This window comes from Dyadobacter sp. CY261 (assembly GCF_021440085.1).
In the GTDB taxonomy this organism is placed as follows: Bacteria; Bacteroidota; Bacteroidia; order Cytophagales; family Spirosomataceae; genus Dyadobacter.
Window position 1 is genome coordinate 57,672 of sequence record NZ_JAKCPW010000003.1, and the last position, 57,671, is coordinate 115,342.

Below are 57,671 nucleotides of genomic sequence, written 5' to 3' on the forward strand. Positions count from 1 at the left end.
TGCACGCCGCGAAATGATGGAATCCTACATCCAGCGTCTGCGTGACCTGGAAAACCTGGCATTGTCCTTTGATGGCGTTGAAAAATGCTACGCGATCCAGGCAGGGCGCGAGCTTCGCGTGATCATCGACGCCGACAATGTTTCCGACGAAAAAGCGGGACTACTGTCGTTTGACATCTCGCAAAAAATTGAAAAAGAAATGCAGTACCCCGGACAGATTAAAATCACTGTGATCCGCGAAATGCGGTCGGTGGCTTACGCGCGTTAATCCAGCATTATATTCATGACATACTCAAAGCTTACAAGCCAGGAACTACTGGGTATCCGAACGCTCGGAGAACTAAAAAAAGCAGGTTATCAGTCGCGTTCTATCAAGCAGGAGCTGAGAGATAACCTGATTGAAAAAATCAGAAACAAGGAAAATGTATTCCCCGGGATATGGGGTTACGAGGAAACCGTCATTCCCGATGTGGAAAGGGCCATTCTTTCGATGCATAACATCAACTTTCTGGGTCTTCGCGGCCAGGCCAAAACGCGGATCGCCCGTATGATGGTTAACCTGCTCGACGAGTATATTCCTTATATCAAAAATTCGGAGTTGCACGACGATCCTTTCGCACCGCTTTCGCGCTATGCTAAGGACCTCATCGAAGAAGACGGAGACAATGCTGAAATAGCATGGCTGCACCGCCAGGATCGCTACACCGAAAAACTGGCGACGCCCGACGTATCCGTTGCCGACCTTATCGGCGACGTGGATCCGATCAAGGCAGCGACATTGAAATTGCCTTATTCGGATGAGCGTGTGATCCATTTCGGCTTGATCCCCCGCTCCCACCGCGGCATTTTTGTGATCAACGAATTGCCCGATTTGCAGGCGCGCATCCAGGTCGCTTTGTTCAATATCTTGCAGGAAGGCGATATTCAGATCCGTGGTTTCAAACTGCGGTTGCCACTTGACATTCAATTTGTATTTACGGCAAATCCGGAAGATTATACCAATCGAGGAAGCATAGTAACGCCTTTGAAAGACCGCATCGAAAGCCAGATCGTAACGCACTATCCCAAAACGATTGAAACCGGCAAGCGCATTACAGAGCAGGAAGCGGTTGTTAAACCCGAGCAACAAGGCTTGGTGCGCGTGAACGAGCTGGCCAAGACGCTCATTGAGCAGATCGCTTTTGAGGCCCGTGAAAGTGAATATGTCGACAGTAAAAGCGGCGTTTCGGCCCGCTTAACGATCTCGGCATATGAAAGCCTTTTGAGCACGGCGGAAAGAAGAGCGTTAATCAACGGTGAAACGTCGACCTACGTGCGCATTTCCGACCTTTACGGCGTTGTTTCTGCGATCTGCGGAAAGGTTGAGCTCGTTTATGAAGGAGAAGTGGAAGGCCCGGTGATCGTGGCGCAAAACCTGATCGGAAAGGCCATCCGCACGCAATTCCTGAACTTCTTCCCCGATCCGGAAAAGAGTAAGAAAAGCAAGATCAATCCTTACGCAAAAGTGGTGGAATGGTTTGGCGCAGGCAACGAGATGGAAATGCCCGCCGACATGACCGACCGAGAATACACCGCCCGCCTGAGAACAATCGACGGGCTGGATGACTTCGTAGATATCCTTTCAGCCTACGGCGATGCTGAGGAAAAGCTTTTTATGATGGAGTTTGCCCTGCACGGCATGGCTGAGTTCTCGCTGGTAGGCAAACAATCCCTCGACCAGGGTATGAAATTCCAGGATCTGGTCAGCAGCATGTTCTCCGGCCCCGGTGACGAAGATTATGATTTTGACGAGGACGACGATGATGATCGGAAGCCTTTTTAACACCCTATCAACAAACAAAAATGCCCTGCTTAAAAAACAGGGCATTTTTTATGACTTACATTTGAAAGACTTATTCGGGAGAACCCTCGTCTGATACATTCGCTTCGCTGGTATCGATCAATGAATCGGGATCGTTGTTGACTTTACCGCGGATTTTGCCTTCCAGCTCTTCCATCAGTTCCGGATTGTCTTTGATCAGCGCTTTCACAGCATCGCGGCCCTGTCCCAGGCGATTACCGTCGTAGCTGAACCAAGAACCTGATTTTTTCACGATCTCAAGTTCCACAGCCAAATCGATAATCTCCCCTACTTTGGAAATACCTTCACCATACATGATATCGAATTCCACTACTTTGAAAGGTGGTGCAACTTTGTTTTTCACCACTTTCACGCGGGTACGGTTACCCAGGATCGCGTCAGCACTTTCTTTGATCTGACCAACACGACGGATATCCAAACGCACAGATGCGTAGTATTTCAATGCATTACCACCGGTTGTAGTCTCAGGGTTACCGAACATCACACCGATCTTCTCGCGAAGCTGGTTGATGAAGATACAGCAGCATCCTGTTTTATTGATCACCCCGGTAAGCTTACGCAGCGCCTGGGACATCAGACGTGCCTGCAAGCCCATTTTGCTGTCACCCATTTCGCCTTCCAGCTCAGCGCGCGGCACCAATGCCGCCACCGAGTCGATTACGATGATATCCACCGCTCCGGAGCTGATCAGGTGTTCGGCGATTTCGAGTGCCTGTTCGCCACTGTCGGGTTGCGAGATAAGCAGGTTACTGGTGTCGATACCCAACTTTTCAGCATAGCTACGGTCAAACGCATGTTCGGCGTCGATGAAAGCAGCCAGGCCGCCTTTTTTCTGCGCCTCGGCAATGCAGTGCATCGACAGTGTGGTTTTACCCGATGATTCAGGTCCGTAGATCTCCACGACCCGGCCGCGGGGAACACCGCCTACGCCCAAAGCGAGGTCAAGGCCCAATGAACCAGTAGAAATCACAGGAATATCTAATACTTTGGTGTCGCTCAGACGCATTACAGTACCTTTTCCGTAAGTCTTATCGAGCTTTTCGAGCGTGGTCTGCAACGCTTTTAGTTTGTTGTCTTTATCTGTTGTTGCTTGTGCCATAAAAATGGTAACAGTAATTTGGTTGGTACATAAAAAAGCGGCTTTTGCAGAACAAAAACCGCTTGTAAATGGGTCTTTATAGTTTTGTAAAAATAGCTAATTTCCGCGAAAGCAACAACCCGGATTTGGCCTAAAAACTTAATTTTTCCCGAAATTTTCGCATTTTCAAACGTTTCTGACCGGGCAATAAATGTGACAATATTCCAGTGGTTAAGCTTATTTATCAAACGGGGACGAAGCTGTGAAAGTCAGCAACTAATTCTCCATCATTTCCCTAATTTTGCTGTCATTACCGACTGTGCAACCTTACGGTTCACCCATGCTTAAATAAATAAATTGTGATTAAAAAAATATTGCTTGCCCTGCTCGCAGTGGTGCTTCTACTCGGCATCTGGCAATGGGAAGTTATCAGTTACGCTTTTTTGCAGGCCAAAGGACAAATTGGCATACTTATGCAGGTAGAGCAAGTCGAAGATGTGTTGGGCGACAAAGCGTTTCCCGATTCCCTCAAAGCGCGGATACGCCTCATTCAGGAGATCAAAAAGTTTGGGGTGGACTCGCTCGGGCTGACACCCTCTGATAATTACACTACGTTTTATAACCAACACGGCAGGCCGCTCATCTGGCTCATTACTGCCTCGGAACGCTATAAAGTAGCACCACATCAATGGCATTTCCCGATCGTGGGTACTTTTCCCTACAAAGGCTATTTCGATTCGACACGTGCGGTTCTGGAAGAAAAATCGTTGATCGAGAAGGGACTAGACACCGACATCGGAGAGGTTTCCGCCTGGTCGACATTAGGTTACCTTAAAGACCCGATTCTGTCGGGTATGCTTCGCCGCCGGGATGGCAGCCTTGCAAACCTGATATTGCACGAGCTTACACATGGTACACTTTTTGTGAAAAATAACCTGGAACTCAACGAAAACCTGGCCAGTTTTGTCGGGGATCAAGGTGCGATCCGTTTTTTGACCTATAAATATGGTCGGGAGTCTGAGCAAATGCGTATCTATGAGCACGCTAAAAGGTATAATGATGCCTATTCACAGCATATGCTTAGGGGTGCCGGCCGGTTGGATAGTCTTTATAATACATTTGGCCACCAACCAAAACCCAATCGGCAGAGAGACTCGTTAAAAACCAAATTGATCACTGACATCATAAGCGACACGGATACACTTCTTTCCGGCAAGCGTACGTTTACAAACAAAAACCGCTGGCCCGACGGAAAGCTTCCCAATAATGCTTACTTTATCAGCTACCTGACCTACAAGTCCAGACAGGATACATTCAGGCAGGAATTTGAACAAAAATTTGGAGGGGATTTAAAAAGATACCTAAACTATTTAAAGGGCAAATACCCTTCCCTGTAACGTTTACACTGAGCATGAAACGATCTTACGCATTACTATTAGCCATTTCGACATTTGCATTACTGTTTTCTTTTCGGCAGTTCGATGAAAGTGCCGAGCTGGACCGTGTCATCCATAACAAAAGCTTCATTACCGGCGAGCGTGTCGAATACCGCGTGCATTATGGCTTCATTAATGCCGCCGAGGCAAAGGTTGAGGTCGGCAGGGCGGTTTCCATGATCAATAACCGGCCCTGCTACCGCGTCAACGTCATCGGCCGGACCGTAGGTGCCTTCGATCTCATTTCGCGCGTCCGTGATACCTGGCGGTCCTACATTGATACGAGCGCGATCCTGCCGCATATGTTCGAGCGGCAAATTCAGGAAAACAAATACCGCAAGGAAGAAACCGTGTATTTCAATCACAGCAAGGACCAGGCCGTCTCGAATGTAAAGGACGAAAGCAAAACCTACAATGTCCCCAACAACATTCACGACATTATCAGCGGTTATTTCTTCCTGAGGACCATTAACTTTGATAAGGTTCGCGAAGGGGAGATCATTGAAGTCCCTACTTTCTTTGACGGCGAAGTTTACAAGCTGCGTGTCCGATATGTGGGTAAGGATGTGATCAAAACTAAGTTTGGAAGAAGCAAGGTCCTCCGGTTATCACCGCAGATTCCTTCCAACAAGTTCTTCAAAGGAGAAGAGCCGATGGCACTTTGGGTTTCCGACGACTCCAACAAAATTCCCTTGAAAGCGGAAGTCGATCTGAAAATCGGTTCGCTGGAAATGGATTTAAAATCCTACAAAGGCCTGCGCAAAGACATTAACTGGTTCTGATCAACAGCCATTTACGGAACTGTTGGATTTGCCGGAAAGCAAATGGCAACACGTTGCGATGCATGCAAAGGAATGGCACTGCTGTTGCTCCAAAGTCCTTATAATACTTCGCTATCGACTTTTTTTGAGGGCTTTCAAAGTCAAAAATTAAATCCGTACCGGCGTTTCCTTCAAAATACGCATTCAACATTACCGCCCTCGCATTCCCTTTTCTTCCGGTTTGGTCGGCTGCATTAAATAAGTATATTGTCCGCCCGTTGTAGCGCACCAGCCAAATACCGGCGTGAATGCGTCCGCCACTCGCAGCATAAGTAAGCGTTCCAATCCCCCTTTGGCCGCAACATCTGCCCAGCCTTGACAAAATCTGAAAAGCATTGCGGTGAATCCTTCCGATACCGGCGGCATGATTCTCCGTAAAAAGCCCTATCAGCGGCCCAAAATCATTGGAGTGGGCAAACTCCCAGCCAGTCGGCGCTCCACGTTGCAAATTGATTTTCCGATCATTTGTATATCCCTTCAAAATCTTCGGATAAGCCATCTGTAAATCGAGCCAGTGCGTGGTGCGCGTTTCCCAGACAAAATCCCCCGCATAGCACCGGTTACAGTCCAGATTAGCGGTGTTTTCAGGATTAAATGAATAGGATGAAATGTAATCGTAACGATTCGCGAGCGCTTGGAAGATCTCGACGGTCTGATCTGCCGTCAAATCTTGATTGGAGAAAATACCCAGATACTGACAGAAAAGAGGTTGGTACAAAATGCGTTTGCCAAATCTGCTTTTAATTGGAAGCGGCATAGCGATGAAGGACCCGGTAGCTGAATACCAAACGAGCGCTTCCCATTGCTCACATACGATATCCAGATACCAGCTAAGGGCGTAGACCACGCATTGCCGGCTTTGAGTAATGTGGTTATCCCAAGCCTGATCGCAGATTTGCGAGCGGGAAAAAAAGACGGGTTTTGTTGACATGATGTTCAGGGGTTCTGCGTCCCGAACATTGATACGTCAATTGCTACTTAAAGTAACTGCGAAGTTTTTGTAAGGTCTCCTCCACATCCGGTGTTTCGTCCATCAGCAGGTTGATGCTCTGGATCGAGTGGATTACTGTACTATGATCGCGGCCACCGAAATGATAACCGATAGATTTAAGCGGCAAGTCGGTGTATTCCTTGGCAAGATACATGGCTAGCTGACGCGGATAAACCACTTCCTTCTTGCGGCTTTTACTTTTCAGATCGGCAATGGTCACCTGAAAGTAATCCGCGATAATTTCCTGAATGGTATCGATAGTCACTTCCTTATCCTCGTTCATTACGATGTTACGGAGCGTGTTTTTGGCCAGCTCCACATCGATATTCCGGCGGGTCAGCGAAGCTTGTGCCATCAGCGATACGATCACTCCTTCCAGCTCCCTGACGTTGGAATTGACGCTATGCGCGATGTATTCGATCACATCATAATCGATCGAAATGCCCTCAGATTGAATTTTTTTCTGGATGATCGCGATCCGTGTTTCGAAGTCCGGGGCCTGCAAATCGGCCGTTAAGCCCCATTTGAAGCGGGATAGCAGACGGTCCTGCAACCCCTGCAATTCACGCGGCGGCCGGTCACTGGTCATGATGATCTGCTTACCGAGCTGGTGCAGGTGGTTAAAAATATGGAAGAATGTGTCCTGGGTCTTTTCCTTACCCGATAAAAACTGGACGTCGTCGATCGCGAGTACGTCCACTTTCATATAAAAGTCGGTAAAATCCTGAAGGGTATTGTTCCGGATCGAGTTGATAAACTGGTTGGTAAACTTCTCGGAAGAAACGTAAAGCACCAGTTTGTTCTCGTAATGATTGGTGATATAATTTCCGATGGCCTGCACCAGGTGGGTTTTACCCAGTCCCACACCACCATACATCATCAGCGGGTTGAACGAGGTGAGGCCCGGACGCTGCGCTACCGCGAACCCGGCTGAACGCGCAAGCCTGTTACAATCGCCTTCGATAAAATTTTCGAATGAATAATTCGGGTTCAGATACGTGTCGAGCGTGAGTGAATCCTGGTCTTTTTCCTTCACCGTGGCACCCATGCGAGGGTCTGTGGCGAAATTATCCGGTTTGGAATAATTTGGAGATTTCTGGGTTGACACGTTCATTGTCAACGGCTGGTGCTTCTCGTTGCCTGTGTCGACAATAATGGAATATTCCAATAATCCGTCGCGGCCTATTGCGTAATCCAGCGCCTTTCTGAGCAAATTAACATAATTGTCTTCCAGCCATTCATAGAAGAACTGACTTGGAACCTGGATCGTAAGCACTTTACCATAGAGCTTTAAGGGACGTATGGGTTCAAACCACGTCCTAAAACTCTGCTCCGGGATATGCTGCTGAACAATTCTCAGGCAAGCATCCCAAACCTGGTCAACCTCTCTATTTGTGCTGATTCTTTCCAATGTATAATTTACCAAACTCTGAGTATCGTAGTTCAAAAGGACGGCAAAGATATAAAAATACCTGATCTCTCCAGATGAATCGGACATTCAATTTAATAGCTGCAAGGTGCATCTGCAAACCCCAAAATAAAATTGCGAGCCTAATCGTGTCCAAAAGGTTACAGAAGGGGTTTTGCATTTTCTACACCGGTTTTTGCTTCTCAAAATTTGTAGTTTTGCTAACAGCGCATGCCCTTAAATCCGTCATTAATCCAATAGCCTATGTCAACAGACCTGTTTTCGGAATTCCTTCCCACCGACAAGAATACCTGGCAACAGCTCGCGACAAGGGAAATGAAAGGGCGTACCCAACTGCTGGAATCCTGGGAAATAGTTCCGGGGTTGCATTTCAAGCCGTATGTTACCGCAGATGAAATAGATTGGGAAATGGCCAGGCAAATCCAGCTGGCGCAAAAGCAAACACCCGGCTGGCTGAATGCCAATGAACAGCCTGTCAATGGATTGCGATCACTGACGATCGAGCTACCGACCGGCGATCCGGTCATGCAGCTTACATGCGCGCTTTTGTTTCTCACTGATAGATTAAAAGAGCTGGCCAGCGAAGGAATTTCGCCACTGCAAGCATTCGAACAGATCGCCTTTTCCGTCCCGATCGGCCCGCATTATCTCACCGAAATTGCCAAGCTGAGGGCTTTGCGTTACTTGCTGCAAAAAATATCCATTGCGTTCGAAATATCTGACCGCCTGGCCACACCCTTCATACATGCCCAAACGTCGCTTCATTATTCGGAAAACAATACAGACTATACCAATCTGGTAAGGTCCGCCGCTGAGGCGATGAGCGCGGTAATCGGAGGATGCGACGCATTGACTGTCCTGCCATTTAGTGACGATGCCGGCAATGCATTGGCGCAAAGGCTGGCCACGCATGTTTCTTATATCCTCGAACACGAGAGTTTTTTTGCAAAGGTGGCCGATCCGGCTGCTGGCTCGTATGCTTTGGAAGATATGACTTGCAAATTGTGCGCATCTGCCTGGGGAGATTTTTTGCAAAAGACGGGTAACGATGCTTTTAAAAACATACCCGACATTGTTGCCGCCAGCATCCAGAACAAATCCCAAACCGACGCCTTTCAAACCTCCGAAGGCATCTTCATCAAACCTGCCTTCACAAACAATGACATTACCGGCGCCCAGCATCTGGCGTTCGGTGCCGGCACTCCGCCATTTCTGCGCGGCCCGTATGCGAGCATGTACCTAGAACGCCCGTGGACGATCCGGCAATATGCTGGCTTTTCGACTGCCTCCGAATCGAACGCTTTTTACCGCAGAAATCTGGCGGCAGGACAAAAAGGGCTTTCGGTGGCATTCGACCTTGCCACGCACCGTGGCTATGATTCCGACCACCCTCGGGTAAAAGGCGATGTGGGGAAAGCCGGTGTGGCTATTGATTCGGTGGAAGACATGAAAATGCTTTTCGATCAGATCCCGCTAGATCAAATGTCTGTTTCGATGACCATGAACGGTGCTGTGATACCGGTCATGGCCTTCTTCATCGTGGCCGCCGAGGAACAAGGCGTCAAGCCGGAAGAACTTAGCGGAACCATTCAGAATGATATTCTGAAAGAATTCATGGTACGCAACACCTACATTTACCCGCCGGCGCAGTCCATGCGCATTGTTGGCGATATTTTCGCTTATGCATCCCGACATATGCCACGCTTCAACTCGATCAGCATCAGCGGCTATCATATGCACGAAGCGGGTGCGCCCGCGCACGTGGAGCTCGCATACACGCTCGCCGACGGCCTGGAATATATCCGCACGGGGCTCGCCGCCGGTATACCGATTGACGATTTTGCGCCGCGGCTTTCCTTTTTCTGGGGAATCGGGATGAACCATTTCATGGAAATTGCCAAGATGCGGGCAGGAAGACTGCTTTGGGCGAAAATCGTCAAGCAATTCAATCCCAAAAACGAGAAATCGCTCATGCTCCGCACCCATTGCCAGACCAGTGGTTACAGCCTCACCGAGCAGGAGCCGTTTAACAACATTACCCGAACAACGATCGAGGCTATGGCGGCAGTAATGGGACATACGCAGTCGCTGCATACCAATTCGTTCGACGAGGCCATTGCATTGCCCACCGATTTTTCCGCGCGCATCGCGCGCGATACGCAGCTGTTTATCCAGCAGGAAACCGATCTGTGCAAAGCGGTCGATCCGTGGGGTGGTTCCTATTATGTCGAATATCTGACCAAAGAGCTGGTTGAAAAAGCTTGGACGCTTATCCAGGAAGTGGAAGCACTCGGCGGCATGACAAAGGCCATCGAAACCGGCCTGCCGAAAATGCGCATTGAAGAGGCCTCCGCCCGAAAGCAAGCGCGGATCGATGCACAAAAGGAGGTGATTGTTGGTGTAAATAGATACAAAAGCACTGAAAAACAGTCTTTTGAAATCCTGCAAATAGATAACGAGGCGGTAAGGCAGGCGCAAATTGCCGGGCTTGAAGCGGTAAGAAGGTCAAGAAATGAGCCCGCCGTGCAAGAGGCTCTCGACCGCATCAAGGGCTCCTGCCAAAAAACCGGAGGGCGCGATCTGAGCGCAAATCTGCTCGCCTTGGCCGTGGACGCTGCGCGTAAAAGAGCTACATTAGGGGAAATATCAGATGCTATGGAAAACGAATTCGGACGCTATCAATCGACGATACGGTCGGTCTCGGGCGTTTACCGGGCAGAAGCGATGGGCGATGAAAACTTCCGGAAGGCGCGCCAGATGTCGGATGCATTTGCCCGGATGGAGGGTCGCCGGCCGCGTATTATAGTTGCCAAAATGGGCCAGGACGGCCATGACCGGGGCGCCAAAGTAATTGCTACCAGTTTTGCCGATCTGGGTTTTGACGTGGACATCGCCCCGCTTTTCCAAACACCCAAGGAAGTGGCATTGCAGGCGATCGAAAATGATGTGCATGTGATAGGCGCATCCAGCCTGGCTGCCGGGCACAAAACCCTTATTCCAGAACTGATCCAGGAGCTAAACAAATTGGGCCGAAGCGACATGATGGTGATTGTAGGCGGTGTAATTCCGCAGCAGGACTACCAATTCCTGTACGAGGCCGGTGTAAAAGGCATTTTCGGCCCGGGAACAGTCATTCCGATAGCCGCACAAGAGATTCTTGCCCAACTAATGGAGGAAAGTTAGTTTACACTGGCGAAAACAAGGGAAGTACAGTTTCCGCCAAACCCGAAAGAATTGGACAACACGTAATTCAAGTGATAACCGTCTTTCCATTCCGAAACCGGCGCATTAGCTGCTCCGCTAATCGGCTCATGTACATTTAAACTCGGAAACAATTCCGAATGTACCAACCCCAGAATGCTGTAAATACCTTCAACGGCACCCGCTGCCCCGAGCGTATGTCCTGTAAATGATTTAGTCGAGCTGTAAGGCGGCATTTGAGCAAACAACTCCCGCATTCCAAAAAACTCAACCTGATCGTTGTTCTGCGTGCCGGTTCCATGCGCATTCACATAGCCGATCTGTGAGGGATGAATGCCGGCAGCATCGATCGCCTCGCGCATGCAACGGATCGCGCCGGTGGCTTCATCGGACATCGCCGACGGGTGATGCGCGTCGTTCGCATTGCCAAAACCCGCCACCTGGGCATATGTTCTCTTTCCGGCTGCCACTTCTTCGGCCTCCAAAACGAGATAGGCAGCGCCTTCGCCAAGGTTGAGGCCGTCGCGATGGACGTCAAATGGCTTGCAAGGTGAGTCCGACAATATTTTCAATGCATTGAAACCATTAACGGTGTATTTGGCCAGACTATCCACGCCTCCCACGATCGCTCTCTTAACTCTGCCTGAACGGATTAGCCGCGCGCCAAGCATAATTGCATTGGCAGACGAGGAGCAAGCCGTATTAATGGTGTCGGTAAAACCCTTCAAGCGGTACCGCTTGATCAGTTTCAATGTGTGTGCCGAACAACCGTAGGCATCAAGGTATTCAGAACCCCGCGATTTGCAGTTGGCGTCTTCATACAGCTGGTCGGTGAGGCACATGCCGCCTACCGTGCTGGCGGAAATAAGGGCGGTGTCAAACGATGAGAGCTGCCCTTGCGTAAGCCCCGCGTCAGCCACGGCTTCGGCAAACGCCTTGTCGGAAAGCAAACAGGTGCGTGTATACCCATTTCCGGACCGCAGGCCTTGCGCCGATTTCAGCTCTTCATTACTTAGCTTGACTTCGCCAAACGGGAGGAGTGATGCATACAGCGATTCGAAATAGGCCACCTTACCGATCCCTGAACGCCCTTCTCGTAAGCTTTCATGATTCTCCTGTACACTGTTGCCAATGGCAGAAACCATGCCCATTCCGGTTACCAACACCCTTCCCATGGAAAATTAAGCGGCTTTTACATGGGCGAGAATGTACTCGGCCATGTGGTTGACGTCGACCAGGATTTTGCGCCCCTCGGCCGGATTATTGATTTTAATACCATATTCCCTTTCAAGGAGCACCACCAGTTCGAGCGAATCGATGGAATCGAGCCCCAGCTCACCGCCAAAAAGCGGTTCATTATCCTTAATGTCCTCAGGGTTAATGTCCAGCAAGTTCAGATATTGTACAATTTGCCCTTTCAGAATGGGCTTCAAGCTTTCTATGTCCATATTGATTTGTTAATCTCTTTCAAATAAAGTTGGGTGCTTCTTCAAACTTAAATAATTCTTTCTAACCGTAACTTAAAATAAGTGCCAAGTTGACAAAGCACGATAAAAATGCCTAGAAATGCGAATACAGCCCGCAAATCCTGCCAACTTCCCCCTTTGAGAAAGAGCACATAAAACCCTTCCAGACACCAGTGCAGTGGGGAAAAGTTGCTGAAAAATTGCATAAACCCCGGCATCACAAACGTAGGCACCAAAATGCCCCCAATCGCTCCGAAAATAATAATCGATATCGCCCCGAAACCGTTGGCTTGTTGTTCGGTTTTGGCAAATGCGCCGATCATTAAAGCGTAACTCACAGCCGCCATACTGCTGATGAAAATCACGGCAATAGTCGCGATGATGTTGTCGGGAACGCTCAGTTTAGGCAAGCCGAGTTGGGGCAAAATCCATACACCCATCGAAAATGTAAGTGCCACCTGCAATGCCGCAACGACCACATAAATCGCCATTTTACTTAACATGACCACCATGAATGTGGTCGGCATCGTTTTCAGTCGAAGAAAACTGCCGTTAACCCGTTCTTTTACAATATTGCTGCCCAGCGATACAACCATAAAAAACATCGCGAAGATCGTCCAGGCTGGCACATTATGCTGCGTCGAGTTTGGAATGGCGGTAGAGTTATTGTTCCGCGCCACGATCTGATCGATGCCAACGCGGTTGGAGATCAGTTTGTCTTTCAGCTTTGCCGATCTCTCGGCAATGTCCATATTGGCGTACATCCGGTCGATCATCAGCGAATTTTCGATCACACTCATGTAGGACTGAATCACACTCATGACCGAATAGCTATAATTTTCCTGCAAAACCGGATCATTATAAAAAGATAATTTCGGCATCGATACCTTTTCTCTGCCCGTCTTATCGTGTTCGAGCCCGAGGTCATCCATCAGAATGCTACTCACATCCTCTGCATTACTTTCTAGTCCGGCTGAAAACGTTGCGGGAATGAACAATGCGATCATTTTTCCCCTCGATAATAGCTCCGAACGCAGCGATTGTTGCTGGATGCTATTTTGGGAATCTATTTTAAAAAGACCCGATCCTTTGAGCAAACCCACCAGTTTTTCCCCTTCCTTACCCTGATCGTGGTTGACGACCAGCAGTGGGATCTGGTTTTCATTCACCATTTTATAGGCGCTGTCCTGGATAATGGTAATGATAAAGACCAGCAACAACGGCATCAGAAACATCAAAGCCAGCCCCACCTTATCGTTGATAAGCAGGAGCAGTTCTTTGCGTAATGATGAAAATAATTTAAACATAGGCTTAATCGCGGTACGCTTCGCCGGTCAGGTCGATGAACAATGTTTGCAGGTCGCCTGCTCCATGTGCAGTTTTCAGCCCCTGTAATCCCCCTGCTGCAATAACCTTTCCATGATCGATCAGCGCGATATTTTTACAAAACTCTTCGGCCTCCGACATGTGGTGCGAAGTATAAATAATGGTCGTGCCCGACTGGTTGATTCGTTGTAAATAGCGGATAATGGCATTCCGGCTCTGTACATCCACCCCCACCGTAGGCTCGTCCAGAAACAGGATCTCCGGTTCGTGGATAATGCCAATCGCCAGGTTTAAGCGCCGTTTCATCCCGCCGGAAAACGTGCCAACCTTCTCATCGGCCGCTTTTGCAAGCCCCAGCACTTCCAGTAAATGCTCGCGGCGTTCTCGCAGCCTGTTTTTGGAAAGATTATACATTGCCCCAAAGTAATCCAGGTTCTGGCGTGGCGTCAGCTCCTGGTAGAAGGCATATTCCTGCGGTACAAAACCGATCCGGCTTTTTCTTTCATGATCCGAATAGGAAATGCCATTGTGCAAAAAGCGCACGCTACCGGAAGAAACAGGGATTATGCCACAAAGAATGGAAATCAGCGTAGTTTTACCCGCGCCATTCGGGCCTAGCAAGCCGAATACGTCAGATTGTATAATATCCAGTGAGACGGCCGAAAGGCTATCTTCCCGGGCAGATTTATAACGTTTGTAAACATCCCTGATCTCAATGCACACCTGACCCGCCATACCCATCAATGCTTACTTACCCAGTTTCAGGCTGGAAAGTTTCTGAAATGCTTCTTTCTCCACCAGACGAATGTCCAGCATCATATCTGCGATCTCTTCAAAATCTTTCTGTTCGGTGAGGCGGCCTTTGTAGACACCAGCCATTTTGATGGCGCTTGCACGCCACATGTCGCCGGCTTTGGTAAAATCTTCCGAAATATTGGCCAGCCGATCATCCTGCAAATAGGCCGCAGCCTCTTCCAGGAATGCCCCATAAAGGAAACGAAAACCGCCACCTCCCGTACCAATTTCCTCCTGCATTCGCACGATCTGGCCCAAATACAGACTTGCCCTACGCAAACCCAGCTTGTCGCGCCATTTGCGAACGTGGTTGGAGGTGTGGCGAATGCCATTCACACCCGCAAAATTGCCCGGAATGCTGAGCATATCGCGCACATTGCGACGGATGCCGGCTGTTATCCCTTTACGGATCATCTCATCGGTGATGGGTTTTATTTTTTCAGGAAAATAAATATGCCCCTTCGGTGCCAGTGGGCCTTGCGCGAAACGCACGCGGGAAAGGTCCTCTCTGGAAAGCGAGGTGACATCCTCCATCACCGGATCGCTAATCTGGTAGCGCCCTTCTTGCTCGCCGAAAACAATGAGGTTATGCGCGTTGAAATGGAAGCGGTATTCTTTGGGAAAATAAGTGAGGTGAAAAACCCCCACCTGGCAGCCGACCGGCACGCCTTCCTTCACTTTCTGATCCAGGAATGCTTCCGCAGCGGCCGGGCTTGAAAATCTCTTGCGGGTTACCTCCACACCCAGCGACTTGCAGGTCCGTTTGAAAATGGCGCCAGGCATTGTCCGGAAGGAGATCGCCGGGCCATTATTGACCGTTAAAAAGGGTATTTGTATGTAAAACAGACCCGAACCCATGCCGAAAGCCAGCGGCTCGGTCATGAAATCAAGGCCGTGGTAGCGGAGCAATGCCGTGGTAACCCCATTCTCGCAATGGGCGGTTTGTACATGGCGGAACTCATCCGTTTGACTGTCAATATTCACTGGATCAACCTTTAAAATTCCTTAATTCGCTCACAGTAATGTCGAAAGCCCTGGCATATTTTTCCAGTTTTCTCTCACTCAGACTTTTAAATACGGATGGCTTAAAATGTCGTTTGATAAAAAAAGGAAAGATACCCGTATAACCCGAAAGGACTGGCAAATCCATCAGCCGTAGTTCCATAAAATAGTACACCGGGCTTTTTTCGCCGTTTGCGACTGCCTTTCTCGCATTTTCCACCCGCTCGTTGACCTCCTCCCAGGCACTGTCGAGCGCCTGCTTTTTCACCTCCCAACCCTTGCTCAATGCGGTTTCATATTTGCCGTCGCCGTTCTTGACGTAGCACACTTCCCGGGTAAATTGGTCGAGCGCGCCGGGGTCCTGCGGAAGATCTTCCTTCTTCATGTTAGGGCAGCTTTTGATGGTTTACAATTAGTGTCACATCAGGCTTGACGCCCGGTCAGCACACAGTCAGCAGGCAGAACATGTATGAAAAGCGCGAGCTTTCAGGCACTGCGAGCAGTATTTTTTCGCCTTTTTTCAAAGCCCCGCTGTTGAATACCTCTTCGAGCATCATGTAAATGGACGCCGCACCTACGTTTCCTTTTGTCACAAGGTTAGTGTACCACTTCTCCTTGGGGACAGGCATGCCGTTTTCTTTGAAGAATTCGTCGATCTTGCTTTCGAAGAAATAGCTGGATAAATGGGGCAAAAAGTAGCTCACATCATCCATTGTTATTCCCTTCGCAGCCATGATATCGCGGAGCTTGGCAAAACCCAATTTAACAATTTTTTCACCTAAAAGCTTTACATCCTGCTTGATACTAAAAATAGAATGCTCCTGGATTTCTTCTGCGGTGAAGTCTTTATAGCTTTTCAATGTACCGTTTTCCAGCTTATCGGCACCCATATACATGCATGCCTCCGCTTCGTTGGCATACGAGCAGCCTTCTATCCAGTCTATTTTCAGGGAAATCCCTTCTTTATTTGGAGCCGATTCCACCAGAAACGCGCCTGCACCATCGGAAAGCATCCAGCGCAAAAAATCTTTTTCAAATGCCAGGAAAGGATTTTTCTCCAACTTGACCAGCTGCTGTATCTCGTCTTCGAACTGGTCCGACCGGAGAACCGACGACAACCGCTCGGAAGCGCAGGAAACCGCTTTTTGCTTCTCCCCGAGCTTCACCGACATGTAGGCATATTTGAATGCGTGCATTCCCGCGCAGCACACACCAGAGGGTGATACCACTTCGATCGGCCCGCTTTCGGGCAGGTGACCATGCACCATCGATCCGTGGGAAGGCATCAGTTGATCCGGGCTGGAAGTCGCGCAGCTCAGCAGGTCCATTTCACCAATTTCGCCCGGGTTATTTTTAAACAGGTTTTTGATTGCAAGTCCAGCCATCTCCGCATTGGTGTGCGTAACAGTGCCGTCTTTCTGCAATGCGTAATATCTGTTTTTAATCCCGTTATTGCGCAGAACGATGGCTTTTGACTTGGATGGTTTTCCGTTGATGTATCCTAAATATTCTTCCATTTCCTCATTGGAAACGGATTCATTCGGTAAAAACTTGGCAATCCTGGTAATATATGCTTCTGACATTATGATTTGGTTTCTACACCACAAAAGTATTCTTTTTTCTTCTTAATCGCATTGGACGCCAACGGGGCGATCAGCAGCCTGTATGCAGTTACGAGCACCGGTGCCACCATAAAAAGTGCCACCAGCAGGTAATATTTGAAAAACCCAACCAGCCTTTTCCGCTTCTCGGGCGTGGTGCCTTTCGTCTTGATCAGGTTAGCCCAGATCCTGAAAAGCTTCTTGGCCCGCCCTTCGATGAACAGGATGTCGGTGGGTATGGTAATCAGGCCCGTGGCCATAATTTCTTTTTGCAAACCGCCGTACTGCTGGTTATCATAAGCTTTTTTTACAATTGCTCCAAAACGGGAGGCGCTTCGAATGTCGTCATCGCTCACGCCCGGCTTTGGGAAAATGCCCCATTTCTTGTCTTTGCGGCCGGTTAACATCCAATGCAGGATTGTTACCGCGCTGACCAGGTTCGAAACGCGGTCCATCAGCGGGATATTGCCCACCAGCTTGCCACCGGCATCGGCGATCAGCTTTTTAATACTTTCCTGCGAATTGAGCCACATATTCCGGCCACCGATCACGGTTACTACCGGCGTCTCCCGAACCCTTAGTTTAAACTCAGGACTTTTAAGCAGCGAAGTAATAGGCAGTGAGGGCGACAGAAACCACGGCTGATAACCAAGCACGATCAGCTCGTATTTTTCGGCACCAAAGTGCAATGGTTGCAACTCGATCGTGTCTTCCTGCACGCATTCGGGCATCTTGTCGAAAAATTCATCGCTTGTCCAGGGAAAGACAAAGGGCTTTGCCGGAAAAATGACCAGTCGCTCTACGGTCTCAGGCTCGAATGGAATCAGGAACTGATCGATAATTTCATTTAACTGACCTGACTGAGAGTAGTTTACGACTAAGATGTTTTTCATTGATCGGCAAATCCTGTTAATGCATTCCTATTTAAGATCCGATTCCTTCAACACTTTCGAATCCTTCGCATAATCGGTGATGACGGTTTTCAAATTAGCGTCCAGCTTTGCGAAGCCAGAAACGATCGCCTCTTTGTCGGCATCGATTTCCTTATTATATTTCAAAATTCCCGGTGCATGCTCCTGTATCGTAAGACGCAAAAAACGGAACTCGGTATTGTCAGGATTGCTTTTGATCTCCTCTTCGAGCAAATGTGCGCCCTTTTTGAAGGTCTTCACCTTCCCTCCTACGCCTTTCACATAGCCGGCCTTTTTCATCGTTAGAGCCCCTTTATAAGCATTCACCTTGGATGTGGCCCTTTCGCTCTCGAGCGTCGCGAGCAGTTTGTCGATGGATTCCTCCTCGCCGCTCGACAGGGCCTTGTAATAGGCGCCTTTGTCAACCTGCGCATTGGCAGCCACCGCCGTTACAAGCAAATAGGCCATGCCAACTGTGATAAACCACTTCATAACAATCAATATTTACGTATTCCGAATGAAAAAGGATGTGGCACTATGCCTTTTTCCTGCATTCCAGAATCGTATGATAACTGTCGCCGATCAGCGGATAAGTCTCAACGACTTCAAACCCAGCCTGGCAAACCAATTCTTTCATCACCTCGATTCTGTACATTTTGCTGTTGCCATTGGCCATGATTGTAAAATACAAAGATGTAGCCACCAGACTATAATGTGCAGCAGGATAATTCTGGTTATCAAAAAATGGTTCCAGAATGTACAAAGTGGTGTTTTCAGAAGCCGCCTGAAAGGCATTTTCAAGGATTGCCACGATTTGCTCTTTGGAAAAACAATCCAGAAACTGGCTCATCCAGATCACATCGGCGCCTTGGGGGATTTTTTGTGTTGTATCAAGAAGGTCGATCGCATGAAAATCGATGCGGTCGAGCAGGCCGCGTTCGGTTGCATTGGCCTTTGCTACATTGAGCTGGACCGGCAGATCGAGTATTTTAATACTCACTTCCGGATCATAATCACAGCATGCGAATGACCATTTACCGGTATTTCCTCCGATATCGAAGAGCGTTTTAGGCTTTTTAGCAAACACAATTTTCAGTGCGTCGGGAAACGCATTGTCGGAGTAATAGTGGTCGAATTCAAACCACGCAGTTTTGGCAGGCTCAGGCAGGATGGAAAGGCCCTCATAGATAGTTGGCCACTTACCGAGCTCTTTGAGGCCTTCGGGCCTGCCGTTGACGATACTTTCAGTCATGTGGCTGGCGCCCAGGTAGCAAACATCCTTCATGAAGTTCATATTCACGCGGGTCATTTCGTCCTTCAAAAGGAAGAAACCGATCTTGCTGATCTTGACAACCTCATTTTCTATCTCCACCACGCCCAGGATTTCGGCCGCTTCAAGCAGCAAGGTCACACCGTATTCGGAAACATTCACACTTTCGATGATGTTGGTAATGCTTACGCCCTTACGGTTTTCGCTGATATACTGTAAAATGCCCAGGTCTCTGAGCGCTACCACCGATTGAAAATACATCGGGCCAAACGCTATTTTTTGTGCTTCATACTTGGCTTCGATAGCCGACAATTCCTTTTTCATTGTACGCTTTTATTGTTCCTGGATTGCTGGGAAGAGGGTATCATCCGATCCTTGTATTTCCTTCTGTATTTTGCTTTTTTTAAATCTTCTTCGTGCCAAACGATGTACTTGCCCATCGTGCCGCGGAAACGTTTGAAAAAACCTTCCTGATCCGATAACTTCACAAAACCTTCTTTTACCATCGCATCGCTATGGTCGGCTTTGGGTTCATAAACGTTGATAATCTTCACTGTATCGATCACAGTCGGCAACAGGCCAATCGGCAGCTCAAATTTCTTGATGAACTTGCGCATATAGCTCGTCTGGATGGGATCGGTAGAAAGGGCTATTTTTGAAAAGCCCTTGTCTTTTGCAAGGCGATAGGAATAATAGACGTTCTCCGTGCTGTGCTGGGCTTTTTCTTCGGTAAACAAATGCTCGCGCGGCACGCCTAACGCTTCGGCGTAGTTGGCCATTACCCGGCTTTCGATATAAGGAGTGGCCACTGCGCTGCCTGAGAAGATGATATTTTTGGTATACCCTTTGGAATACAGATAATAGGCCCAATGGATACGGAGCTGAAGCACCATATCCCATTTCTCACCATTATAAGGGAACCCCGGTACGATGATCGCATCATAGGGCGCTTCCTTGGCACCTTTTGTGAAAGCCTTCGCCGCTGAACGGTAAAGCATCTTACCGCAACCGCTAAAGAGCAGGCATATGATCAGCAGAAAAAACGAATTGGCTATGCGCACGATAATGGATTAGCGGGTTTTAAACAGTAAGCTGTGAACGTTCACCAAACTCAGGCAAACAGATCACAGCTTACAAAAGAATGATATGGTATCGGTATTCAATCTGAGCTTTAAAAATAAGCAATTCTATTTACTTTATTAACCTTTGAATAATTTGCTCCACTTCTTGTAAAGGCTTTTGTCGATTTCCTGGTTGATTTTGTAAACACCTCCGGCCCAGTAGTTACGGAATCCGAAACCGCCTGCCTTGCCTTCCACTTTCTCGGTATGGATCACCTTTTTAGTTGCCAGGTCGATGAATGTAACCCATACGATCAGCTTTTCAGCATTTTTGTTGAGGCTTTCCACCACGTACACCACACCGATGCCGTCCTTTTCACTCAACGAATATTTGGAAACGGATTTTTTTACCTGGTCTTCGGTCATGCTGTATTCGTCTTCGGTCAGGTTCTTTTCCACATTCACCGACTTATTCAGCTTGACCATGTCTTCCACCTTCGACTTATACTGGTCGTCTTTGAGGTTAAATGCTTTTTGCAGAGAAAATTTCTTCGGTTCTAGCTCGATCAGGTTGTTCCAGCTTACAATGTGCTGATTTTGAATTGCCTGAGCGTCTGTAAAGCCTGCTTTGCCAATGTATTTGGCCTGCGTAAAGTCAAGACCCAGGAAAACCAGCTTGCTTTTACCGGAAAACAGGTCGGCCATCGTGTTATCAGCGGAGGCAACAGCGGCTTGAAACACCACCAATGCAATGAGTAACAATTTTTTCATAACGGAAGTAATTGGGAACGGTTGATTTTATTTCAGTTTTTTATCCAGAAACGCCGCCAGGGATTTGCCGGCCTTAGCATAAGACTCCGCGATCCGCACGCCGGTGTCGAAGTCAAAACCTCCAAACTGGCCGCCCGGAACATTTCTCATTCCGATTTCAGCTATTTTACTGGATTTATTGGCCGATTCTACCAGATCGATTTCGTAATCCACATAAGCATTCTTGCGCATCACGCCTACGTTGAAGCCCGGTTCTATAAATTTAGTCTTTACGATCAGGGTATACTGTGCATCCGGGCGGGCCTTCACGGCTGTGATGCCTTTATCTTCCAAACCCTTGTTAAAGAGCTCTTCGAACTTGGGCTCGTAACGGGCCTTACGGTCCTCAACCCAGGCTTTTTTCCAACTATCGCCTTTACCGGCTTCCTTGGCATTGTACTCGGCGGATTTCTTATCGAGGTACTCCTGCTCGGTGGCAAATTTACCTACCCCGAACTCGGAATAATCGTACTCCACATTCACGGTTTTCTGACCTGCCAACACGCTGACATCGCCCGAACGGAGCTCTACCCGCTGAGCAAGGGATGCGTCTGCGGCGAGGAAGGTAATGGCCATTGCTGACGCGTAAATGAACTTTTTCATGATATGGTTTCTATTTTAAATGGTAACAGAGGCGTCAAATATAGATCAATTTTTCAGGTTTGCGTTTCTCCTGTTTGTAGATGCGGAAAGTTAGTTCTTCAGCGGTTACGAAAGTTAATACAGGCGAAACACGAAGCCTGGATTTGAACAGTGAATGCATGTTTTCCTTGAAGGTCGAGCTCTGAAGCTGCATAGGCAGCACCACGGTGATTTCATCATTTCCAAACTCGTTTTTAGATACGACAACCTGGTACAAATCGATCTCTTTGACAGCGTCGAGCACGTCAAATAATGCCGGCGGAAATATGGTCGTGCCTTTGAATTTGATCATTTGCTGCTTGCGCCCCACCACCGGCCCCAGGCGCGGGCTCGTCCGCCCGCACACGCAAGGCTCGTAGTATACATGACAAAGGTCGCCTGTTTTATAGCGTAGCAGCGGCACGCCCTCTACACCGAGTGTTGTCACCACCACCTCACCCAGCTCGCCGTCTTTTACCGCATTACCTTCGTCATCGACGACTTCCAGGATCAGCAGATCGGGGTTCAAATGGCCGCCTTTGCCTTCTCCGCACTCAGTGAAAGCAGCGCCCATTTCAGTAGAAGCATAGGTTGAGTAAAGCTTGACATCCCATTGCCCGGTAATGCGCTTTCCTAATTCATTGAGCGTAAAATCCGGGTTACGGATCGGCTCGCCAATACAGATGATGGATTTGATACTCGACGAGCGGTAGTCGATCTCGTTGACAATGGCGTAATCGATCAGTCGTGGGATAAATGATGGGATCGCGATAATAACGGTCGGCGAAAACCGCTGGATCGACTCCCATTGCAGATACGGCGCTCCCGGGCCGACCCGGATCATCCCCGCACCCATTTTACGTGCACCCATCCAATAGGCCAGACCGGCCATAAAACGGCGATCGATGGTGGTCATAAGCTGGTAAATGTCGTTTTCTGTGCCACCAGCGCATTGAAACGACTGTGCTTCATTTATCGCGAGTCTTTCTACGTCAGCATCGGTGAGGTAAAAGGCCACCGGGTCACTGAGAGTGCCCGATGTGGTCACAAAGTCGGTAATGCGGCTTTTGGGCACACATAGGAAATCGTCGTTGTATCGGGCGAGATCGTCTTTGGTCGTAAATGGTAATCGCGCAAGGTCGGAGACGGACTTGATTGCATCGACGTTGATGTTATGCTCGCGAAAAACCCGCTTATAGTAATTGGAATAGTTGGAAACGTGCAATAATAGCTGCTGCAACGCGGGTTGCTGTGTTTCGGCTCTCATGGCAATTATATTAGTATGGAAAAGCTAGTTATCTGCAACGTTCACTATTTTCTTTCCTCTACATTCGGCTATGTTCCCGCGGATGGATTTTTCCTCATTCAGAGAAGGCAGCTCGTGTTTGAGGGCCTGCTCATAATAGCCGATCGCTTTGTTGAAATCACCTTTTTTCTGATGATACTGCCCCAGAAAGAAATATGGAAGATAGCTTTCCGCGTTGTTGGCGACAAATGCTTTCTCCTCCTGCGTAGTCAGCGAAAGCGGCGCATCGAGCATCATATATTTGGTGATTTTCTGTTTCACTGCTTTAAATGCCTCAAACTTTTTGTAATCGGCAGATTTGAGAAATGGATCGGGATCAATATCGAGCGAATCGAAAGAATCAAAATGCCCTTTTGTTGTAAAAACATTACTCAGATCATACCCTACAAACTCCCCCAACTGATAAGGCGGAGCCGAAATCCAGAATTCTTTTTTGGCTGGTTTAAACAAAATACCATGATGCGCGATGAGCTGGTTGAGCAGTTTTGAATTGCCGTAACCGATAAACTTGTCGTCGACCCCTTTCTGGTCGCGCAATATACCCGCCGCCTGATCCACACCCATCGGATAGGAACGCCCCATGAGCTGGGTCATACGGTCGAAACGGGCCTTGGAATCGGTTTCCTTGATATTTTCGATATTGACCGAGTCCTTCACGAATGCATTGCTCTGGTAATGGTTGGCGCAAACCAGGTAATCTTTACCCGAATCGTACACGTCCATTTTCTTCGGCGATTTTTCTATGATCACAGCCTTATCGTCCGCCGCCGAGCCGATCAGCAGTGATTCGGAAACGAAAGTTTCGCTTTTTGCAGCGATTTTCCGCGCTTCCTCAATGGTACCGGCATATTGCAGGATTTCCCGCGCCAGAATCGAGATGGGCTCTTTGGCAGAGAATGGCAAATCCGATTTTGAGGCATTCAATGTGACGGTAATGCCTTTTTCGTTCATCCCCGATACCACGCCGGTAAGTCCCGCCCACGCATAGGATGCAAATTTGTAGCCTTTGTCGGGATTCATGAACACGATGAGCTTGTCCTCGGCGAATGCATCGCCCATGTAAAAGTCGAAATTGCGGGCGATAAGCAGCGTAGAATCTTTGGTTAGTCCATGATTGACGGCAAACGAAGTACAGCCGACCATATTCAGATCCACCAGCGCATGCCCAATGTCGTGAGCGGCATGGTAGTTGAGAATGCGATAATATTTGGGGCCGATGTAATCGAATTCATCCGAAAAAGATTGGGAAACGCCGTAAATTTCCTGCTGATTTTCCTCGGGAATGTATTTGTAAATATCGCGGTTGAACCAGCCTACAAATCCCTTTAACATTTGAAGAGCGCCAGCGCTCGGGATCATTTCCCTGATTTGCCCTACAAAATGCACCTCCTGCTTTTCCATCAGCTCTTTGGCCAGCATGCCGTAAACCAACCCGCGTTCGTAGGGCGAGCCTTCCAGATACATTTCCCAAATACCGTGTTTGTTCTTCCGCAACCAGTTATTACCAACTGCGTAATGGTTCTCCCCTACCTTAATCCGTTTGTAACTTTCAACGGTTTTAGTACTTTCAATCTCCGGGGCGGGAATCCTTATCCGCCATAGGAATAGTCCAAGGATTACACCGAGGACCAGCAAGAAAATCAGGAAAGCTTTGAGCGCCGAACGCAGTACTTTGTTTTTAGGCCACATAAAAATCAGCAAACAGCCGCGTGGGTAATGCGACTGATCAGTTACCAAAATTAGCAATAAATGGGCATCGTTTCTATAAAAAGCATTTCACCGGTAGCACAATTGGGGCTTTGGTGCATGAGCGAACCCTGGCAGCAGTTGCTCGGAATGCTAGCGTTGCCTGCTTCCGAAATGGAGAAATTACAAGCCATTCCCAAAGAAAAGCGAAGGCAGGAATGGCTGGCTTGCAGGGTGTTATTAAAAGAAATGGTGGGAGACAATGCGCTCATCGGCTACGATGCCGAACGCAAGCCCCATCTTTCGGGCCATGATCAGCAGATTTCAATGTCGCATTCGGGCGAATATGTATGTGTGTACCTGAGCGAGCGCAAGCCTGTGGGAGTTGATATTCAGCAGATGAAGCCTTCCATTTCACAGGGTTCTTTCTATTTTTTGAATGAAGATGAAATGCAATGGGCTGACCTAAAAGACAATGTGCAAATGCACCTGATCTGGTCGGCAAAAGAATCGGTTTTCAAATATGCGGGCGACGCGTCCATTGATTTGAAAAAACATATTACGATAAAGCCGTTTTCAGGCAACCAAAACGGCCATTTTGAAGTTAACCTCCAAACAAACAATCGCCAGCAAACCGTACCGATCCAATTTGATACATTTGAGGATTACGTACTGACCTGGACCCTCTAACCAGCCCATAATCAACCGCCTTAACCCCTTATGCATATTTTTTTTACGCTCGTTCTGCTGTTGGCCGCTTCCCGGCTTTTCGCACAGACTCCCGCCCTTTCTTCAAGTGAAATCTTTCAGAACATCAAAAAACTCAACGTTTTGGGCTCGGTACTTTACATTGCCGCCCACCCCGACGATGAAAACACGCTGATGCTCTCCTATTTATCCAAGGACCAGCTCGTGCGCACCGGCTACCTCTCGCTTACCCGCGGCGACGGCGGCCAGAACCTGATCGGCGCCGAACAAGGTTACAATATCGGTGTCATCCGCACCCAGGAGCTACTCGCTGCACGCCGCATTGATGGTGCCCAGCAGTTCTTTTCAAGGGCTTATGACTTTGGGTTTTCCAAAACGCGGGACGAAACGCTCCACTTTTGGGACCGCGATAAAGTGCTGGGTGATGTGGTCTGGATGATCCGCAAATTCCAGCCCGATGTGATCATTACCCGCTTCCCGCCCGACCCGCGTGCCGGCCACGGCCATCATCAGACTTCCGCTTACCTGGCAGAAGAGGGTTTTACCCTCGCCGCCGATCCGAAAGCATATCCGGACCAGCTCAAATTTGTTAAAATCTGGCAAACAAAACGCCTCGTCTGGAACACATTCACACCCGGTTTCACCAACAAAGCACCCAGCGAAGAGAAGAATCCATTCATTTCCATTGGAATCGGAGGCTATAATCCGGTACTCGGAAAGTCCTACACCGAAATTGCAGCATCGAGCCGCAGCCAGCACCGTAGCCAGGGCTTCGGAAGCGCCCCGCAGCGTGGCGATCGCATTGATTTTTTCCTACATAAAGTGGGTACACCAGCTGAAAAGAACCTTTTCGATGGCATCGATGTGAGCTGGAAACGGGTGAAGGGCGGCGAAAAGGCTCAGGCACTCATTGCAGCGGCCATTAAAAATTATTCGGTAAACAAGCCATCCGCATCCATTCCCGATTTGCTCAAAATCAATGCAGAACTGAACAAGCTGGATTCGGCTAACATCTATATCAAAGCCAAAAAGGAAGAAATTAAGGATCTGATCCAGCAATGCGCCGGGCTGTGGTTTGAGACCAATCCCAACGATTTTTCGGGCGTTGCAGGCGACGAAGCGCGGATCAGCATAGGCATTGTCAAACGCTCGGATTATCCCGTAAAGCTTGTTTCGCTACATTGGACGGGCAAATCTGCCGACAGTGTCTTGAACCTCGCATTGAATGCAAATGAAATGAATGCGTTCCCGAAAAAAGCATTGCTACCCGCATCATTGAAAACTACCCAGCCCTACTGGCTCGAAAAACCAATTGAACGCGGCATTTTCCAGATTGATAACCAGCAGGATATTGGTTACCCTGAAAATCGCCCGGAGACGAAAACCAGCTACAAGTTCGAAATCGGTGGGCAGGAGTTTGTATTTGAAAGACCTTGGATTTACAAATCCGTCGATCCGGCGGAAGGAGAAATTTACCGGCCGTTCGAAATCCGGCCGCTTGTGACGACAAATATAACCGAGCCGGTTTTTATTTTTCCTTCCATGGATGCGAAAACGGTGAATATCGTCGTAGAAGCGCAGCGTAACAATGTAAAAGGCACTTTGAAACCCGAAATTCCCGCGGGCTGGAAGTCTGTTCCGGAATCGGCGGAGTTCAATCTGGCCAACAAATACCAGCAGCAATATTTCTCATTTATCATTACGCCACCTGCCGGAAATCAGGAGGCGGTCATCAAAGCCGTGGCTGTCGTAGATGGCAAATCCTATGACAAAGCGGTCAAAACCATTGCCTACCAGCACATTCCAAGCCAAACGCTTTTCCCGGAATCGGCAGCCAAGCTGGCGAAGATCGATGTAAAAACCACAGCTAAAAACATCGGCTACATTGCCGGTGCCGGCGACGATGTCCCTATGGCCCTGCGGCAAATGGATTGCCAGGTGACCATGCTCAATGAAGCAGGCCTGGCCAAAGACCTGAATGTATACGACGCGATCGTCGTGGGTGTGCGTGCTTACAATACGGAGGCATACCTGAACAATTATCAGGCAAAACTGATGGATTACGTCAAAAACGGCGGTACAATGGTGGTGCAATACACCATTCCAGGTGGCCAGAAAGTGAAGCAGATCGGCCCGTTCAATATTGAACTAGGCCGTGAGAGAGTCACCGAAGAAGATGCGGAAATGCATTTTCTACAACCGGAGAACCCGATTTTGAACTACCCAAACAAGATTACTCAAAAAGATTTTGAAGGCTGGATCCAGGAGCGCGGGCTGTATTTCGCCCAGGACTGGGATAAGAAAAACTACCAGGCGCTATTTTCCGCCAATGACAAGGACGAAAGTGCGAAGGATGGCAGCACGCTGTATGCGCAATATGGCAAGGGACATTACATCTACACCGGGCTGTCGTTTTTCCGCGAGCTGCCGGCCGGCGTTACCGGTGCTTACCGGTTGTTTGCCAATATGATTTCAGTAGGTAAAAAGTAGTTCAGTTTGAAAGAACGTCAAGCATTACTTGACGTTCTTTCTTCTGTTACGTTGAAAATCTTCAAGTACAAATCCTCCCAGCCCCTGCAAATTGCTGTAATAAGCACGGCCGTTGTTGACCTGAGTGAAATTCTGCACAAATTGTTTCAAATAAGGGTCGGTAGCGATCATGAATGTCGTCACCGGGATATCCAGCCTGCGGCATTGTGCGGCTAATGTCAACGTCTTGTTGATGATCTTGCGGTCAAGGCCGAAACTGTTTTTATAATAACGTATCCCTTCTTTCAAGCACGTCGGTTTACCGTCTGTGATCATGAAGATCTGCTTGTTACGCGTTTTTTTGCGGCGCAGAATGTCCATGGCAAGCTCCAAACCGGCCACCGTGTTGGTGTGGTAAGGCCCTACTTCCAGATAAGGCAAATCTTTCAACTGGATCTGCCACGCATCATTGCCAAAAACGATGATATCGAGTGAGTCCTTTGGGTATTTGGTGCGGATCAGCTCCGCCAATGCCAATGCTACTTTCTTGGCCGGCGTAATGCGGTCCTCTCCATAAAGTATCATCGAATGGCTGATATCGATCATTACCACGGTCGCCGTCGTCGTTTTTTGCTCGCGCTCGACTACTTCCAGGTCTTTTTCCATCAGCATAAAATCGCCTATGCCGTGATTGACCTGCGCGTTTTTGATCGACTCGGTCATCGAGATCTGATCAAGCGTATCGCCAAACTGAAAGTCGCGAATATCGCTCGTGAGCTCATCACCTGCACCCATGTGAGGCGTGTGATGGTTACCACCGGTTTTTGATCTTTTCAGTTTACCGAAAATTTCGTCCAATGCGCTTTTGCGAATGCTTTTCTCGGCTTTCGGCGTCATAACAAGCCTGCTTTCTCCCTCCTGCTTCTCCTCGGTCACATAACCTTTCTTTTTTAAATCATCGAAGAAATCCCCGATTCCATAAGAGTCATTGGTGAGATTGTATTGACGATCGAGCTGGCTCAGCCACGACATCGCCTCCGAGACGTCACCGGATGTCATCAGCAGCAACTGTTGAAAAATATCAAAAAGCTGGTCGAACTTACTATTCGCCCCTTGCTCGGGCGGCGTGTATTGGGTGAAACGGTGTCCTCGCATATTGGCAGGTATTAAAACGGACGGCTACTTTCAAATGTAATCGAAAGTAGCCGTCAAAATCACTAATCAGTATCGAATTACGCTTCTTCTGCGCAAAATTCTTCGAAAGCCATTTTCAAATGTTCAGCGATCATCTGAGCCGAACGGCCTTCAATGTGATGACGCTCAACGAAGTGGATCAACTCTCCGTCTTTAAACAGCGCTACCGCCGGTGAAGAGGGAGGATAAGGCAATGTATACTCGCGCATTTTAGCGGTAGCTTCCAGGTCGGCGCCTGCAAACACAGTTGCCAGATGGTCAGGCTTCACTTCGCTGTTGGCCAGCGCCGCTCTCACGCCTGGACGCGCAGCACCTGCCGCACAGCCACATACCGAATTGATCACCACCAAAGCAGTTCCTTTGGTATTTTGCATGAAGTTATCTACTTCCTGAGCGCTTGTCAGATCCTGAAAACCAACGCTTAACAGTTCGGCTTTCATTGGGGCCACTAATTGTGGTGGATACATATATTCTAATGTTTAAAAGTTGTTTTTACTATTTTACATGAACCCGAGTTCTAGCTTTGCTTCTTCGGACATCATTTCTGTTGTATAGGGCGGATCGAAGGTCAGCTCTACGCTTACATCATTGACGCCTTCCACTTCCCTGATTTTTTGCTCCACTTCGCCCGGCAGCGTTCCTGCCGATGGACAAGAAGGCGAGGTGAGCGTCATCGACACAAATACGTTGTTGATTGGAAACACTTTCAAATCGTAGATCAATCCAAGCTCGTAGACGTCAACCGGGATTTCCGGGTCGTAAACCGTTTTAATGGCCCTGATAACTTCTTCTTTCAATTCTGACTCTGACATCGCAAGTCTTATTATTTGTTATGCATTTACTGATTTGGCCTGGAAGGCAAAGCCGTACGCTTTCATTTGTTTCAACATCGCCGCCAGTCCGTTAGACCGGGTTTGTGCCAAATGCTGGTGCAGACCAATCCGTTCCATAAAATAGAGGTCGGATTTCGCAATCTGTTCCGGCGTATGCCCTGAAAGCACTTTCACGAGCATACTCACGAGTCCACGTACGATAATTGCGTCACTATCGGCCTCGAATTTCAGAAGATCGCCATCCATGTAAGCATTCAGCCACACCCTCGACTGGCATCCCTTGATAATATTATCCTCGGTCTTGTATTGTTCTTCCAATGGCGGGAACTGCTTTCCAAGATCGATAATGAACTCGTACTTGCTTTCCCAATCATCAAACAATTCAAAATCCGAAATTAGTTCGTCCTGTATTTCGTTTATGGTCATTTGTAAAATTCTGTTTACGCTGCGGCTTTTCGGGATTCAACCCAGTTGACGATCCCATCCGCTAATTTTAAGCCGGCCGAAGAAACGTCCGCTGATAGGGTTGCCATCATCACTCATTGCAAGGTGTAAAGTGTCATATGCTGCATTAAATGAGTGCAGCGCTTTCCTATCCAGCTTGCCAAGTTGCTCCTGGTACCATTCGACACTCTTTCTACCCTTTGTTTGTCTATCAAAAAGATTGTCCAATGCAACAAGGACACCCGTATACGCTGCATGACCGGCTAGCTTGACATATTTTCTATCCTGATAAAAGCCGTCTTCCTTTTTGGCTTTATCCCTGAGTATTTCCCTGGCATCGTTGAGGTACCTGCGAGCTTGCTGCAAATTGTCCTCCATAATGTGCACATAGTTTAAAATGAAACAATGCCAGTAATTTAAAAAATTATCCCAACATCTTCCTTACCTTATGCAGCCCCTGTATCAACCGGTCGATTTCTTCTATTGTGTTGTAAACAGCAAATGAGGCCCGCGAGGTTCCAGTAATATTAAAGCGGTTCATCAGCGGCTGGGTGCAATGGTGACCCGTGCGAACGGCAATGCCTTGCTGATCGAGCAAAACGCCGATATCCTGGTGGTGAATGCCGTCGATCACAAATGACAAAACACTCACTTTCTCCTTGGCCTGGCCGATAATGCGCAATCCTTCGATCTCAGAAACCGCGTTTGTCGCGTATTTTAACAGCTCGTTTTCATGAGCCGCGATCTGCGGTTTGCCCAAGGCATCGACATAATCCAGCGCATATTTCGCTGCAACCACATCGGCAATATTAGGCGTGCCGGCTTCAAACTTATACGGCAGCTCATTATAGGTCGTTTTGGCGAAAGTAACCTCCTTGATCATCTCCCCGCCGCCGCGGTAGGGCGGCATCGCATTCAGCAAGTCACGCTTGCCGTAAAGGATACCCATTCCGGTGGGACCGTATATTTTGTGTAGTGAAAGAGAATAAAAGTCGCAATCCAGGTCTTGTACGTCTATTTCAATGTGTGAGCTGGCCTGAGCGCCGTCGATGAGGACTTTCGCGCCTACCGCGTGGGCTTTCTGTATGATTTCCTTGATCGGATTAATGGTGCCCAACGCATTGGAAACGTGCACGACCGATACAAATTTGGTTTTTTCGGTCAGCAGCTTTTCATATTCGTCCATCAACAATTCGCCCTCGTCGTTGATCGGAATCACTTTCAGGATGCAGCCTTTTTCTTCGCAAAGCATTTGCCAGGGAACGATGTTCGAATGGTGCTCCATGGTGGAAATGATCACCTCATCGCCCTCTTTGAGAAATTTACGGCCGTATGCGGATGCGACCAAATTGATGCCATCGGTTGTTCCGTAGGTAAATATGATTTCTTCTGAATGCTCCGCATTTAAAAAAGCCTGCAAGCGCTTCCTGGATTGTTCGAAAGCGGAAGTAGCCTTCTCTGCCAGATGGTGAATTCCCCGGTGGATATTGGCATTGTAATGCTCGTAATAACCCGAAAGCGCATCTAACACGAGCCGTGGCTTCTGGGTTGTTGCGGCATTATCGAAATAGACGAGTTGTTTGCCATTGACGACTTCATTTAAGATCGGGAAGTCGCTTCGGATGGATGCGATATTGAGATTGTGGCTCATTTGGTTCGTCATTTAAGAAAAATACCCAACCCCAAAAATGGCGGTTGGGTACCAGGAAATGTATTGATTCGGATCAAAAAATCCGTAAATGCTATTTTGAAGCAAGCTTCTGGGTGATCACGTTTTCGAGATAGTCACGAACCGAGTCGATCTTGATCTGTGAAACCACGTCGGCGCAAAATGCGAACATCAGCAATGACATCGCTTCCGGCCGTGAAATCCCGCGTGAGCGCATATAAAACAAGGCTTCCTCGTCGATTTGACCGGTAGTTGTCCCGTGCGAGCACTTCACATCATCGGCGTAAATTTCCAGCTGCGGCTTGGTGTTCATCGTCGCGTCGGGCGAGAGAACGATATTCTTGCAGGACTGGAATGCATTTGTTTTTTGGGCGTCGGGACGAACGAAAATCTTTCCGTTGAACACACCTTTCGATTTGTCCCGTAAAATACCCTTATATAATTCGTTACTTTCTGAATTCGGCTTCTGGTGATCGGCAACCGTATGGTTATCAACATGCTGCGAGCCGTCCGGGAAATATAGCCCGTACATATGCGCGTCGCAGCGTTCGCCGTCGAGCACGATGTTCAGGTTGTTACGGGTGAATTTACCATTCAGCGTTACTGTTCCCGCATAAAAATGGGAGCGGTCGAGCATACGCACCTGGGTAGTCCCGACGTGGTAGGCATTGTCGCTCTCATTTTGCACCTTATAATATTGCACGTTCGCTTCCTCAGCCACGTGGATTTCGGTTACCACATTTGTAAACGATCGCTGTTCACCCAGCGTCCGGAACGCCTCGGCCAGTTTCACATGCGAATTTTTACCCACTGAAATAATATTCCGGGGTTGGCTGCCTACATTCTGCTCGCGGGCATCGCTTACGAAACGCAGGATAATCGGATGCTCGACTTGCTGATTATCAGGAATATGGATAAAAACCCCGTCCTGTGTAAATGCAGTGTTCAATGCCGTGAATGCATCGTCCGCATCTTTGGTGAGCTCGTTGAAATAAGAAGAAACTCTGGCAGGATCATTCTTATAAGCTTCTGCCAATGAGCTGATGGTAATCTTTTCAACCGGCGAAATGATCGTCGAAAGGCCCGCATTATAACGACCGTTAACGAAATACAGGATATTCGCTTCCTGTGCCGGCACTTTCAGATCTTCCAGCTCCGCAAGGCCGATGGAGCTCTCGGCATTGAAATCGTAAGAAACACTGATCAGGTCTTTTACATTACTATATTTCCATTCCTCGTGCCGGATGGTCGGGAAGCCTAATTTTTCAAAACGGGCCAGGCCTTCGCGTTTTTTCTGGTGGTACTCCGAAGATGCCTCACCATTCAGTACCGCTTCACGGGCGTAAAAATCCGTGATCAGCCTGGTTTTTAAATCTATTGTTTCGGTACTCATTGATATCTGGGTATGGTGCTTGTTAGGTTAAGTTTTAATGGGACAATGTGCCTTTTCTTAACCTACCGCTTCAACTTCCGCTTTAATCCAGTCGTAACCTTTTTCTTCCAATTCAAATGCAAGTTCTTTCGGACCGGATTTCACGATTCTTCCTTTGTACAAAACGTGTACGTAATCAGGAACGATGTAATCCAGCAGGCGCTGGTAGTGGGTTACCACAATAGTAGCGCGCTCAGGAGAACGAAGCGAATTGACACCCTCAGCTACGATGCGAAGTGCATCGATGTCCAAACCTGAATCGGTTTCATCCAGAATCGCCAGTTTAGGTTCGAGTACGGCCATCTGGAATATCTCATTACGCTTTTTCTCACCACCGGAAAAGCCTTCGTTCAGTGCGCGTTTGAGCAAGGAGTCGTTCATACTGACCAACTTAGCCTTTTCGCGCACCATTTTAAGGAATTGCGCAGCATCCAGCGGCACTTCGCCTCTATATTTACGGATTTCGTTAACCGCCGTTTTCAAAAAGTTGATCGTGGTAACACCCGGGATTTCAACAGGATATTGGAATGCAAGGAAAATCCCTTCCGCAGCCCTTTCTTCAGGAGCGAGTTCAAGGATGTCTTTTCCGTCAAATACTACGTTTCCACCAGTAACCTCGTACTCTTCCCTTCCTGCCAACACCGAAGCCAAAGTGCTTTTACCGGATCCATTAGGCCCCATAATTGCATGCACTTCACCCGGCTTGACTTCCAGGTTGATGCCTTTTAATATTTCCTTACCTTCAATGGAGGCACGCAAGTCATTAATAGAGAGCATAACTGATTTATACTTAAAAGATAGTTCGTGGTAATTTCCCGCAAAAGTAACACGCATTCGGCGTAAATGAAAATGAGCGTCAATGTCTTAAACGGCGGGCCACTCTTTTTATACAACCTTTTTAAGTGGCAGGATGTTCCCGCGATTGAGATATTTATCCCTTGAACAGCCACAGAATAAACGGGTTGAAGAAGGGCCGGTTTTTAATTCCATGAGAAACATTTACTTTGTGCCCCAACGTTCCAAACACTTCATTTATGGCTATTGACCAGGCGTCCGGACGCTCCATTATGGTTTCGTCGGAAACCACTACACTTAAAAGGCTTCTCATCCACAGCCCCGACCGCGGCCTGGGCAAGGTGGTACCCAGCAAGGCGCAGGACTGGCTTTTCGAAGACATTGTCCACCTGGACACCATGCGCAGGAAGGAATATGACTACTATGTAAAACTGCTCCTGTATTTTCTGGATCCTGATAAAATCAAAGGCAAGCTGGCGGCAATCAACGACGATCTGAGCCGCTCTTTTTTCATCCCGGGCCATGAAAACTACTTCAACTCCGACCGCGTGGTCGACTTCCAGCGGCTTTTGGGGGAAATCCTGGAAGATAAAAGCACCCGTACCAAGCTAACGGCCGCCATTTGCGGCATTGAGCGCTGCTCTTACCACATTCAGGAGGAGCTCAATGGTTATGATGCCCACGAACTGGCCGATATTTTCATTTCAGGCTCCTGTTCTGACAAGCGGATGCTTTTCGCGCCGCTGCCTAATTTGATCTTCATGCGTGACATCGGCATTGTGATCAATAATCATATCCTGCTCAACAAGCCAGCGAAAACTGCGCGGACACGGGAATCGATCCTGGCCCAGTTTGTATTCTTTTATCACCCGATGTTTGCCGATATCAAAGGCAACATCATTGAAATACCAGAAAATGAACGGCATTTCCTGCTACCGGACGATGAAAAGGCCAGTGACTACCACCGCTGCACCCTGGAAGGCGGCGATGTGATGATGGTCGCCCCGCATCATTTGCTGATCGGTTGCAGCGAACGCACCTCCATTTACGCGGCACAGCAAGCGATGAAAATATTGTTTGATAAAGATGTAGTTGCAAAAATTACCATTATCAAAATCCCTAAAAAACGGGATTACATGCACATTGACACCATTTTTACGCAGGTTAAAAAGGACGCGTGGGTGCTGCTGAGCGCATTGGCCCGTGTAGGAGACGAGGCCAAAAAGAAAGATGTGCTGCATTTCTTTGCTCCTGCCGATGCAAACAAGGAATTTAAGATACTGCAATTTGAGAAAGGGAAAGAGCAGCAGCCTCGTGAGATAGAGAACCTGGAAGACCTGCTGACGCAAATTAGCCGCGACGACCTGGGGGTTACCGCTCCTGTACGCTTTATTTACTCGGGCGGCAATGAATTCCCTTACGGCGAGCGCGAGCAGTGGACCGACTCCTGTAACCTGCTCGCATTGCGCGACGGCGTGGTGATAGGCTATGATCGTAACGACAAAACCATTGAGGCATTTAAAAAGGAAGGTTTCAAAGTGATCAGTGCCAAAGGACTGCTCGAAAAATTCGAACACAACGAATTATCGCCCCAAGACCTTACCGATACATTCATTACACTGCCGTCTGCCGAACTATCCCGCGCCCGGGGCGGCTCCCATTGCATGAGCATGCCGCTGCTTAGGGGGTAGCCACTGCCGGAATATTAATGTTGTAATCGACCTGTTTGAATCGTAAATTGCATGAGGGCATTGGTATGTTTATCATTTCCAACGCTGATTATCAACCTTCACGAAAACTCCTATGCGCGTTATCACTTCATCCGTCCAAAATCAGCCGCAGTCGACGGCCCGGATCATGATGATCAGGCCGGTACGGTTCAGTTTCAACGAGCAAACCGCCGAAAGCAACGAGTTCCAACAGGAATCGTTCGCGCAGCAGACCAGGGACACGGCCCAGCAAACGGCCCGCGAAGAGTTTGACATGATGATCGACCAGCTCGAAAAAGCCGGTCTGGAACTGCATATTTTCGACGACACCGACGATGTTGACCGCCCGGATGCCGTTTTTTCCAATAATTGGGTTTCATTTCACCAGAGCGGCAAGGTGGTACTATACCCGATGATGGCTGAAAACCGCCGCCTGGAACGCCGTCGTGACATTATCGATGCACTTGGAGGCAATTTCAAAGTAGAAGAAATCATTGACCTGACCCATTTTGAAGAAGAAGGCAAATTCCTCGAAGGCACAGGAAGCATGGTTTTCGACCGGCGTTACAAGATTGCCTACGCCTGCCTTTCGCCACGCACACACAGAGAAGTGCTCGACGCATTTGCAGATGCACTAGGATACGAAACCATCGTATTTTCCGCCTCTGATGAGCACGGCAAACCTATTTACCATACCAATGTGCTGATGTGCATCGGTGATATTTTCGCCGTGGTGTGCCTGGAAGCGATTAAAGACCCCGATGAGAGGTTGATGGTAAGATCGGTTCTGGAAGAAACCCACAAGGATGTAATCGAAATATCGCTGGAACAGATGCGGCACTTCGCAGGCAATATGCTGATGGTGAAAAGTAGCAAAGCCGATAAATTCCTGGTCATGTCTACGCAGGCCTACGAATCTCTGACTGCACGGCAAAAAGACCGGCTTGACGATTATGCACGTTTGCTTCACATCGACCTTGCCGTAATAGAAGGGAATGGTGGCGGCTCAGCCCGATGTATGATGACAGAAATCCACTTACCAGTCAGATAAAAAAAATGCTCCGGATTGCCCGGAGCATTTTTTTATCCTATAACCCTCACTAAATTGTTAGTCGTTCAGATCGGCCTTTGCTTTGGCGATTTTTTCCTTGGTATTGGCCTTGAATTCGTCCCATTTGTCGGCGGTTTCATTTTGGGCCTTCTTCAAAGAAGCTTGCAGTTCTTCTTTCTCTGCATTCAGCTCCCTTTTACGTTCTCGCCATTTGGCTTTTTCCTTGTCGGCAGCCTTATCCATTTTGTTGTCGGCTTCCTCTATCTTGCGGTCTAACTTGCCGATAGCCTCATCAATATCCTTTTTCAATTCGTCCTTATCCTCTTTCACTTTGGCTTCAAAATCCTGCCCTGCTTCTTTGATGTCGGCTTTGGCATCGGCCACATTTTCATCCATATCGCTTTTGGCTTCCTCAACCGTCTCGTTAGCCGAATCTTTGGTTTTTTCTGAGCAGCTGGTCAATGATAATGAGCCGACCAAGAGCATGGAAGCAACAATCCAGGTGATCTTTTTCATGTTTTTTAAGATTAAAGTTGGTTTCAGTAATTGTGCACTTATCGGTTATAGAACAAAAATCTTACCACTGCTAAGACCGGTTTCAGGCCCGCTTTTTGTAGAAAAATGTTCTCAGACGGCAAGAAGTCGTTGAACTTCGCATCAAACCGCCCGGTTAAGCAAGCAATAGCACTATTGAAACTGTTGGCTTTTATGATCAGATTTGTATTTTATTGATATACCCCCTAAACCTTATGCTCAAAATCTCTATTATTGGCCTCTTTGCCGCCTTCATCATTTTCAATCACTCCGGGGCATTTGCCCAAAGCGACTCACTACAAGCGCGTGATCTACGCGAGATCACTGTCCATGCATTCGAGTCGGACAAAGACCCGCTTTCGACCACTGCAACGGTGGGAGTGCTAACGCCGCGATCGCTCGGCCGCTTTTCCAATTACACCTGGGCCAATGCTGTCAACACCATCCCGGGCGTGCGCATGGAGGAGCGTTCGCCTGGCAGCTACCGATTTTCGGTGCGGGGAAGCCTTATCCGGTCCCCTTTTGGCGTGCGAAATGTGAAGTTCTATTGGAACGGCATTCCCTTCACGGATGCAAGTGGCAATACGCCTTTAAACTCAGTGGATTTTGGTGCTATTCAAAGCATGGAGGTCATTAAAGGGCCAGGTAGCAGTATTTACGGTGCGGGCACCGGCGGCGTGGTACTCATGCAGAGCCGTCCCGACAATGAATTTCAGAACCGGGTAGAGCAAAGTGTAAGCTTTGGCAAATATGGGTTCCAGAGCCGCAACTCAACGGTTCAGGTAGGCGATATGTCCATCCAATATGGCCACAGCCAGCAGGACGGATACCGCGATCACAGTGGTATGGTAAGGGACGCGATACGATTTACTTCCAATTCAAGCATCGGCGAAAAGGGTACATTGTCCTTACTGGGAATGTATTCCGACCTCTTTTACCAAACACCGGGTGGCATTAACCTGGCCCAATACCAAACGAATCCAAAACTAGCCCGCCAGTCCACACCAACGGTTCCGGGAAGTGAGGCACAAAAAGCGGCCATTTACACCCGACTGGCAATGCTCGGCGGAAACTTTGTGCTTCCTTTATCGGATAGCTGGACGCAGTCCACTGCATTGTACCTGACATTCACCGATTTTGCGAACCCATTTATTTCCAACTTTGAAAAACGCGATGAAAATGGCATCGGTGGTCGGAATATCTGGCAAAACAAATCCGAATGGGGAAATGTAAAAACCAACTGGACCAGTGGCTTCGAATGGCAATACGGCAAATCAGCACAGCGCAATTATGACAACAAAGGCGGTATTGCCGACAAGCAGCAGACCGCCGAAGATATCCGCACGGCGAACCTGTCGGTATTCAGCCAGCTCGAGGCGACACTGCTCACTGACCTTACGTTAAGTGCCGGTTTAAGTTATAACACCTCCAAATACCAATACGAACGATATTTCCCACTGCCATTCAATGAAGACCAAAAGACCTTCGACGGCATTGTCATCCCGCGTTTTGCTGCTAACAAGGTAATTGCCGGCAACTGGTCGGTGACTGCTTCGTACAGCGGCGGCTTCTCCCCTCCTACCTTGCAGGAAGTACGGCCGTCGGCGGGCGGTTTCCGGAAAGACCTGGAAGCGGAAAAAGGTAACAATACCGAAATCGGTATCCGGAAAGCGGGCAAAGTCATTTCAGGAGAAATCAGTCTATACCATTTCGGTCTCCGCAATGCAATCGTGAGGCGTCTGGACGAAGCTGGTGCTGAGTACTTTGTAAATGCGGGCAAAACAAAGCAGAATGGCGTGGAATGGAACATCAGCTGGGACATACTATCGAACCCCAAACTGCCGGTTATGCTCAAACTTTGGAACACGGGCACCTACACCAAATACACCTACCAGGAGTTCCAGCAAGCCGATGCCGACCTGAGCGGGAAACTCATTCCGGGCATTCCGCGTTTTTCCCAGTCAACAGGTGTTGATGTGCTGCTTAAATACGGCATTTCCGCATTCCTGACTTATCAGCATGGTGACTCATTCTATCTGAACGACGCTAACACGGTCAAAAACACCGCCTACAACCAATGGACAGCGCGTGTGAGCTGGAAGAAAAGCTGGGGGACTCATTTTTATAGCGAGCTTTCGGCTTCTGCTGAGAAGGTCAATGCGGGTATTTACAGCCTTGGTTATGATCTCAACGCTTTCGGCAACCGCTACTACAACAGTGCTCCAAAAAACAACCTCTGGGCCGGTGTGAAGATCGGATGGGAGTGGCAGAAAAATTCAAAATAAATAATGCATTTATACATCCATATCCCCTTTTGCAAACAGGCTTGCCATTATTGCGATTTCCATTTTAGCACCCATACAGCCAATAAACGCGCCGTCGTGGAGGCAATAGCCCGGGAAATCGAATTGCGGAAAGCTTATCTGCCGGACGGGGATATGGAAACCATCTATTTCGGGGGCGGCACGCCTTCAATGCTCGATGAAGCAGAGCTGCATTTGCTGCTCGGCACTATTCACAAGCACTTCCGCGTAGCGCCCGACGCCGAAATCAGTCTCGAAGCCAATCCCGATGATCTGGATGCGGCCAGCTTGCAGATGTTTTTTAAAGCAGGCATTAACCGGCTGAGCATCGGTATACAATCTTTCCACGAGCCGCACCTGCGGTTTATGAACCGGGCTCACAGCGCACTGCAAGCCGGGCAATGCGTAAAACTAGCGCAGAAGGCCGGTATCGATAACATTTCAATCGACCTGATCTATGCCATTCCTTCGGAGAACCACAATGTCCTTTTGGCGGATCTTTCCCAGGCATTTACGCTCGGTGTGCCCCACATTTCCGCCTATTGCCTTACTATCGAGCCGCAAACAGCTTTCGGAAGCTGGTTAAAAAAGAAGAAAATCAAGCCTATTGAGGAAGAATATGCGGCGCAGCAATTTGAAATACTGGTCAAATCGCTTGGCGATCACGGTTATGAGCAGTACGAGATTTCTAATTTTGCCAGAGACAGACGTTATAGCCGGCATAACAGCTCTTATTGGAAACAACATCCCTACCTGGGCGTAGGCCCGAGTGCGCACTCGTATGATGGCACCAGTCGCGAGTACAATGTTTCAAACAACGCCAAATACCTGGAAGCGATCCAACAGGAAAGGATACCGGCCACAACAGAAATGCTTACCAGCGCCGACCAGACAAATGAGTACCTGCTTACCGGCCTGCGCACAATCTGGGGGGTGGAAATGCAAAAGCTACATGTACTGTCAAACGGTGCATTTGCATTGGAACAGCAGCAGGAATTGGAAAAAATGACCCGCAAAGGCTGGATCAGGGAAGAGTCGGGGATATTGTTGCTCACCGATGCCGGCAAGCTCTTTGCCGACCGCATTGCCAGCGATCTTTTTATCGATTAAAACCGGTCCGCCGTGCCTGGCGACACGACAAACCGGCTCGTCTGTCTATAACAGTTCAGCATTCAATGTAATCTCAGTATTAAGCAATTGGGAAATAGGGCATTCCTTTTTTGCTTTATCGGCCACCTCGGCAAATTGCTCGGCGGTGATCCCTGGCACCTGCGCTTTCAAATCGATCGCACTTTTGACAATCTGGCCTTTTGCAGGATCCAGAGAAATAGTGGCGGTGGCGTTCAGCTCATCGGCTGTAAAACCGGCCGCATTCAGTTCGAAGCTCAGTTTCATCGCAAAACATCCGGCGTGTGCAGCTGCAACGAGCTCCTCAGGATTTGTCCCTTTGCCATCCGCGAAACGTGTATTGAAAGAGTACTGGGTATTTTCCAGGACTGTGCTTTGCGTGCTGATCGTACCTGTACCTTCCTTACCGGTACCTTTCCAAATGGCTGTTGCTTTACGGTTAATCATCGTTGTTTCTGTTAATTTTAGTTGAATCTTAAAGGCGTTGTTTCAGGAAAAGTAGCACGGAAACGATATCTACGCAAATGATTTTATCATTAAACACACAATAATGTGTTAGCGGTCTCAGTTCCAGTGTATGCCCTCTGCACTGTTTGGAATGGCATTTTTAGTTAACAGAAGTTAATGCCCAACTTAGATTTAAACTTTATAATTGCATCACCATCTAATCACAAATTCTTAATAAATCTCTCAATTATAATTCACAAGTCATGAACAGAAAATTCTTGCCCCTGCTGCTTCTCGCTATTGTCGCATTGTTCCAAAGCTGCCGCGGGCCGAAAGGCGACCCCGGACCGCAGGGAGGCGATGTGTTGGGAATCACCTTCGACATTATCAATGTAGATTTCACCGCTGCCAACGAATATTCCTACACCCTCAATTTTGACCAGCAAAAAATTGAAGTGTTGCCGTCTGACGCTGTGCTTGTATATGTGTATTGGAATGATGCCGGCAGTCTGAAAGCCTATCGCCCTCTTCCACAAACGGCGTTTGTCAACAACGGACTGATTACTTATAATTTCGACCGTACCGACGACGACATGATGCTTTTTCTGGACTCTAATTTGAACCTGGCCAACGTAGGCACCGAACATACAAGAGGCTTTGAATTCCGTGTGGTAGTAGTCCCTTCCGATTTCCTGTCACGCACGAACGGCGAAGTGGATTTGAATAGCTACGATTCGGTGGTAAAGGCATTCAACATCGACGAGTCGAAAGTGAAGAAAATTTCAGCCAAATAAATAAGAAAGTTCCCCATTACTTGGGTTTCTGGAATAATTTTTATAAAATCCGGTAAAAATTACCGGATTTTCTTTTTCCCACTAACTATGAAAATTGTTTTAAGCACACTCTTTACAATTTTGGTCGCGGCGTCTGGATCACAAGCACAAACATTTACCGAAGAGACTGATCAGTACCGAAGAAAATACAAAGACGAGTTCCTGCATTCGGAGAATTCGCCATTGAAAGCGGCAGACCTGCCCTATTTGCAGTTTTATACACCGGATTCGAGCTATCGCGTCAAAGCGCGTTTTGAAAAGGCGAAGGCCAAGTCGTTTGAAATGCCTACTTACAGCGGCATGAACAAAACTTACGTCAAGTATGGGGTTTTGAAATTCAAGGTGAATGGAAGAAGGCAGAAACTGACCGTTTACCGCAGCCTCAGCCTCCAACAGCTGGCAAAATACAAAGATTACCTTTTCATTCCTTTCAAGGATAAAACCAATGGTGCGGAAACCTACGGCGGCGGCCGCTACCTGGACCTGAAAACCAGCGATTTAAAAGACGGCACCTGCGTCATCGATTTCAATAAGGCTTATAACCCCTATTGCGCTTATAGCACCGGATATAACTGTCCGATTCCGCCACTCAACAACCACCTGGCGATCGCGGTCACAGCAGGAGAGAAGAATTTCACCAAGCAACAGCACGAGGCCAGTATTAAATAATACGAGCCCAACCATAAAAAACGCCCGACTTTCCAGCCGGGCGTTTTTTACAGAATGGCTTTTTGATCAGGCCTTCAATACCTCTTTCTGTTTCAAAATCCTCTCAAAAACCTTGATATCGTGCTCGGAGGTAAAAATCGCAAACGGCAAATACAGGAATTGTCCTTTTGAAATCACCAGTACATAAGCCTCCTTGTCTTTGTAACCTTCCAAAATCTGCTCCCATTTCATCACGCTTCCTTCCTTCTGATTAAGCTTCATGATAATCTGCCGGTTATCGATCTCGTAAGAGAACTTCTCGAACATCGGCTTGTACTGCGCAAGTTGTGTGATACCTGTGAACTGGATCAGCCAGAACAGAACGTAGAGGATCGCAGCCACCAAAACGGTAATATAGATCCACAGGTTGGGATACACACCCGTCAGGTTGATCACCGCGTTGATCAGGATAAGGGCCAGGGGGATAAGGCCCCATTTGAGCTGCGTTTTGAAAAAATAACGCATGGCCAGTGATATGTATTTTTGGGTAGATAAGGCATACTTCTTGGTGCGAACCGCAGCCGGGTTCGTAGGCATTTGATAGACGGGCTGGTGTTTGTTTACCGAAACTTTGGCCATAACGCTGTTTAAATTAACAATCTTTTCTCTTAGCGGACACCGAACGAATTACGGCCGCGCAAAATGAAGTGCAAAGTTAGAAAAAAGCATCTGAGATATGAGAAAGGTCTGTAAATAAAAAGTAGTTATGAGAAATTGGTGTAATTTGTCTTTACTAACTGCGTTGAACATTTGAAAAGTGCCTTTTTGAAGGCATATTCGATAGCTGATCACTCAAACAAAATAATATCCCGTTTACATGAGTTTCCTTTTCCCGTCCTTCCTGTGGGGTTTGCTGGCCATATCGATTCCGATCGCCGTCCACATTTTCAATTTCAGGCGGACGAAAAGGATCTATTTCACCAATGTAGCCTTTTTAAAGGCCGTTGAAACGCAAACCAAGTCGATCCGGCAGATTAAGCACTGGTTGGTACTGGCCGCCAGGATCCTGGCCATCGCCTGTCTTGCATTTGCATTCTCCCAACCCTTCATTCCTGCTGAAAGCAACGTGGCCGTTGACCGGCGGGGCATTACCAGTTTGTATCTGGACAATTCGATGAGCATGGAAAGCGAGTTGAACAATAAGCGCTATCTGGACATTGCTACAGGGCGTCTTGGGGATTTGCTGGGGTTGTTCAAAAATGCGACCTCGCTCCAACTGGTCACCAACGATTTCTCCGCCCAGGAACAGGGCCTTTACCCAGCCGAAAAGCTTCGCGACCGCCTTACTACCATAGGCCTGGCGAGCATGCCCCGCACCCTGGAACAGGTATACAAACGCCAGGAAAACCTCATGGCCCGTCATTCGCAATCGGGCAAGAACCAACTGTTCTGGTTCTCCGATTTTCAGAAAAGTACCGCCGGTGACCTTTCGGCAATTCAGGCCGATTCGACTAACCGGATTTTCCTGGTACCTGTTCAGGCTGAGGCCGAAAAGAACGTTTTTGTGGATTCGGCCTGGCTGAACACGCCTTTTATCCGGGAGCTTCAAAACAATATTCTTTTTGTCAAGGTGAGCAATTCGGGCAGCCGCGAGGCGAGGAATGTGGTGTTGAGGCTGAGCCTCGATAATACGCAAGCATCCACTGCGTCGGTAAATGTTCCAGCCAATGGCAGTGCGACAGCCAAATTCAACTTTAACCTAAAAGGAAAAGGCTATAAAAAAGGCCAGATAACCTTCGACGATTTCCCGGTAACCTTTGACAACAACTACTATTTTGTCCTGAATGCTTCGCCGCTGATCCGCGTGCTGCATGTATATGGGCAAAAAGCGGAAGGTAACTATATAGAGAATGTGTATGCCAACGACAGTCTTTTTACATTACAAAATTATAGTGCTCAAAACGTCGATCCGGGCCTGATCAAAAGTTCGGATCTGGTGGTTTTGGAAGGCGTCACCCAGCTTTCTGGCACATTGCCGCAGGATTTACAGGAATTTGTGCAACAGGGAGGTAGTTTAGCGATAATCCCGCCCGCCACTCCGGCTGTGGACGGCTATGCGAGTTTTTTGAGTAGATTGGGTATTAATGGCATTACAGCTGAAAAAGCGCAGGCTGCGCTTCCGCTGGCAGTTCCCGACCGAAACAATCCTTTTTTTAGCGATGTTTTTGAAGAATCGATGCGGCAGGAGATGAACCTTAATCTGCCCACCGCATTACCGGTTTGGAGTTGGGCCAATGCGGGCCAGCAGCTACTGACGTTGCGTAATGGGCAGACATATCTGAACCAGATCCTCTCGGGCACTGGAAGAACGTACGTTTTTGCCGCACCGTTGAACCAGGAAAACGGTAATGTAGCGCAGCATGCCATCTTTGTGCCTGTGATGTACAAAATCGCCGCATCGAGTGTACGCCAGCAGCGTACCTCGTTTACATTCGATGAAAACCCCATTAGCCTCCCTATCGACAAGCCAAAACCCAATTCGGTTTATAAGTTAAGACGAGGCAAAACCGAGATCATTCCCGTGCAACGCATCACCGGAAACCAGCTGCTACTGGAAATCCCACAAGGCGACCAGGCCAGCGAAGATCTGGCGGCCGGTTACTTCGAACTGGTATTGGATAACAAATCTGAGCAAATCATTGCCCTGAACCACAACCACGCCGAATCTAAACTGCAATACTATTCTCCCGATGAGCTCCGGGCCGCATTTTCGGGCAAGAAGAACGTGCACGTTTTCGATAGGATTGACGATGACGCATTCTCTACTGCATTCCAACAGCAAAACATGGGAACTAACCTTTGGAAGTTTTTCCTGTATGCGGCTTTGTTCTTCCTGCTTGTAGAAATTGCTTTGATACGGTTGATGAAATAGCAATTATCAGACGGCGGCTTAAATGCTTTTCAGACCGAAAGGGAATGCATAAGTTTGTGAAAACGAAACTCACACTGTTATGAAAACATCTTCCCAAAAGAGCCTCGCTCAAAATTCCCCCGATGCAGCAAAGGAAACGTCGTATCCTGACCTTAACGAGTCGGAGGCGCTTCAACTCAATGAACCTCTTATTCCTTATGTGCGCCTTGACCCCGCAGTTCATGGGCGCGTGATATGCAACGAGCTTACTGCGGAAGAAGAGGAGTTAGCCAATGATCCTAATGTGAAGCCTTTTTCGCATGTTGGCGATTCCGCAGCGTATGTAAGAAGAATCCGCCGCGATTTCAGATGCTGATATGCTTCTGCTGGACACAAACATCCTCATCGATTATCTGAGAGGAAAGCAAGCAGCTATCGAATTTATTGAATGTGCGGGTAAAGGTAACTTTGCCGTCAACACCGTCATCGTACTCGAACTTTACAACGGCTGTTTAAATAGGGCCGAGTTGTTCAGTATCAAACGTTTATTGAATGGCTTTATTCATTTTGATTTAAATGAAGGCATAGCGCAAACTGCTATGCGTATTGGTCACAGCTTTGCGTTATCGCATTCGTTGAGCGCGTCGGACGCATTGATTGCGGCAACCGCATTAGTTTACAATCTGGAATTGCGGACCGCAAACCTGAAAGATTTCAAAATGATTCCAGCTCTTAAAGTGTCGAATACGTTACAATAGTGACGATTTCACAATGACAAGCTCTGGCCTTCTGACCATTTCCTGACCGACATTTCACACAGCCCCTTTTATCTCACCCGTTTTTAAACCAATTTTGCGGGAAAATATCATTCAATAAATGCTTTCATCCCGAATTGGAATTCTTGGTGGCGGGCAGCTGGGGCTTATGCTCTTGCAAGCTGCCGTGGACTGGAACCTGGATATTCATGTACTCGACCCGGACGCCGAAGCTCCGTGCCGAAAGATAGCGCCCCATTTTACACAAGGCTCGCTGCAAGATTTTAACACCGTTTACAATTTTGGCAAGGACCTCGACGTCATCACGATCGAGATAGAAAAAGTTAATGTAGAAGCCCTTGAAGCGCTGGAAAGAGAGGGCAAAAGGGTCTATCCGCAACCATCGGTGATCCGCCAGATCCAGGACAAACGTATTCAGAAACAATTCTACGCTGAAAAACAGCTTCCTACCGCAGAATTCATTTTGACCGAGAACCGGGATGATGTCTCAAACTACGTCTCGTTTTTGCCTGCGTTTCACAAATTAGGAAAAGACGGCTATGACGGTCGCGGTGTACAAAGACTGACGTCGGCGGACGATCTGGAAAAGGCATTCGATAAGCCAGGACTTTTAGAAAAGGCAGTGCCTTTCGACAAAGAGCTCGCCGTGATTGTTGCTCGTAATGCCAAGGGCGAGGTGGAGACTTTCCCAACAGTGGAAATGGTGTTTCATCCGGAGCATAACCTTGTGGAATACCTGTTTGCCCCAGCCGAAATAAGCGAAGCGGTTAATGTAAAAGCACAGGAAATAGCCCGTCAAACTGCCGAAGCATTTCAGATCGTCGGGTTGCTTGCCGTGGAATTATTCCTTACGCCGGATGGTGAAGTACTGATTAACGAAGTAGCGCCCCGCCCGCATAACAGCGGGCACCATACGATCCGCGCCAACGCAACTTCCCAATACGAACAACATTGGCGGGCGATTTTGAACCTTCCCCTGGGAAGTACGCAGGCTTACGGCCCCTCGGCAATGGTGAATTTGCTGGGAGAAGACGGCTATGAAGGTCCGGCAGTGTATGAAGGCATGGAGAAGTTGCTTGCAACGCCGGAAGTGTTCCCGTTTCTTTACTGGAAAGCGATCACTAAACCTTTCCGCAAAATGGGCCACATTACGATCATGGATTCGGATATCGCTTCGTTGAAAGCCAAGGCTGATTTCGTCAAGAACAACATCAAAGTAATCAGTAACAAAACGAATTAACACATACCAATGGTAGGGATTATCATGGGCAGCCTTTCGGATAGAAAGGTAATGCAGCTCGCCGCAGACGCATTAACCGAACTCGGCGTTTTATATGAAATGGAAATTGTGTCGGCACATCGCACGCCCGAGCGCATGCTCGAATATGCGGCATCTGCGCGAGACCGAGGCTTAAAGGTGATTATCGCCGGTGCGGGGGGCGCAGCCCATTTGCCTGGCATGGTGGCATCCCTGACGTCATTGCCGGTAATCGGTGTTCCTGTATTGTCGAGCAACTCGATCGACGGTTGGGATTCGGTACTTTCGATCCTGCAAATGCCGGCCGGCGTGCCCGTAGCGACGGTGGCCCTGGACGGTGCCAGAAATGCGGGAATACTGGCCGCCCAGATCATCGGAGCGAGCGATACTGAGGTTGCAAAAAGGCTTGATGCCTTCAAGGAAAGCCTCAAAGAGAAAGTTGCAGCGATGAATGAGGAATTGAAAAATCAACTTGGAAACTAGGCTGTCTTTATTATTTTCGTAGAAAATTAACTCCACTAAAAATAGAATCCGGCCAGGTTATGGAAGACGAATTCCCGAAGAAAAGAAATATCCGTCCCACTGAAAAGTCGAATCTGCCTATCGTTACATTGCTGGTTTTAGTACTGCTGGTGTTGGCAATGCTTTACGTCGGCTACGAATATATTTCTGACAGTTCTTCGAGCTCCGAGGAGCTTACATCGGTAGTTGTCGACTCCACCCTTGAGGAAACCGCTGCGGAGCCTATCAGTGACGAACCGGTTCCTGAGGAAGAGGTTCCTGAAAAAACCAAACCTGAGCCGGTGAAAGAAAAAACTGAGGAGCCTAAAAAGGAGGAGAAGCCTTCGATATCGGCCTCCTCGATCGGCGGAGAACAAATAACCCACAGCGTTCAGAGTGGTGAGACGTTTTCCAGCATTGCATCACGCTATAATCTTAAAACTGAAACCTTGCAGGGACTTAATTCCTCTGTATCGGATGTGAAAGCGGGCGTAACCAAGCTTAAAATACAAGTTAAAGGGACTCACACCGTCGGCCCCGGCGACGTTCTTCGCGTGGTGGCCAGCAAATATGGCGTTACCAAAGAAGCATTAATGAAAGCCAACGGTAAAACACGGGATTTCTCCGAAAGAGGCGAAAAGCTGATCATTCCGTTTCCTGACAAAAAATAGCTTGACGCATTCAAGCGCATTAATCAAAGGTATTTGATACTAAAAAGAATCCCGGAGCAAAACGCCCCGGGATTTTCTTTTGCACTGAAGAAGGGGTTAATGCCTAATTGTTGAAGCCCCGGCCACCACCACCTTGCCCGCGGTCACCGCCTCGCTGGAAATCCCCGCCTCCCTCGAAATAACGTCTTCTGTAATTACCGTCGTTGTTGGTTGGCATTTTACCAAAGTTTCTCAGTGTATAAGTGAATGTGAGCATAGCGTATTGCGTGAGCACGCGGTTAGTAACGTCCTGCACATAAGTTTCGGTCACATTACGGCTGATGCTGTTGTTTTGTTTCAGGATATCGAACACGGTCAGTTTCAGCTCGCCTGCGTTATTTTTCAGGAATTTCTTGCCGATGCTGGCATTCCAGAGGGTAAAATTCTGGTTATAACCTTCGCCCAAACCTCGGTATGACTGGTTGCTGATATCGCTTTGCAGCACAAATCCTTTTCCAAAAATCCAGTTCACGCGCCCGGTAAGGCTTTGGGTATAATAGTTGTTGTTCAGATTGGGCTGAATACTGTTGCGAACCACATTGTAGTTTCCCGAATAGGAAGCCGTGAAATCCAGCTTATCACTAATGTTGCTGCTCACTACCAGGCCCTGCGAAATGGCGTAGGTGTTCGAATAGTTAGGCACGTAGTTGATCATCCCCGGTGAGCGCACGTAGTTGAAGCCGGCGGTCAGGTTCAAATTCAGCTTCAGAGGCGCGATGGGTTTCCCGAATGCAAAAAACGAGCGAGCATTCCAGCTACCGTCCACGTTGATCGGCGCGGTATATTTTGCACCTCTTTCCAGGAATACGCCGTTGGGTAATGTTTCCGGCCCTTGCGCGATGTATGTCGAGTTCACGATCGCATTGTTAGTTTGGGTAAGGAAGATCATCGCATTCAGACTGTACGGTCTTTTCGCGCCGGCCAGCGAGTAACGCACGTTAAACATATTGCGGTATTCCTGTTTCAGAACAGGGTTACCGGCTGTCAGCGACAGCGGATTGCTGTTGTCGAGCACATTCTGCAACTGCGAGATTGATGGCTGGTTGGTAGAACTCCGGAAAAAAGCGCGGAATTGAGCTCCGGTTTTTGAACGCCAGTTCAGCATTAAGTTTGGCAGTATGTTGGTAAAGGATTGGTCTACCTTGTTATTAGTCGGCGCCAACTGCTGGCTGTACAAACCTGTATTCTGAAAATCAACACCAATATTGGCCGACCAGCTATTTTTCCGGTAACGGTAACCTAGCCCCGCACGGTTGGTAATGTAGCGGTTATCGAAGTTATTGGTCAGCAATGTGTCCAGATCCGAATAGGTGCCATCGTCAAAGCTCATATTGTAGGTGTCCTTATTCGAATTGCTGTTTTGAATAGTCAACCCGTAATTGAACTGCAACTGACCTGTGGTGCTGATAGGCTCGGTATAAATCAGGTTTCCGCCCAATGTAACCCCGTCCGAATGGGTGAAGCTGCGTTGATCGATCGTGTCCCCGCGCATCGCTGTATCGCCCAATACGATGTTATCGAAATACGTATTTCTCGAATACAGGTCCCGGCGGCCGTTTTTGTCGTTCAATTGGGTATTAAAGTTGAAAGAAACAGTCCGTCCTTTCTTGTCGAATGCGTGACGGAACAAGATGTCGTTCGAGAAGTTATAACCTTTGTTGGAACTGGCCTGGGTGTTGTTCGAGCTGTTGACATTGCTGTCATCGATGGCTAGTGTGGTCAGACCGGCCTTCACGCTACCCGAATGATTGTCCTGAAAACTCAACCGCGGTGTGATGATCAGCGAGTTTTTGGGGTCGATATTGTATTCAATGCGGAAGTTCAGGCGGTGATTGGAGTTCGTTGTGCTGGTGCGGCTATTCTCATTATAAAACTGGTTGCTCGTGTTGCCTTGCAAAAAATACTCCTGCGAGGTGCTTTGCACGTTGGTATTGCCGGTTCTGTTGAAGAAATAGCTTCCCGAAATATCCACCTTCTTGCCGAGCTTATTAGAGTAGTTTAAACCAAATGAATTGGTCCCGGTGATACCACTCTGATTGCCCACCAGGAAGTTCCCCGCCGAACCGCCACCTCCACGGTTGCCGCCTCCCCCACCGGAAACCCCAAGCAAATCCTGGCTGGAAAAGTTTTGCATATTGATATTGTTGCTCAGCCCGATCACCGATATGCGCTGGTTGCCTTTAAAGAAACTCACATTACCACCTGCCTGGTAACGGTCGTCCAGACCATAACCGGCGAACACCTTCCCGAACTGGCCCATACGTTTATCCGCTTTCGTAACAATATTGATGGTTTTCTGTCCGTTACCATCGTCGAATCCGGTAAATTGCGCCTGATCGCTCAGCTTATCGAATACCTCGATTTTGTCCACCACTTCTGCCGGGAGCGATTTCAATGTCAATGCTGCATCGTCACCAAAAAACGGCTTGCCATCTACTAAAACGCGGTTAACGGTCTCGCCATGCGCAGTCACTGCTCCGTTTGTGACGGTAATGCCAGGCATTTTCTGAATCAAGTCTTCGGTAGTGGCGTCGGGATTGGTTTTAAATGCTGCCGCATTGAATTGCGTGGTGTCGCCTTTCTGCTCCATGGCCGTCACCTGCCCTACTACTTTCACTTCCTTCAGATTCGACACCGCTTCGGTCAAAGTAATGGTGCCCAGGTCCTGGATATCGTTGGTCAGGGTGAGTGTACGTGAAAAATCCTTATAGCTCAGGTAGGAGACTTTTACAAGATAGGAAACCTGCTTGGAAAGGCCGGTAAAAGAAAATTTACCGTTTACATCCGTCGTCACATATTCTGGTTTGGCGTCGGGGGTGTTGCGACTGACTGATACATAGGCACCTACTACACCTTCACGGCTTACGCTGTCCAGGACGGTGCCGGTGATCTGCGCATTTTGAGCAAAGGCCGGTGCGGCAAAACCGGCGAGCAAGAGGACGATGAATGTAAATCTGTTCATGATTGTAAAGGTTTATTGCTGGTTAGAGCATCCCTTGTAACCAAAGTTTAATGCCCGAAGGCAACAAACCTTTACAATCGACAGTTTCGAAGAAATTATAGACGGGAAGCTCAATTTAACCGACTAAAATGAGCCAGTTTTTCCACCCTTATTTCAGCCATTCACCTAGCAAACCCTTATAGCTGGCAAGGAATCGCTCGTAAGCCTTTTCCAATTGAGGCAATGCCTCGGCAAGCGTGCTTGTGTCATCCGATTTAAGCCGCCACTCCGCATCCCTGGCAATTTCCGCGACTTGTAAAACGCCAATCGTACCTCCGCTGCCCTTCAATGTATGTAAATTACTTTTTACAGTTTTGATATCCCCGCTTTTAAATGCATCCAACGCACCTGCTACCAGTTCATTGGATTCGTTGACGAAATCTTCGAAGACTGACCAGACAAGATCCGCGCCGCCGATCCCGTTGAGCTGGTCGATGATTTCCTTATCGAGCACCGGCGCGATGGCTTCCTGTGCGATCGCTTTTTGTTTCTGTTCAAACTTACGGTTTTCAATATTGCCCATCAATTCCTTTACCTTCTGCACGAGCGTCTGGGCGCGAATGGGCTTCGCGATATAGTCGTCCATTCCCTGGCTCATGAAGCGGTCACGGTCTTCCTTCATCGAATAGGCCGTCATTGCCACGATTGGCGGAAGACCTTTTGAAAAGCGCTTTTTCAGTTCCTGGGTCGTTTCCACGCCATCCATATCGGGCATTTGAATGTCCATGAAAATAATATCAAAGCCCTTAGCATCGGAATGATACCTTTTTTCCACCATCTCAATGGCCTTGAAACCACTTTCAGCCATTTCAGTTTCACAGCCCGACTTTTTGAGAATTTCATTCGCCACCTTGCGGTTTACGGCATTGTCATCCACAAGTAAAATGGATGGGTGATAATCAAAAAACAAATCTTCAATAGGCATATCCTCGACCTGAACCATTGTGCTCACTTGTGCGATGGAAGTTTCTTTGGTTTCAAATGTAAACCAGAATGTGCTACCTTCTCCCAGCGTAGATTCCACACCGATTTCTCCGTTCATCAATGCGCAAAGCTGCTTGGAAATAGCCAAACCAAGGCCCGTGCCGCCAAATGATTTCCGGGATGAATTATCGAGCTGCGTAAACGAGGTGAACAGGATCTGCTTGTCGGTTGCGCTGATGCCAATTCCGGAATCCTGTACATCGACTTTGAGTTTATGAAACAGGCCGTCTTTTTTAACCAGTGTCAGAACCACCTTTACCGAGCCATTTTCAGTGAATTTCAATGCATTGGACGTCAGGTTGGACATGATCTGCAATAACCGCGTCTGATCGGCGATAATGAATTTGGGGATGTCCTGCGCGATGTGGTACGTAAGCGTATTGCCCTTGCTCTTTGCGGTCTGCCCGAAAAGAGAGACCAATTTGAGTAGTAGCTCTTCCACGGCAATGGGCGCTTCATGCAGCTCCATCTTGCCTGCTTCGATTTTGGAGAGGTCAAGAATGTCGTTTAGGATATTTAGCAGCGTTTCCGAAGATCGCTTGATCGTCAGCACATAATCCTTTTGCTCCACGTTCAGCGGCGTTTCTCCCAACAAATCGATCATTCCGATCACCCCGTTCATAGGTGTGCGGATCTCGTGGCTCATGTTGGCCAAGAAGCCTTCCTTCACTTTCAGCGAACGCTCGGCATGTTCCTTAGCTTTCAGCAGTTCCTGCTCATTGCGTTTCAGCTCGGTAATGTCCCGCGCGAGGACGGCTACTTCTGTTGGCTTACCCTTATCATTGGTAAACATCAACATATTGATCATGAACTGGCGCTCCGTTCCATCCTTGCGGTACATGGTGATCTCAAAGTTCCGCAGGCTTTTCGTTTTACGAAGCCGTATTAATGCCGAGTGGATGCGCTTTTTATCAGGGAAAAATTCGGTTATCTTATGCCCTATCACCTCTTCCGGCAAGTATCCAAGCCGTTTCAGCACCGACTGGCTGATCATCGTAATTTCGCCCAGCCGGTTGATACGACAATAAATGTCTTGCAAGTTTTCAAAAATGCCCCTGAAAAGCTCCTCACTATGCCGCAGGGACAGTTCGGCTTCCTTTCTTCGCGTAATATCCCGGGCAATACCCGACACTTCCTCGATCACACCATCGGCATAATGGATTGGGTTCAGGTAAAATTCCAGCCACATTTCGCCGGCATCTTTGCGGTCGATCTTAAATTCGAAATACTGAGGTTCGCCGCGCAATGCCTGCCGGTACTTAGTTTCGAGCGTGCGGCGGTTGCTGTTACCCACCATCCGCCAACCGAATTTCTCTGCGCTGGCTTGTAATGAGGGCCTTACGCCAAGCTGGTTATGGATCAGATCCGCATAGTTCCTGTTGAATGATGTCAGTTGCAGCGATTTGTTCACCGACCAAATCAAATGAGAGCTGCTGTCGAAGATCGCATTCAGACGCGCCAGGTACTTATTCAGTTCCTCTTCGCTTTGCTTGCGGGCAATTGCCATCGCTACCTGACCGGAAATGAATTCCAACAGTTCCAGATCGCGGGTATCGAACATATTGGGATCATCATATGACTTCACGCCGATAATTCCTGTGACCCGGTCGCCAATACGCAGTGGCACGCACAAGAGCACTTTTGGCGTAACGCCATACAAATAGAGGCTATTGGTTTTGGCCAGCTTTTCAATGTCCTCATCCGAAAGGAACAGCGGCTTATTGGATGCGATCGCATATTCCGTTAATCCATTTCCCAGCCTCCTTTTTGTAAACCTCACATTGCCCTTGAAATATTGATCGACATAGTACGGGAAATATATGTAGCTCTTGCTGGGATCATAAAGCGCGATGAAGAAGTTTCTTACATCAATAATCTTACCTAACTCTTCGTGAATGCCATGGTAAAACTCTTCCAGGTTCTGGGTGTTGACCGTCCAGTTCGCAATGCTGTAATAAAGGTTCTGCGCCTTTTCGGCCCTTATTTTTTCGGTAAAATCATTTAAAATACAGCGGAATGCCGTTGGCTTGCCATTGTCGTAGCGGCAATTGACGCTACCGGCTACAAATACCTTCCTACCTTCCCGGCTCAGGAACACTGCCTCAAAATTCGGATTGGCGATGCCCTGCTCGATCCGTTTAAGCTGTGCCAACGCATCTTCCTTGTAATGTGGATGCAGAATGTCTTCCATGCGCATGGAAGCGATCTCGTCCAACCCGTATCCCAACACTTCCCGCCAGGCTCTGTTGACAAATATGAACTTTCCGTCGATCGCCACCAGCTGAATTAGGTCGCTCGTATTGTCCACCAGGTCTTGCAATTGCGAGTTTGACTTGGCGATCGATGATTCCATTCTCCGGCGGCGGGTAATGTCGTCGCCCACCAATGTAATGCACTCTATCTCAGTATTTTCCTGATGGATCAGCACTGAGTTGATCGAGAATGTCCGCAACGTTCCTTTTTGCGCTAAAAATGGCACTTCGCGTTGTTCCAGTTTGCGTTTGCCCTGGATTCCTTCTTCCAGCATTTGTCTCACCTCGTGCTCCTCCTCCTTAGGAATGAGTTTATCGAATATGCTGAAACCCAGAAGATCCGACTCATGCCAGCCCGTTTTCATGAGCGCATGCGGGCTGATGCTGCGTATGACGAAGTCCGGAGAAAAAGTAATTCCGATCAGATTTAAATGCTGAAGTGTGTGGTGAATAGTCTGCCAGTCGGTTTGGGATAAAATCAGTTCCATGGGTGCCGGTACAATCGCACTTTTAAGTTTCCTTCCAATTCTTTATTCAATAAATCTACGAATTAAGACGTAATTTTGGCTCGTGAAAATGAATTATAAAAAACCGGATAACTCCAAAGTGCGGGCTAAAAAGCATCTGGGCCAGCACTTTCTGAAAGATTTGAATATTGCCCAGCGCATCGTCGACGGGCTCTCCGGTCACGGTGATTACGACCGTGTCCTGGAAATTGGGCCGGGTATGGGCGTACTGACCCAATTTCTTTTACCCAAAAACAGTTTCAGTACCCACGTCATCGAGATCGATACCGAATCGGTGACCTATCTGGAAAAACATTATCCCGATCTCGCACCGCGCATTATCTCCGGCGACTTTTTGAAATTCAACCCTGGAGAGTATTTCCCCGACAAGTTCGCGATCATCGGTAATTTCCCTTATAATATTTCGTCCCAAATCTTTTTCAGGGCGCTCGAAATACGTGACCGCATTCCGGAGATCGTATGTATGCTGCAAAAAGAAGTGGCGCAGCGCATCGCGTCACCTCCCGGAAATAAGGATTATGGCATCCTAAGCGTACTTTTACAAGCATTTTATGACATCGATTACCTGGTTTCTGTACCTCCGGGTGCATTTGATCCTCCTCCCAAAGTGCAATCGGGGGTGATCAGGCTTCGTCGTAATGCGGTATCGAATTTGGAATGCGACGAGAAAATGTTTTTCAGAGTCGTCAAGACGGCATTCAACCAAAGGCGAAAAACGCTTAGAAATGCTTTGAAACCGGTCGGCGAAATACCGGATCATCCCCTGCTTAATAAACGAGCCGAACAATTGAGCGTTCCGGACTTCGTTACCTTGACGTTGCTCGCCCAAAATGTGCAGAGTCAGAACTGAATCGCTCTCAGGCAATATATTAAGTAAGCTATAAGCATTTCGCCAATCGCTAAAGCTCTTTACAATGACTTTCGAGTTAACCCAGCTATACGTAGACCATATTCAGGAATTAATTGAAAAAGAGGACTCCGCGGCTATCCGGTCGGAGATGGAGAACCTTTTTGCGGCCGATATTACCAGCCTTCTTTATGAGCTGGAAACTGAAAGTGCTAAATTCCTGGTCAATCAACTGAACGTCGAAACCGGTGCGGCCATTCTGGCCGATATGGAGCCCAGTGAGCGCAGGGAGTTTTTGAAAGCATTTACATCCGAGGAAATTTCGAAATTCGTTAACCTTTTTGATTCCGACGACGCGGTGGATTTGCTCAACGAGCAGCCCATTCGCGTACGAGAGGAAGTGATCGCATTGCTGGAAGACCGCGAGCAAGCTCGCTTCATCCTCGATCTGCTGCATTACGACGAAGACGTGGCGGGCGGTTTGATGCAGAAAGAGCTGGTTAAGGCAAATGTAAACTGGAATGTAAACCAGTGCATCGAAGAGCTGCGTCAGCAAGCCGAGGATGTAGGGAAAGTATACGCGGTGTATGTTGTCGATGATTTTGGCAAATTACTGGGCCTGCTATCGTTGAAAAAAATCGTTCTGGCACACAAAAACACCCGGATCGAAAGTCTTTACGATAAGGATGTCATTTTTGTAGAAACCTACCGCCCTGCCGAAGAAGTCGCCGAACTGATGCGCCGCTATGACCTCGATGCATTGCCGGTTGTAAATGTGCAGGGCAAGCTGCTCGGACGCATCACCATTGATGACGTCGTGGACGTAATTACTGATCAGGCCAGTTCCGATACCTTGGCCATGGCGGGGATTACCGGGGATGTGGAGGAAGACGACAGCATCTGGCAGCAAACCCGGGCGCGCCTGCCTTGGTTGCTGGTAGGGATGATGGGAGGGATCCTTGCCGCGAAATTTATCAGCTTTTTTGAGGGTGACCTTAAAATCATCCCCGCAATGGCCGCATTCATTCCTATTAT

The 57,671-nt window shown here is 48.2% G+C and carries 52 protein-coding genes (2 of these 52 cut by a window edge); 21 read left to right on the plus strand and 31 right to left on the minus strand.

Annotated features, from left to right (window positions below):
• Positions 1-268, plus strand: partial view of a ribonuclease Y gene (gene rny / locus LZD49_RS10135; protein ID WP_234667240.1) — the 3' end only. 1,304 nt of this gene lie to the left of the window's left edge; 268 of the gene's 1,572 nt are visible here — the last part of the coding sequence; its start codon lies beyond the left edge, outside the window; the stop codon is at positions 266-268.
• A gap of 15 nt (positions 269-283) precedes the next feature.
• Complete coding sequence (locus LZD49_RS10140; RefSeq protein WP_234667241.1) at positions 284-1,822, plus strand: sigma 54-interacting transcriptional regulator; 1,539 nt, start codon at positions 284-286, stop codon at positions 1,820-1,822.
• Between the two features lie 70 nt (positions 1,823-1,892).
• Here LZD49_RS10140 and recA read toward each other — a convergent pair whose 3' ends face one another.
• Complete coding sequence (gene recA, locus LZD49_RS10145; RefSeq protein ID WP_234667242.1) at positions 1,893-2,960, minus strand: recombinase RecA; 1,068 nt, start codon at positions 2,958-2,960, stop codon at positions 1,893-1,895.
• Between the two features lie 338 nt (positions 2,961-3,298).
• Here recA and LZD49_RS10150 point away from each other — a divergent pair, with 338 nt between their 5' ends.
• Both LZD49_RS10150 and LZD49_RS10155 read left to right on the plus strand, forming a co-directional pair.
• On the plus strand, positions 3,299-4,336 hold the full coding sequence (locus LZD49_RS10150; protein ID WP_234667243.1) for an aminopeptidase: 1,038 nt from the start codon (positions 3,299-3,301) through the stop codon (positions 4,334-4,336).
• 14 nt (positions 4,337-4,350) lie between these two features.
• Entirely contained in the window at positions 4,351-5,157 is an 807-nt protein-coding gene (locus tag LZD49_RS10155) for a DUF3108 domain-containing protein (RefSeq protein ID WP_234667244.1), read from the plus strand.
• On the opposite strand, the gene LZD49_RS10160 is transcribed toward LZD49_RS10155, so the two are convergent.
• Together LZD49_RS10160 and dnaA are read right to left on the minus strand one after the other, a co-directional pair.
• Positions 5,144-6,127 carry a hypothetical protein gene (locus LZD49_RS10160; protein WP_234667245.1) on the minus strand — a complete coding sequence of 328 codons (984 nt, stop codon included), beginning with the start codon at positions 6,125-6,127 and terminating at the stop codon, positions 5,144-5,146. The two genes, LZD49_RS10155 and LZD49_RS10160, sit on opposite strands and share 14 nt — an antisense overlap.
• 43 nt (positions 6,128-6,170) lie before the next feature.
• Complete coding sequence (dnaA, locus tag LZD49_RS10165; RefSeq protein ID WP_234667246.1) at positions 6,171-7,685, minus strand: chromosomal replication initiator protein DnaA; 1,515 nt, start codon at positions 7,683-7,685, stop codon at positions 6,171-6,173.
• A gap of 174 nt (positions 7,686-7,859) precedes the next feature.
• Here dnaA and scpA point away from each other — a divergent pair, with 174 nt between their 5' ends.
• Positions 7,860-10,799: a methylmalonyl-CoA mutase gene (scpA, locus tag LZD49_RS10175; RefSeq protein WP_409021312.1), complete on the plus strand. Its 2,940-nt coding sequence runs from the start codon at positions 7,860-7,862 to the stop codon at positions 10,797-10,799.
• Here scpA and LZD49_RS10180 read toward each other — a convergent pair.
• From LZD49_RS10180 to LZD49_RS10250, 15 genes are all read right to left on the minus strand, one after another.
• Complete coding sequence (locus tag LZD49_RS10180; RefSeq protein WP_234667247.1) at positions 10,796-11,992, minus strand: beta-ketoacyl-[acyl-carrier-protein] synthase family protein; 1,197 nt, start codon at positions 11,990-11,992, stop codon at positions 10,796-10,798. The two genes, scpA and LZD49_RS10180, sit on opposite strands and share 4 nt — an antisense overlap.
• A 6-nt stretch (positions 11,993-11,998) precedes the next feature.
• Positions 11,999-12,265 (minus strand): phosphopantetheine-binding protein, encoded by a 267-nt coding sequence (locus tag LZD49_RS10185; protein WP_234667248.1) that lies wholly within the window; start codon positions 12,263-12,265, stop codon positions 11,999-12,001.
• A 47-nt stretch (positions 12,266-12,312) separates the two neighbouring features.
• Positions 12,313-13,590: an ABC transporter permease gene (locus LZD49_RS10190; RefSeq protein ID WP_234667249.1), complete on the minus strand. Its 1,278-nt coding sequence runs from the start codon at positions 13,588-13,590 to the stop codon at positions 12,313-12,315.
• Positions 13,591-13,594: 4 nt separating this feature from the next.
• Positions 13,595-14,344, minus strand: coding sequence for an ABC transporter ATP-binding protein (locus tag LZD49_RS10195; protein ID WP_234667250.1), 750 nt, complete (start codon positions 14,342-14,344; stop codon positions 13,595-13,597).
• Positions 14,345-14,356: 12 nt separating this feature from the next.
• The gene (locus LZD49_RS35815) at positions 14,357-15,388 is read right to left on the minus strand and encodes a BtrH N-terminal domain-containing protein (protein WP_234667251.1); all 1,032 of its coding nucleotides are present in this window, start codon (positions 15,386-15,388) and stop codon (positions 14,357-14,359) included.
• A 4-nt stretch (positions 15,389-15,392) separates the two neighbouring features.
• Positions 15,393-15,791: a hypothetical protein gene (locus LZD49_RS10205; protein ID WP_234667252.1), complete on the minus strand. Its 399-nt coding sequence runs from the start codon at positions 15,789-15,791 to the stop codon at positions 15,393-15,395.
• 55 nt (positions 15,792-15,846) lie between these two features.
• Positions 15,847-16,989 (minus strand): beta-ketoacyl-ACP synthase III, encoded by a 1,143-nt coding sequence (locus LZD49_RS10210; RefSeq protein WP_234667253.1) that lies wholly within the window; start codon positions 16,987-16,989, stop codon positions 15,847-15,849.
• A complete protein-coding gene (locus tag LZD49_RS10215; RefSeq protein ID WP_234667254.1) occupies positions 16,989-17,900 on the minus strand; it encodes a hypothetical protein in 912 nt (303 codons plus the stop codon). Before LZD49_RS10215 ends, LZD49_RS10210 begins: the two co-directional genes overlap by 1 nt.
• Before the next feature lie 27 nt (positions 17,901-17,927).
• Positions 17,928-18,410, minus strand: coding sequence for a hypothetical protein (locus LZD49_RS10220; RefSeq protein ID WP_234667255.1), 483 nt, complete (start codon positions 18,408-18,410; stop codon positions 17,928-17,930).
• A gap of 43 nt (positions 18,411-18,453) precedes the next feature.
• Complete coding sequence (locus tag LZD49_RS10225; protein ID WP_234667256.1) at positions 18,454-19,512, minus strand: methyltransferase; 1,059 nt, start codon at positions 19,510-19,512, stop codon at positions 18,454-18,456.
• Entirely contained in the window at positions 19,509-20,249 is a 741-nt protein-coding gene (locus LZD49_RS10230) for a YdcF family protein (protein WP_234667257.1), read from the minus strand. Before LZD49_RS10230 ends, LZD49_RS10225 begins: the two co-directional genes overlap by 4 nt.
• 138 nt (positions 20,250-20,387) lie before the next feature.
• Complete coding sequence (locus tag LZD49_RS10235) at positions 20,388-21,020, minus strand: hypothetical protein (protein WP_234667258.1); 633 nt, start codon at positions 21,018-21,020, stop codon at positions 20,388-20,390.
• A gap of 27 nt (positions 21,021-21,047) precedes the next feature.
• Entirely contained in the window at positions 21,048-21,662 is a 615-nt protein-coding gene (locus tag LZD49_RS10240; RefSeq protein WP_234667259.1) for a hypothetical protein, read from the minus strand.
• A 34-nt stretch (positions 21,663-21,696) separates the two neighbouring features.
• Complete coding sequence (locus LZD49_RS10245) at positions 21,697-22,947, minus strand: phenylacetate--CoA ligase family protein (protein ID WP_234667260.1); 1,251 nt, start codon at positions 22,945-22,947, stop codon at positions 21,697-21,699.
• A 24-nt stretch (positions 22,948-22,971) separates the two neighbouring features.
• Positions 22,972-24,675 carry a C45 family autoproteolytic acyltransferase/hydolase gene (locus tag LZD49_RS10250; RefSeq protein WP_234667261.1) on the minus strand — a complete coding sequence of 568 codons (1,704 nt, stop codon included), beginning with the start codon at positions 24,673-24,675 and terminating at the stop codon, positions 22,972-22,974.
• Positions 24,676-24,735: 60 nt separating this feature from the next.
• Here LZD49_RS10250 and LZD49_RS10255 point away from each other — a divergent pair, with 60 nt between their 5' ends.
• On the plus strand, positions 24,736-25,362 hold the full coding sequence (locus LZD49_RS10255; protein WP_234667262.1) for a 4'-phosphopantetheinyl transferase superfamily protein: 627 nt from the start codon (positions 24,736-24,738) through the stop codon (positions 25,360-25,362).
• A 30-nt stretch (positions 25,363-25,392) separates the two neighbouring features.
• A complete protein-coding gene (locus LZD49_RS10260; RefSeq protein ID WP_234667263.1) occupies positions 25,393-27,870 on the plus strand; it encodes a PIG-L family deacetylase in 2,478 nt (825 codons plus the stop codon).
• A 24-nt stretch (positions 27,871-27,894) separates the two neighbouring features.
• On the opposite strand, the gene LZD49_RS10265 is transcribed toward LZD49_RS10260, so the two are convergent.
• From LZD49_RS10265 to sufC, 8 genes are all read right to left on the minus strand, one after another.
• Complete coding sequence (locus LZD49_RS10265) at positions 27,895-29,004, minus strand: VWA domain-containing protein (protein WP_234667264.1); 1,110 nt, start codon at positions 29,002-29,004, stop codon at positions 27,895-27,897.
• 77 nt (positions 29,005-29,081) lie between these two features.
• Positions 29,082-29,510: a BrxA/BrxB family bacilliredoxin gene (locus tag LZD49_RS10270; RefSeq protein ID WP_234667265.1), complete on the minus strand. Its 429-nt coding sequence runs from the start codon at positions 29,508-29,510 to the stop codon at positions 29,082-29,084.
• Positions 29,511-29,543: 33 nt separating this feature from the next.
• Positions 29,544-29,855 carry an SUF system Fe-S cluster assembly protein gene (locus tag LZD49_RS10275; RefSeq protein WP_234667266.1) on the minus strand — a complete coding sequence of 104 codons (312 nt, stop codon included), beginning with the start codon at positions 29,853-29,855 and terminating at the stop codon, positions 29,544-29,546.
• A gap of 18 nt (positions 29,856-29,873) precedes the next feature.
• On the minus strand, positions 29,874-30,302 hold the full coding sequence (locus tag LZD49_RS10280) for a SufE family protein (RefSeq protein WP_234667267.1): 429 nt from the start codon (positions 30,300-30,302) through the stop codon (positions 29,874-29,876).
• A 36-nt stretch (positions 30,303-30,338) separates the two neighbouring features.
• A complete protein-coding gene (locus LZD49_RS10285) occupies positions 30,339-30,698 on the minus strand; it encodes a DUF5618 family protein (protein WP_310590484.1) in 360 nt (119 codons plus the stop codon).
• A 46-nt stretch (positions 30,699-30,744) separates the two neighbouring features.
• Positions 30,745-31,971 (minus strand): SufS family cysteine desulfurase, encoded by a 1,227-nt coding sequence (locus tag LZD49_RS10290; RefSeq protein WP_409021313.1) that lies wholly within the window; start codon positions 31,969-31,971, stop codon positions 30,745-30,747.
• Between the two features lie 91 nt (positions 31,972-32,062).
• The gene (sufD, locus tag LZD49_RS10295) at positions 32,063-33,382 is read right to left on the minus strand and encodes a Fe-S cluster assembly protein SufD (protein ID WP_234667269.1); all 1,320 of its coding nucleotides are present in this window, start codon (positions 33,380-33,382) and stop codon (positions 32,063-32,065) included.
• Between the two features lie 57 nt (positions 33,383-33,439).
• Positions 33,440-34,198 (minus strand): Fe-S cluster assembly ATPase SufC, encoded by a 759-nt coding sequence (gene sufC / locus LZD49_RS10300; protein ID WP_234667270.1) that lies wholly within the window; start codon positions 34,196-34,198, stop codon positions 33,440-33,442.
• Positions 34,199-34,455: 257 nt separating this feature from the next.
• Here sufC and LZD49_RS10305 point away from each other — a divergent pair, with 257 nt between their 5' ends.
• A complete protein-coding gene (locus LZD49_RS10305) occupies positions 34,456-35,907 on the plus strand; it encodes an arginine deiminase family protein (RefSeq protein WP_234667271.1) in 1,452 nt (483 codons plus the stop codon).
• A gap of 112 nt (positions 35,908-36,019) precedes the next feature.
• Complete coding sequence (ctlX, locus tag LZD49_RS10310; protein ID WP_234667272.1) at positions 36,020-36,976, plus strand: citrulline utilization hydrolase CtlX; 957 nt, start codon at positions 36,020-36,022, stop codon at positions 36,974-36,976.
• 57 nt (positions 36,977-37,033) lie between these two features.
• On the opposite strand, the gene LZD49_RS10315 is transcribed toward ctlX, so the two are convergent.
• The gene (locus LZD49_RS10315) at positions 37,034-37,492 is read right to left on the minus strand and encodes a hypothetical protein (protein WP_234667273.1); all 459 of its coding nucleotides are present in this window, start codon (positions 37,490-37,492) and stop codon (positions 37,034-37,036) included.
• Positions 37,493-37,725: 233 nt separating this feature from the next.
• Between LZD49_RS10315 and LZD49_RS10320 the strand changes: the two genes are divergently transcribed.
• Positions 37,726-39,795 carry a TonB-dependent receptor gene (locus LZD49_RS10320; RefSeq protein ID WP_234667274.1) on the plus strand — a complete coding sequence of 690 codons (2,070 nt, stop codon included), beginning with the start codon at positions 37,726-37,728 and terminating at the stop codon, positions 39,793-39,795.
• A 3-nt stretch (positions 39,796-39,798) separates the two neighbouring features.
• Entirely contained in the window at positions 39,799-40,923 is a 1,125-nt protein-coding gene (gene hemW, locus LZD49_RS10325; RefSeq protein ID WP_234667275.1) for a radical SAM family heme chaperone HemW, read from the plus strand.
• 45 nt (positions 40,924-40,968) lie between these two features.
• Here hemW and LZD49_RS10330 read toward each other — a convergent pair whose 3' ends face one another.
• Positions 40,969-41,388 carry an OsmC family protein gene (locus LZD49_RS10330; RefSeq protein WP_234667276.1) on the minus strand — a complete coding sequence of 140 codons (420 nt, stop codon included), beginning with the start codon at positions 41,386-41,388 and terminating at the stop codon, positions 40,969-40,971.
• Positions 41,389-41,651: 263 nt separating this feature from the next.
• Here LZD49_RS10330 and LZD49_RS10335 point away from each other — a divergent pair, with 263 nt between their 5' ends.
• Both LZD49_RS10335 and LZD49_RS10340 read left to right on the plus strand, forming a co-directional pair.
• Positions 41,652-42,182: a hypothetical protein gene (locus LZD49_RS10335; protein ID WP_234667277.1), complete on the plus strand. Its 531-nt coding sequence runs from the start codon at positions 41,652-41,654 to the stop codon at positions 42,180-42,182.
• A gap of 87 nt (positions 42,183-42,269) precedes the next feature.
• Positions 42,270-42,890, plus strand: coding sequence for a DUF1684 domain-containing protein (locus LZD49_RS10340; protein WP_234667278.1), 621 nt, complete (start codon positions 42,270-42,272; stop codon positions 42,888-42,890).
• 66 nt (positions 42,891-42,956) lie between these two features.
• On the opposite strand, the gene LZD49_RS10345 is transcribed toward LZD49_RS10340, so the two are convergent.
• Positions 42,957-43,508, minus strand: coding sequence for a YcxB family protein (locus tag LZD49_RS10345; RefSeq protein ID WP_234667279.1), 552 nt, complete (start codon positions 43,506-43,508; stop codon positions 42,957-42,959).
• A gap of 238 nt (positions 43,509-43,746) precedes the next feature.
• Here LZD49_RS10345 and LZD49_RS10350 point away from each other — a divergent pair, with 238 nt between their 5' ends.
• The 6 genes from LZD49_RS10350 (at position 43,747) to LZD49_RS10375 (ending at position 48,986) form a co-directional block, all read left to right on the plus strand.
• A complete protein-coding gene (locus LZD49_RS10350) occupies positions 43,747-45,801 on the plus strand; it encodes a BatA domain-containing protein (protein WP_234667280.1) in 2,055 nt (684 codons plus the stop codon).
• Positions 45,802-45,880: 79 nt separating this feature from the next.
• Positions 45,881-46,156: a hypothetical protein gene (locus LZD49_RS10355; protein ID WP_234667281.1), complete on the plus strand. Its 276-nt coding sequence runs from the start codon at positions 45,881-45,883 to the stop codon at positions 46,154-46,156.
• 1 nt (position 46,157) lies between these two features.
• Complete coding sequence (locus tag LZD49_RS10360; protein WP_234667282.1) at positions 46,158-46,538, plus strand: type II toxin-antitoxin system VapC family toxin; 381 nt, start codon at positions 46,158-46,160, stop codon at positions 46,536-46,538.
• Between the two features lie 118 nt (positions 46,539-46,656).
• Positions 46,657-47,796, plus strand: coding sequence for a 5-(carboxyamino)imidazole ribonucleotide synthase (locus LZD49_RS10365; protein ID WP_234667283.1), 1,140 nt, complete (start codon positions 46,657-46,659; stop codon positions 47,794-47,796).
• Between the two features lie 9 nt (positions 47,797-47,805).
• Positions 47,806-48,297, plus strand: a complete 492-nt coding sequence (purE, locus tag LZD49_RS10370) for a 5-(carboxyamino)imidazole ribonucleotide mutase (RefSeq protein ID WP_234667284.1) — start codon at positions 47,806-47,808, stop codon at positions 48,295-48,297.
• Between the two features lie 59 nt (positions 48,298-48,356).
• On the plus strand, positions 48,357-48,986 hold the full coding sequence (locus LZD49_RS10375) for a LysM peptidoglycan-binding domain-containing protein (protein ID WP_234667285.1): 630 nt from the start codon (positions 48,357-48,359) through the stop codon (positions 48,984-48,986).
• A gap of 103 nt (positions 48,987-49,089) precedes the next feature.
• Here LZD49_RS10375 and LZD49_RS10380 read toward each other — a convergent pair whose 3' ends face one another.
• Positions 49,090-51,987, minus strand: a complete 2,898-nt coding sequence (locus LZD49_RS10380; RefSeq protein ID WP_234667286.1) for an outer membrane beta-barrel protein — start codon at positions 51,985-51,987, stop codon at positions 49,090-49,092.
• Positions 51,988-52,135: 148 nt separating this feature from the next.
• Complete coding sequence (locus LZD49_RS10385; protein WP_234667287.1) at positions 52,136-55,750, minus strand: PAS domain S-box protein; 3,615 nt, start codon at positions 55,748-55,750, stop codon at positions 52,136-52,138.
• An 88-nt stretch (positions 55,751-55,838) separates the two neighbouring features.
• On the opposite strand from LZD49_RS10385, the gene rsmA reads away from it, so the two are divergent.
• Together rsmA and mgtE are read left to right on the plus strand one after the other, a co-directional pair.
• Complete coding sequence (gene rsmA / locus LZD49_RS10390; RefSeq protein WP_234667288.1) at positions 55,839-56,639, plus strand: 16S rRNA (adenine(1518)-N(6)/adenine(1519)-N(6))-dimethyltransferase RsmA; 801 nt, start codon at positions 55,839-55,841, stop codon at positions 56,637-56,639.
• A 64-nt stretch (positions 56,640-56,703) separates the two neighbouring features.
• Positions 56,704-57,671, plus strand: the 5' portion of a protein-coding gene (gene mgtE / locus LZD49_RS10395; protein ID WP_234667289.1) for a magnesium transporter. 385 nt of this gene lie beyond the right edge of the window; the window shows 968 of its 1,353 coding nt (coding positions 1-968); it begins with the start codon at positions 56,704-56,706; its stop codon lies beyond the right edge, outside the window.

Excerpts from the sequence above, each read along its gene's own strand:
- LZD49_RS10355 (WP_234667281.1), top strand. The coding sequence starts at position 45,881 with ATGAAAACATCTTCCCAAAAGAGCCTCGCTCAAAATTCCCCCGATGCA.
- LZD49_RS10320 (WP_234667274.1), top strand. The coding sequence starts at position 37,726 with ATGCTCAAAATCTCTATTATTGGCCTCTTTGCCGCCTTCATCATTTTC.
- LZD49_RS10215 (WP_234667254.1), bottom strand. The coding sequence starts at position 17,900 with ATGAAAAACATCTTAGTCGTAAACTACTCTCAGTCAGGTCAGTTAAAT.
- dnaA (WP_234667246.1), bottom strand. The coding sequence starts at position 7,685 with ATGTCCGATTCATCTGGAGAGATCAGGTATTTTTATATCTTTGCCGTC.
- LZD49_RS10205 (WP_234667252.1), bottom strand. The coding sequence starts at position 15,791 with ATGAAGAAGGAAGATCTTCCGCAGGACCCCGGCGCGCTCGACCAATTT.
- ctlX (WP_234667272.1), top strand. The coding sequence starts at position 36,020 with ATGCGCGTTATCACTTCATCCGTCCAAAATCAGCCGCAGTCGACGGCC.
- LZD49_RS10160 (WP_234667245.1), bottom strand. The coding sequence starts at position 6,127 with ATGTCAACAAAACCCGTCTTTTTTTCCCGCTCGCAAATCTGCGATCAG.
- LZD49_RS10260 (WP_234667263.1), top strand. The coding sequence starts at position 25,393 with ATGCATATTTTTTTTACGCTCGTTCTGCTGTTGGCCGCTTCCCGGCTT.
- LZD49_RS10210 (WP_234667253.1), bottom strand. The coding sequence starts at position 16,989 with ATGTCAGAAGCATATATTACCAGGATTGCCAAGTTTTTACCGAATGAA.
- recA (WP_234667242.1), bottom strand. The coding sequence starts at position 2,960 with ATGGCACAAGCAACAACAGATAAAGACAACAAACTAAAAGCGTTGCAG.
- LZD49_RS10365 (WP_234667283.1), top strand. The coding sequence starts at position 46,657 with ATGCTTTCATCCCGAATTGGAATTCTTGGTGGCGGGCAGCTGGGGCTT.
- LZD49_RS10240 (WP_234667259.1), bottom strand. The coding sequence starts at position 21,662 with ATGAAAAAGTTCATTTACGCGTCAGCAATGGCCATTACCTTCCTCGCC.
- LZD49_RS10290 (WP_409021313.1), bottom strand. The coding sequence starts at position 31,971 with ATGAGCCACAATCTCAATATCGCATCCATCCGAAGCGACTTCCCGATC.
- LZD49_RS10315 (WP_234667273.1), bottom strand. The coding sequence starts at position 37,492 with ATGAAAAAGATCACCTGGATTGTTGCTTCCATGCTCTTGGTCGGCTCA.
- LZD49_RS10180 (WP_234667247.1), bottom strand. The coding sequence starts at position 11,992 with ATGGGAAGGGTGTTGGTAACCGGAATGGGCATGGTTTCTGCCATTGGC.
- scpA (WP_409021312.1), top strand. The coding sequence starts at position 7,860 with ATGTCAACAGACCTGTTTTCGGAATTCCTTCCCACCGACAAGAATACC.
- LZD49_RS10380 (WP_234667286.1), bottom strand. The coding sequence starts at position 51,987 with ATGAACAGATTTACATTCATCGTCCTCTTGCTCGCCGGTTTTGCCGCA.
- LZD49_RS10375 (WP_234667285.1), top strand. The coding sequence starts at position 48,357 with ATGGAAGACGAATTCCCGAAGAAAAGAAATATCCGTCCCACTGAAAAG.
- LZD49_RS10185 (WP_234667248.1), bottom strand. The coding sequence starts at position 12,265 with ATGGACATAGAAAGCTTGAAGCCCATTCTGAAAGGGCAAATTGTACAA.
- LZD49_RS10235 (WP_234667258.1), bottom strand. The coding sequence starts at position 21,020 with ATGAAAAAATTGTTACTCATTGCATTGGTGGTGTTTCAAGCCGCTGTT.
- LZD49_RS10155 (WP_234667244.1), top strand. The coding sequence starts at position 4,351 with ATGAAACGATCTTACGCATTACTATTAGCCATTTCGACATTTGCATTA.
- LZD49_RS10280 (WP_234667267.1), bottom strand. The coding sequence starts at position 30,302 with ATGACCATAAACGAAATACAGGACGAACTAATTTCGGATTTTGAATTG.
- LZD49_RS10385 (WP_234667287.1), bottom strand. The coding sequence starts at position 55,750 with ATGGAACTGATTTTATCCCAAACCGACTGGCAGACTATTCACCACACA.
- LZD49_RS10330 (WP_234667276.1), bottom strand. The coding sequence starts at position 41,388 with ATGATTAACCGTAAAGCAACAGCCATTTGGAAAGGTACCGGTAAGGAA.
- LZD49_RS10360 (WP_234667282.1), top strand. The coding sequence starts at position 46,158 with ATGCTTCTGCTGGACACAAACATCCTCATCGATTATCTGAGAGGAAAG.
- LZD49_RS10265 (WP_234667264.1), bottom strand. The coding sequence starts at position 29,004 with ATGCGAGGACACCGTTTCACCCAATACACGCCGCCCGAGCAAGGGGCG.
- rsmA (WP_234667288.1), top strand. The coding sequence starts at position 55,839 with ATGAATTATAAAAAACCGGATAACTCCAAAGTGCGGGCTAAAAAGCAT.
- LZD49_RS10350 (WP_234667280.1), top strand. The coding sequence starts at position 43,747 with ATGAGTTTCCTTTTCCCGTCCTTCCTGTGGGGTTTGCTGGCCATATCG.
- hemW (WP_234667275.1), top strand. The coding sequence starts at position 39,799 with ATGCATTTATACATCCATATCCCCTTTTGCAAACAGGCTTGCCATTAT.
- sufC (WP_234667270.1), bottom strand. The coding sequence starts at position 34,198 with ATGCTCTCTATTAATGACTTGCGTGCCTCCATTGAAGGTAAGGAAATA.
- LZD49_RS10340 (WP_234667278.1), top strand. The coding sequence starts at position 42,270 with ATGAAAATTGTTTTAAGCACACTCTTTACAATTTTGGTCGCGGCGTCT.
- LZD49_RS10335 (WP_234667277.1), top strand. The coding sequence starts at position 41,652 with ATGAACAGAAAATTCTTGCCCCTGCTGCTTCTCGCTATTGTCGCATTG.
- LZD49_RS10195 (WP_234667250.1), bottom strand. The coding sequence starts at position 14,344 with ATGGCGGGTCAGGTGTGCATTGAGATCAGGGATGTTTACAAACGTTAT.
- LZD49_RS10140 (WP_234667241.1), top strand. The coding sequence starts at position 284 with ATGACATACTCAAAGCTTACAAGCCAGGAACTACTGGGTATCCGAACG.
- LZD49_RS10305 (WP_234667271.1), top strand. The coding sequence starts at position 34,456 with ATGGCTATTGACCAGGCGTCCGGACGCTCCATTATGGTTTCGTCGGAA.
- LZD49_RS10250 (WP_234667261.1), bottom strand. The coding sequence starts at position 24,675 with ATGTGGCCTAAAAACAAAGTACTGCGTTCGGCGCTCAAAGCTTTCCTG.
- sufD (WP_234667269.1), bottom strand. The coding sequence starts at position 33,382 with ATGAGTACCGAAACAATAGATTTAAAAACCAGGCTGATCACGGATTTT.
- LZD49_RS10225 (WP_234667256.1), bottom strand. The coding sequence starts at position 19,512 with ATGAAAAAGGAATTGTCGGCTATCGAAGCCAAGTATGAAGCACAAAAA.
- LZD49_RS10255 (WP_234667262.1), top strand. The coding sequence starts at position 24,736 with ATGGGCATCGTTTCTATAAAAAGCATTTCACCGGTAGCACAATTGGGG.
- purE (WP_234667284.1), top strand. The coding sequence starts at position 47,806 with ATGGTAGGGATTATCATGGGCAGCCTTTCGGATAGAAAGGTAATGCAG.
- LZD49_RS10190 (WP_234667249.1), bottom strand. The coding sequence starts at position 13,590 with ATGTTTAAATTATTTTCATCATTACGCAAAGAACTGCTCCTGCTTATC.
- LZD49_RS10285 (WP_310590484.1), bottom strand. The coding sequence starts at position 30,698 with ATGGAGGACAATTTGCAGCAAGCTCGCAGGTACCTCAACGATGCCAGG.
- LZD49_RS10245 (WP_234667260.1), bottom strand. The coding sequence starts at position 22,947 with ATGAGAGCCGAAACACAGCAACCCGCGTTGCAGCAGCTATTATTGCAC.
- LZD49_RS10345 (WP_234667279.1), bottom strand. The coding sequence starts at position 43,508 with ATGGCCAAAGTTTCGGTAAACAAACACCAGCCCGTCTATCAAATGCCT.
- LZD49_RS10275 (WP_234667266.1), bottom strand. The coding sequence starts at position 29,855 with ATGTCAGAGTCAGAATTGAAAGAAGAAGTTATCAGGGCCATTAAAACG.
- LZD49_RS10220 (WP_234667255.1), bottom strand. The coding sequence starts at position 18,410 with ATGAAGTGGTTTATCACAGTTGGCATGGCCTATTTGCTTGTAACGGCG.
- LZD49_RS10270 (WP_234667265.1), bottom strand. The coding sequence starts at position 29,510 with ATGTATCCACCACAATTAGTGGCCCCAATGAAAGCCGAACTGTTAAGC.